This window comes from Streptomyces sp. cf386, assembly GCF_900103585.1.
Classification (GTDB): Bacteria; Actinomycetota; Actinomycetes; order Streptomycetales; family Streptomycetaceae; genus Streptomyces.
This window is the reverse complement of sequence record NZ_FNHV01000012.1, coordinates 252,577-309,118: the sequence shown is the minus strand read 5'-3', so window position 1 is coordinate 309,118 and position 56,542 is coordinate 252,577. Positions and strand designations below refer to the sequence as shown.

The following is a 56,542-nucleotide window of genomic DNA, read 5'->3' as shown; positions in this document are numbered from 1 at the left end:
AAGGGGGCGAGGTCGACGGCGCGGATCTCGGCGCCGGCCGCGCCGAGCTGCCGTACCGCTGCCTCGTACGCCTCGGCCCAGCCCGGATCCAGCTCGCCGAGCTGCTCCACGGGCGGGACCGCGATCCGCCAGGGCCCCGGTGTGCGCTGAGGGAGCGGGGGCAGGGCGCGGGCGGACGGGGACGCCATGAAGGACAGCGCCTGCTCGGCCTCCGGCAGCGTCCGCGCGAACACCGTCACGCAGTCGATCGACGCGCAGGCCGGGACGACGCCCTCCGTCGGGACGAGACCGCGGGTCGGTTTGAGGCCGACGATGCCGTTGAAGGCGGCCGGGACCCGGCCCGAGCCCGCCGTGTCCGTGCCGAGCGCGAAGTCGACGATGCCGAGTGCCACCGCGACGGCCGAGCCCGCACTGGAGCCGCCGCTGATCCTGGCCGGGTCATGGGCGCCCCGCACCGCGCCGTAGGGGGAGCGGGTGCCGACCAGGCCCGTCGCGAACTGGTCGAGGTTCGTCGTGCCGAGGACCAGCGCGCCGGCGGCACGGAGTCGGGCGACCACGGGCGCGTCGGCCTCGGGGTCGTAGGCGTACGAAGGGCACCCCGCGGTCGTGGGCAGGCCCTTGACGTCGATGTTGCCCTTGGCGGCGAACAGGCGGCCCGCGAGCGGGAGTTGTTCGCCCGCGGCCATGCGTTCGTCGATGATCCGGGCCTCGTCCTCGACCGCTGCCCGCGGGCGCAGATCGATCCAGATCTCGGGGCGGTCCACGGCTTCGATCCGGGCGTAGGCGGCGCGGACGCGGGACAGAGCGCTCGACATTTCCAGTTCTCCTCGCGATTCAGCTCGTGACAGGGGCGAGTACGACCAACGCCGTCCCCGCCTCCACCAGATCCCCGGGTCCGACCAGGACCTCCACGACCACGCCGGCCACCGGCGCGTGCACCCTGGACTCCATCTTCATCGCCTCAAGGGCGAGCAGCGGCTGACCGGCCGTCACCTCGTCACCCGGCCGGACGCCGAGCTGCCACACGGACGCCGCGAACTCGGCCTCGACGAGCCGCCCGCCGGCCGGGACGGTCACCTCGGCCGCGGGCGCGGCCGGTGCCGTCGCCTCGTCCGCCCGCGCGAACTCTCCGGCCGCCTCCCACGCGTCCCGTTCCGCCGCGAAGGCGGCCCGCTGCCGGCCCCGGAACTCCGCGATCGACTCGGCGTTCTCGTCGAGGAAGGCCCGGTACCCGGCGAGCGAGAAGGTGCCCTCCTCGATGCGCGGCACGAACCGCCCGGACGTGATGTCCGCCCGCAGCTCCAGCAGCTCCTCGGCGTCCACCGGGTACCACCGGATCCGGTCGAAGAACCGCAGCAGCCAGGGCGACCCCGGCTCGAACGCCCCGCGCTGCTGCCACGGCGACCACACCTGGGTCGTACGGCCCACGAACTGGTAGCCGCCGGGCCCCTCCATGCCGTAGATGCACAGGTAGGCGCCGCCGATGCCGACCGAGTTCTCGGCCGTCCAGGTGCGTGCCGGGTTGTACTTGGTGGTCACCAGGCGGTGCCGGGGATCCAGCGGGGTCGCCACCGGGGCGCCCAGGTACACATCGCCCAGCCCCAGGACCAGGTACTCCGCGTCGAAGACCGTGCGGTACACGTCCTCGACCGACTTCAGGCCGTTGACGCGGCGGATGAACTCGATGTTCCAAGGGCACCAGGGCGCGTCGTCGCGCACGCCCGCCATGTAGCGGGCGATGGCCTCGCGGGTGGCCGGGTCGTCCCAGGAGAGGGGGAGATGGACGGTGCGGGACGGGACGACCAGCTCGTCGGTGGGCGGCAGTGACGCCACCAACTCCCGTATCTCGGCGAGGAGTTCTCGCAGCGGCAGTCGGCTCGGGTCCGTCTGGATCTGGAGGGAGCGGATGCCCGGGGTCAGGTCGGTGATCCCGTCCTGGTCGGTCTCGACGACCGCCTCCATCAGCGCGTGGACGCGCATGCGCAGGGCCAGGTCCAGTTGCATCGGCCCGAACTCGACCAGCAGGTTGTCGTCACCGCTGCGCCGGTAGGTCACGTCGCCGTCCCGCGCCAGCACACCGCCGTCGACGATCGCGGCGCGTTCCCGGCCCGCCACGTCCACCGGCGCGAACCGCACCGTGTCGCCCGGGCGCAGCTGCCCCAGCTTCCAGCGCTCACCGCTGATCACCGTCGCCGGGCACACGAACCCGCCGAGCGACGGGCCGTCCGGGCCGAGCAGCACCGGCATGTCGCCGGTGTAGTCGACGGCGCCGACGGAGTACGGCGTGTCGTGGATGTTGGACGGGTGCAGGCCCGCCTCACCGCCGTCGGCGCGGGCCCAGCGCGGCCTGGGGCCGACGAGCCGTACGCCGGTCCGCGCCGAGTTGAAGTGGACCTTCCAGTCGGCGGCGTAGAAGTCGCGGATGTCGTCCTCGGTGAAGAACTCCGGCGCGGCGTGCGGTCCTTCGACGGCCGCGATGTGCCATACGGCCCCGAAGGGCGGGCGGTCCGGTGCGGGAACCGGCGTTCCGTCCACGACCGTCCCGCCGTGCAGCACGTCGCCCGTGCGCAGCGCGCGCCCGCCGTGCCCGCCGAACCGGCCCAGCGTGAAGGTGCTCGCGCTGCCCAGGAAGGCGGGGACGTCGAGACCGCCGGCGACGAGGACGTAGGTCCGCAGGCCGTGCTCGGTGGGGGCTCCGATCTCCAGTACGGCCCCTGCCGGCACCGTCACCGGCTCCCCCTGTGGCACCGCCGTACCGTCGACGGTGACCGGGGCCGGGGCGCCGGTCACGCACACGGTGGTGGGGTGTGTGAACCTCAACGTCGGCCCCTGGAGCGTGCATTCGAGGCCCGGTGCGCCCTCGTGGTTGCCCAGCGCCCGGTTGCCGAGCCGGAACGACAGGTCGTCCATCGGGCCGCAGGGCGGCACGCCGACCTGCCAGTAGCCGGTGCGGCCCGGCCAGTCCTGCACGGTGGTGAGGGTGCCGCCGGAGACGACCTCGATGCGGGGCGTCGGGTCGGTGACGGCCGTGAGGGTCGCCGTCGAGTGGGCGGCGCCGCGGAAGTCCCGGTCGGCGAGGGCGGCCCGCAGCAGGCCGAGGTTCGTCTCGATGCCGTCGACGCGGGTGCGGGCCAGCGCCTCGTCCAGCCGTTCCAGCGCGTGGGCGCGGTCGGGGCCGTACGCGATGATCTTCGCGAGCATCGGGTCGTACGACGTCGTCACCTCGGTGCCCGTCTCGACCCAGCCGTCGACCCGGACCCCGCTCGGGAACTCGACCCGCGTCAACAGGCCCGCGCTGGGCCGGTGTTCGCGCGACGGGTCCTCGGCGTAGAGGCGGGCCTCGACGGCGTGGCCGCGCGGAGTGCCCGGGTCGCGGACGACGTTCCGTTCACCGCGGGCCAGGCGCAGCATCCAGGCGACCAGGTCGACGCCGTAGACCTCCTCGGTGACCGGGTGTTCGACCTGGAGGCGGGTGTTGACCTCCAGGAAGCATGCCTCCTCGCGGGCGGCGTCGTACACGAACTCGACGGTTCCGGCCGAGCGGTAGCCGACGGAGGCGCACAAGTCGCGGGCGGAGGTGGCCAGTTGCTCGCGGATGTGCGGGGGGAGTCCTGGTGCCGGGGCCTCCTCCACGACCTTCTGGTTGCGCCGTTGCAGTGTGCAGTCCCGGTCGCCGAAGGTGACCACCCTGCCGTCGCCGTCGCCGAAGACCTGCACCTCGACATGGCGGGCGTGCTCGACGAGCCGCTCCAGGAAGACACCGGCGGAGGAGAAGGAGGCGGCGGCGACCCGCTGCACCCGCTCCCAGGCCTCGGTCAGTTCGGCGACGGATCGACATGCCGACATGCCGATTCCGCCCCCGCCGCCGGTCGCCTTGAGCATGACGGGATAGCCGATGACCTGCGCTTCTTCGAGGGCCTCGGCCAGTGATCCCAGCAGCCCCGTCCCCGGTGCCAGCGGTACGCCCGCCGCCTCGGCCGCCGCCCGCGCGGTGTGCTTGGCGCCGAACAGCTCCAGTTGCTCGGGGGTAGGGCCCACGAACACGATCCCGGCGTCCTCGCAGCGCCGCGCGAACGCCGCGTCCTCGGACAGGAAGCCGTAGCCGGGGTGGATCGCCCCGGCCCCGCTGTCCTTGGCCGCCTTCAGCACCAGGTCGGCGTCGAGATACGACTCCTTGGCGGGCGCCGGGCCGAGGCGTACGGCCTTGTCGGCGAGGCGTACGTGGGGCGCCGCGCGGTCCGGGTCGGAGAACACCGCGATCGTGCGCAGGCCCAGCTCGCGGGCCGTGCGGATGATGCGGACGGCTATCTCGCCCCGGTTGGCGACGAGCAGCGTGTCGAAGCTCATGCGTCGCCCGCCCGGGGTGCCTCGCCCGCGTCCGTGATCGTCATCTCCACGGCCGTCGGGTCGAAGCCGTTGCACGGGTTGTTGATCTGGGGGCAGTTGGAGACGAGGACGAGGACGTCGCGCTCGGCGCGCAGGGTCAGGGACAGCCCCGGGGCCGAGATTCCGTCGACGATGCCGAGGGTGCCGTCCTTCTCGACCGGCACGTTCATGTACCAGTTGACGTTGGAGACCAGATCGCGCTTGCCGAGGCCGTACTTGGCGCCCTCGGCGAGGAAGTTGTCCACGCACGCGTGCTGCGACCAGGTGTGGTGGCCGTAGCGCAGGGTGTTGGACTCCTTCGAGCAGGCGCCGCCGACCGTGTCGTGACGGCCCACCTCGTCGGCGACGACGGTCATCAGCGGCGTGTGCTCGTTCGACATCAGCATGCTGCCCGTCGTCAGGAAGATGCCGCCCTGCGCGTGAATGGTGTCGGGCGCGCTGTAGCGGACCGAGGTGTCATGGGCGTCGTACACGAGGAAGTCGACGGCCTGGTTGCCGTGCAGGTCGGTGATGGTCAGCGTCTCGCCCTCGCGGACGACGGACGACCAGGCGGCCCTGGCCGCAACCACGGTCTTCATGCGAGCCCCCTGGTGGCGAGGAATTCGGCGGTGTTGAGGAAGGCGCGGCGGCCCTCGGGGGTGGCGTCCCAGAGCGGGTCGTCCGGGGTGGTCGGCGCCGCGCGCCAGGCGAGTACCTCCAGTGGGGTGCTGACGTACTCGGGGCGCGGGTCGGCCGGATGCGGCACGTTGGCGATCAGGAACGTCACGTCCTGCTCGGCGCGCAGGGTCACACTGCCGCCGGGCCCGGCCGAGCCGGTGAAGTCGAGGGTGCCGTCCTCGCGGACCTCGACGCCCTGGAAGAAGGACAGCGACGGGGGCAGGTCCCGGGGCTCCAGGCCGTTCTTCGCCGCCGCCAGCTTGAACAGTTCACGGCCGGCGGGGGAGGGGGACTGCGGGGTGCCGTCGCCGTAGCGCTCGGTGTTGCGGACCAGGGTGGACGTGCCGCACAGCGTGTCGTGGCGCCCGGCGGTGTCGGCGATGACGCTCGCGAGCACGCGGCCCTGGTCGGAGAGCAGCAGGCGGCCCTCGCGGAGGTAGGCGTTCCACTGCACCTTCACCGTGTCGGCGACGTTCAGCCGCTCCCAGGGGCGGTCGGCCACGTACAGCAGCAGATGCGCGCAGGCGTCGCCGCGCAGATCGGTCAGCCGCAGTTCCGTGCCGCGGGCCAGCACCTTGTGCGTGTAACCGCCACCCGCCACCGTCTCGGCCCACACCAGGTGCCCCGCCTCGCAGGGCGGCGCGGGCCAGTCCCGGGCCGGCACGACGGGCATGGCCTCGGCGCGGCTTCCCTCCTGGGCGCGGGCGTGGTCACGGGCTCCGTACGTGGTCTCTGTCGCCATGCGCGGGACCTCCGGCTCTGGGGTGTCGGCGTGCGGGCTCTTTTCTGTCGCCCGACAGAAATTAGGGGCGGGGTGGGTCGAGGGGATTGCGGGGGTGTTGCCGTGCAGTTACCGCGGCGCCCGCTGCCTACCCGGACCCCACCGCCTTCACGCGAGCCGCGCAGCCGGCGCGGCGGCGGACCCGCACCGCCGAAGCCCGCGTGGAGCCGGCCCGAAGCCCGCGCGGAGATCGCCGTACGCCCCGATGTGCGAGGATCGAACCCATGGGTACGTCAGGTGGGCCGGGAGGTCGGCGGGTCGGCAGGCCGCGGGCCGCTCAGCGGCCGGACAGCGGGCTCGAGCCGCGTGCCGAACTCCTCGTGTCCGCCGCCGAGTTGTTCACCACCCGGGGCTACGCCGCCACCACCACCCGCGCCGTGGCCGAGCGTGCGGGGATGCGGCAGGCGTCCATGTACCACTACGTCTCCGGCAAGGAGGAACTCCTCGCCGAGCTCCTGGAGTCCACGGTCACGCCCTCACTCGCGTACGCCCGGGAACTCCTCGCCGACGACGCGACCCCGGCCGGGGACCGGCTGTGGCGGCTGTGCCGCGCGGACGTGGAGCTGCTCTGCGGCGGCCCGCACAACCTCGGCGGGCTGTACCTGCTGCCCGAGGTGCGCACCGAGCGCTTCGCCGGCTTCCACGCCGTGCGCGCCGAACTCAAAGACGCCTACCGCCAGTTGCTTGCCGCCACGGCCGCCGGCGGCGCGCTCGCCAAGGGCGAGCTGGACCTGCGTACGGATCTGCTCTTCGGCCTGATCGAGGGCGTCATCCTCGTGCACCGCTCCGACCCGGAGCGCCCGGTGTCGGTGTTCGCCGAGGCGACGGCGGACGCCGCGCTGCGCATCGCGGGGATCTGAACATCCGGCCGAACGGGGTCTGAATCCCCGATCCTTCACCCGTCACGGTGAGTGATTTTCGTACGCCCGTACGCCGTGACGTACGGTGTGCGATGGTGAGCTGAGCGTATAAATGGGGCCGAGGGTACTCCTGTCGCACACCCCATTTCAGGTGCTTGCTGAATATGACACAGCGATGATCCGGTCGGACTAAGCTCGCCCGCAGCGCACCGAGTTGAGGCGTATTCGTGCGCTTGTTCCCAAACGCGCAGAAGATTCCGACATACCCATGACGTACCCCGCTGCAAGCTCCCCCTACACCCACCCGATTAGTTTCAGAGGGCCCACATGGTGAGCGTTCAATCCCCGACCAGTCGCCGTGAACTCCCGTACGCGCGCGTCCTGTTGCTGCCCGCCATAGTGATGGCCGCGGCAACCGGAGCCGCCGTCGCCGTGGTGACGGAACCGGCCCGGACGGCCGTCGGCGTGTGCGGTGCCGTGGCCCTGCTGCTCGTGCTGGCGTCCGCGGCCGAAACGGTGCGCCGCGGCCGCGCCCTGCGGGACGAGCGGGCCGAGCGCGCCCGTCACACCGCGTATCTGGAACGGCGTGTAGCCGCCCACGACGAGGAGATGGCCCGCCTCGCCACGGAGGTCACGCCCGCCGCGATCTACCGGCTGCGGTGCGGCAATTCACCCCATGAGGTGATGCGCGACCTCGCTGAGATCGACCCGTCCTACGCCCAACTCCCACCGGCGCAGCTCGCGTTGGTGAAGTCGATGCTCGACATCCTCGACTACGAGGAAGCCCTGCGCGACTCCTCCCAGCGCTCCTTCGTCAACATCGCCCGCCGCGTCCAGGCGATCGTCCACCAACAGGCCGTGGAACTACGGGAGATGGAGGAGGACCACGGCCGCAACCCCGAGGTCTTCGACGACCTGCTGCGCATCGACCACGGCACCATGCTGATCGGCCGCCTCGCCGACTCCATCTCCGTGCTCGGCGGCGGTCGCCCCGGCCGTCAGTGGCCCAACCCCGTCCAGCTGTACAGCGTGCTGCGCGGTGCCATGTCCCGCATCCTGGAGTACCGGCGCATCAAGCTGGACTCCATCGCCCAGGTCAACGTCCGCGGCATCTCCGTCGAACCGGTCATCCACGCGGCGGCCGAACTCCTCGACAACGCCACCCGCTACTCGCCGCCGCAGACCGAGGTGCACGTCACCGCCACCGAGGTGCAGACCGGCATCGCGATCGAGATCGAGGACGCGGGCGTCAGCCTCAGCGAGGAGGCCCGGACCCGGGTCGAGGGCATGCTGGAGCGCGCCAAGGCCGGCGGAGACCTCCAGGAACTCGGCGAGTCCCCGCGACTGGGCCTGGCCGTCGTGGGCCGTCTGTGCACGGCGTTCAACATGCAGGTCTCCCTGCGCACCTCCGCGTACGGCGGTGTCCGCGCCGTCCTGGTGATCCCGCGCGAGATGCTGACCACGGACGCCGCGCCCGGATACGCGCACGGCATCGGTGCCGTATCGGCGCCCAAGCTCGGCCCCGGCGCGCTCGAAGGACCCAAGCGCACGCCCAAGAAGCGGCGCCCCACCAGCCCGAAGATCCCCGCCGCGGTCTCCATGGAGGACGACGTCCCCGTGGTCACCGAATGGACCGCGGGCGGGCTGCCGCAGCGCCGCAGCCGGGTCAAGACCCCGCTCAGCAAGCGGCTCGCCGAGCAGGCGGCCATCGAGCGGGCCGAACGGGAGGGCAGGCCGACCGTCTGGTCGACGCCGAAGCCCGACCCCGAGCCCCTGCCCGAGCCCGTGCAGGACGAGCCCGCCCCCGGTGCGTGGGTCGAGGCGTTCTGGAACGGACTCAAGGACAAGCCCGACCCCTACACACTCCAGCCGCGAACCCAACCGGCCCGCCGCGAGGCCGACGACGAGGGGGACCCCAAGTGATCCAGCAGCGCGCCAACTTCGACTGGATGCTCAAGGAGCTCCACGACGGCGTACCGGGCATCGAGATGATCGTGGTGCTCTCCGCCGACGGTCTGCGCATCGCCCGCTACGGCGGCGACCCGGACACCGCCGACCGCGTCGCCGCGGCCTGCGCCGGTCTGCAGAGCCTGGCGAGCGCGGTCGCCACGGAGATCCCGAACAGCGACGGCAAGATGAAGATGGTCCTCATCGAGATCAACGGCGGCTACTTCTATCTGATGGCCGCCGGCGCCAACGCCTATCTCGCCGTGCTCTCCGACACGTTCGCCGAACCCGGTCTGATGAGCAACCGCATGTCCGACCTCGTCGGCCGCATCGGCGCCCATCTCACCAGCCCGTCGAGGCGCAACGGGCAGACCGTATGACTCCTCCGCAACGCCAGCGGCGATTCCCCCAAGGACAACCGCCCCCACTACCGCCCCCGCCGAGGCAGAAGAAGAACCCGGAACGGCTCTTCGTGGTGGCCGGGAAGGACGGCGCCGAGCGCGCCGAACTCGACCTCGTCACCTTAATCGTGGCGAGCGCCGACCCACCGCCCTCCGCCGCGCCCGAGCAGGCGGCGCTGCTCCGGCTCTGCACGACCCCCCTGTCCGTGGCCGAGCTCTCGGCCTATCTCAGTCTGCCGTTCAGCGCGATGACGGTCCTGCTCACCGACTTGCTGACGGCCGACCTGGTGACGGCGCGCGCCCCGCTCGTGCGTCAGGCCGTCGCCGACCGGTCCCTTCTCGAAGCGGTGATGCATGGACTTCAAAGGCTCTGACACCATCCCCGGTCCACGGACCGAGGACCAGCTGCCGGCCACGGCCGAGGCCGCGGTCAAGATCGTGATCGTGGGCGGCTTCGGGGTCGGCAAGACGACCATGGTCGGCTCGGTCAGCGAGATCAGGCCGCTGACCACCGAAGAGACCATGACGCAGGCCGGCATCGGTGTCGACGACAACTTCGGCTCGGACACCAAGACGGCCACCACCGTCGCCATGGACTTCGGGCGCATCAGCATCACCGACCAGCTCGTGCTGTACCTCTTCGGCACGCCCGGCCAGGAGCGTTTCTGGTTCCTGTGGAACGGGCTGTTCGAGGGCGCGCTGGGCGCGGTCGTGCTGATCGACACCCGTCGGCTCGAAGTCAGCTTCGACGTGATAGGGCGACTGGAGGAGCGCGGCGTGCCGTTCGTCGTCGCCGTCAACTCCTTCCCCGACGCGCCCCGTTACGCCGTCGACGACCTGCGCGCGGCGCTCGACCTCGACGCGGAGATCCCGATCGTGGAGTGCGACGTCCGCCGCCGGGCCTCCAGCCGTGACGTGCTGATGACCCTGATGCACTTCCTGCACTCCCTCGCCATGTCGGGCGCGCTCAGGTAGGGCGCGCCCGCATGCGTTCGCGCTGTGAATCCCCAGAAATTCGCGCTGTGACTCCCCAGAAACCGGATCCCCTTCGGAGCGACCCCTGTGACGCCTGAATTCCCTTCCCCGACCGGTACGCACGACGCCTTTCCCGCCCCACCGCCCGGCTGCCCGGCCCATGGGCTCGGCCCCGGAAGCCTGCACCGGCTCCACGAGGCGGAGGACCTGGGGGAGCTGTACGAGCAACTCCGTGAGCAGCACGGCCAGGTGGCGCCCGTACTGCTCCACGACGATGTGCCGATGTGGGTGGTCCTCGGCCACACCGAGAACCTGCACATGGTGCGTACGCCCTCGCAGTTCTGCCGGGACAGCCGTATCTGGAACCCGCTGCTGGAGGGCATGGTCAAGCCCGACCACCCGTTGATGCCGCACATCGCCTGGCAGCCGATCTGCTCCCACGCCGAGGGCGACGAACACCTGCGGCTGCGCGGTGCGGTCACCGGCGCCATGTCCACCATCGACCACCGCGGGATGCGCCGCTACATCAACCGCTCCACGCAGCGCCTCGTCAACCGGTTCTGCGAGGAGGGCCGCGCCGACCTGGTCGCGCAGTTCTCCGAGCATCTGCCGATGGCCGTGATGTGCGAGATCCTCGGCATGCCCGACGAGTACAACGACCGTATCGTCGAGGCCGCCCGCGACATGCTCAAGGGCACCGAGACGGCGATCGCCAGCAACGCGTACATCATGGACGCGCTGATGCGGCTCACCGCCAAGCGGCGGGCCCGGCCGGAGGAGGACTTCGCCACCCATCTGATCAACCACCCGGCCCGGCTGACCGACGACGAGATCGGCCAGCACCTGCGGGTCGTGCTCATCGCCGCCTACGAGGCCACCGCGAACCTCCTCGCCAATGTGATCCGCGTGGTCCTCACCGACCCGCGCTTCCGCGCCCAGCTCAGCGGCGGCCAGATGACGGTGCCCGAGGCGGTCGAGCAGTCCCTGTGGGACGAGCCGCCGTTCAGCACCGTGTTCGGCTACTTCGCCAAGCAGGACACGGAGTTGGGCGGGCAGCACATCCGCAAGGGGGACGGGCTGCTGTTCGCTCCCGCTCCCGGCAACGTCGACCCGCGGGTGCGTCCCGACCTCTCCGCCAACATGATGGGCAACCGTTCCCACCTCGCCTTCGGCGGTGGACCGCACGAGTGCCCGGGCGCGGACATCGGCCGTGCGATCGCCGAAGTCGGCGTCGACGCGCTGCTGATGCGGTTGCCGGACGTGGAACTCGATTGCGCCGAGGACGAGTTGGAGTGGCGGCACTCGATCGCCTCGGCTCACCTGGTGGAACTGCCGGTCCGCTTCGCGCCGAAGCCGCCGCAGGACGTCATGCAGAAGCCGGGCCACGCCCCGGTCCCGCCCCAGCGCGCCACCTGGCAGGTCGGCACCCCGCAGCCCCAGCAGCCACCGACCCCGGCTCCCCAGCCGACGGCCGCACAGCCGCCCACGCCGACGCCCACGCCGGCACCGGCTGCCGAGCCGGTGCGGCCGAAGGGGGTCCTGCGGCGGTTCCTGCGGTGGTGGCGGGGTAACTGAGGGGCCGGTGGCGGGATCCGGAGGTTGTCGTCTGCCTGCGGTGATCGCCGTCTGTCGGGTGGTCGGCGTGTGCTCCGGGCGGTTCGCCGCTTGCCGGGCGGTCGTTACTGCCGGAGGTTGCCGTGTGCTTCTGGCGGTCGCCAGCCGTCCGGCAGCCCCCGCCCCGCCATCGGTCGGCGCCGGACGCCACCCGTCACCGGGTCGGGGCACCCTCGCCGTACGGCTGCCCCGCCGCCCACCCGGCGTACGACGCCCAGGCCTCAAGGGTCCGCGTACTCCGGAACCGATGTGCCGTCCCCGTCACCGGATCGGTGAAATCCATTGCCCGTGCCAGCAGTTGGAGCGGGCGTCGGAAATCGCCGGCCGGTACGGGGGCGGTCACCTCGGGGTACAGCGGGTCGCCGAGGAGGGGTACGCCCAGCGCGTTCATGTGGACCCGTAGCTGATGGGTCTGTCCGGTGGTGGGCGTCAGCCGGTAGCGGGCGAGTCCGGCGCGGTGGTCGACGACCTCGACACGTGTGACGGCGTTCGGCTCGCCCTCGACCTCCCGGGCGGCGAGCACCCCGCGCTCCTTGAGGATGCGGCTGCGCACGGTCCGGGGCAGGGCGAGCCCGGGATCGTGCGGCGCCACGGCCTCGTACTCCTTGCGTACCCGCTTTTCGCTGAACAGCGTCTGATAAGCGCCGCGTTCCTCGGGCCGCACCATGAACAGCACCAGCCCGGCGGTGAGCCGGTCGAGCCGGTGCGCGGCGCCCAGCGCCGGGATGTCCAGCTCCCGGCGCAGTCGCGCCAGCACGGTCTCGGTGACATGGCCGCCGCGCGGGGTGGTGGCCAGGAAGTGCGGCTTGTCGGCGACGACGATGTGCTCGTCGCGGTACACGACGTCCACCGCGAACGGCACCGGCACCTCTGGGGGCAGCTCCCGGTGGAACCACACGAACATCCCCGGCACATACGCCGCGTCCGCCGCCACCGCCCGGCCGTCCGCCCCGACGACCAGCCCTCCGTCGAACATCCCGGTGACCACCCCGGGCCCAGCCCCCGAGAGCCGCTCCACCAGATACTCCCGCACGGTGGCCCACGCCCCATCGAAGGGCAGGCGCACCCGCACCGCGTCGATCCCGTCGCGCTGCGGCAGGGGAGAGGGCGGGAGCGGGGTGCGGCGTCTCATCACGATCAAGCGTACGGCCCCGGAAACTCTGGGAGTGCGCCGCCGGAAAACCTGTTGGACCCGCCCGGGCGCGTTGGCAGGATCCCGCACATGCCTTCCTGACCAGCCCCGTCCTGCCCACCGGAACCCTCGCCCGGACCCCGCAGCCCACCCTCCCCACCGGTGACGGCCTCCTCCTGCGCCCCTGGCGGGCCGAGGACGCGCCCGCCGTGCACGCGGCGTTCCAGGACCCGGAGATCCATCGGTGGCACGTCCGGGCCGCCGACTCCGAGGCGGAGGTCGGCGGCTGGATCGAGGAGTGGGTGCGGGCCTGGGCGGAGGAACGGGCACCCCAGTGGGCCGTCGCCGACGCGGACACCGACGGTCTGCTGGGGCGCGTCGCCCTGCGCGAGATCCACCTCGACGACGGCACGGCCGAGGTCGCCTACTGGACCACCGCCGAGGCGCGCGGCCAGGGCGTCGCGGCCCGAGCCACCACCACCCTGGCCCGCTGGGCGCTCGACGACATCGGCTTCCACCGCCTCGAACTCCTGCACGCCGTCCGCAACGAGGCCTCCTGCCGAGTCGCGGCCAAGGCCGGCTTCCTGCTGGAGGGCACCAAGCGCAGCTCCGCCCTGCACCGGGACGGCTGGCACGACATGCATCTGCACGCGCGCGTGCAGGGCGACTGAGCCGCGCGCGGAGGGACCGGACTAGGCGGCCGGTCGGAGGGACCGGCCTAGGCGGCGGCCTCGGGTGCAGTCGTCGCCGGGGTGGCGCCAGCGGGCGCCGCCCGCCTGCGGTACGCGCGGAAGCCGACGCCCGCGATCAGTGTCACGCCGAGGAACAGGACGGTGAAGTACTGGAAGTACCAGTGCCCACCCGCCGGGTCGTACACCGCCGCCCGTGGCCAGGCGAGGTTGACGGTCATGACGAGGCCGTACAGGAGGGCGAGGGCGTTGAGTGGGATGCCCCAGCGGCCGAGGGAGAACTGGCGGGCGCCCGTCTCGTCGGTGCCGGCGGCGGGGAAGCGGCCGCGCAGGCGGGCGAGCAGGAGGGGGCCGGTGACCATCGCGTAGGCCAGGTACAGCATCACGATGCAGGTCGTGCCGATGGCGAGAAACGCCTCCGGTGAGGCGAAGTTGAGCAGCAGCAGGGCCGCCGCGAGGACGCCGACGACCAGGGCGGGCGCGCCGGGCATGCCGGTGCGTGGGCTGACCTGCGCGAGGCGGCGGGAGAACGGGAGTTGGCCGTCGCGGGCCATCGAGAACAGCATCCGGCAGGCGGCCGTCTGGATGGCGAGGGTCGCCACCGTGATCGCCACCACCACGTCGGCCAGCAGGACCCGGCCCACGCCGTCGCCCAGGCTGCTGGTGAGGACGTAGCTCAGACCGTCGACCGCCAGCCGGCCGTCGGTGAGGCTGGGCGCGGCGAGCAGTCCGCCGAGCACGAGCAGTCCGCCGAGCAGTCCCGCGGCGCCCAGCGCGGTGAGGATCGTGCGGGGCGCGGTACGGCGGGGATGGTGCGTCTCCTCGCTCATCTCGCCCGCGCTGTCGAAGCCGATCATCACGTACGCCGCCGTGAACGAGCCGACCAGCAGCGCGCCCAACAGGCCCGATTGAGCGGCGCCTTCGGTGTGGAAGGTGATGCCGGGGGAGCGCTCGGAGTGGGTCAGCAACAGCGCGATGATCAGTACCGCGCCGATGATCTCGGCGGTCACACCGACCCGGTTCACCAGTGACAGCACCTTGTTGTCCAGGAGGTTCACGACCGTGGTGAGGATCAGCAGGATCACGCCGAGCAGTGCCGCGTTTGCCGCGCCGTCCGCCGAGGTCGGCGCGGGGTCGGTGCCGATCAGCTGGAAGCCGGACCAGATCGCGGGCAGCACCATCTGCAACGCCAGCGCGGCCGCCGCGACCACCACGATCTGCCCGATCACCATGATCCAGCCGGCGAACCAGCCGAAAGTGAGGTTGGACAGCCGCGAGGACCACTGGTAGATCGCGCCCGAGATCGGGTAGCGCGCGGCAAGTTCCGCGAAGCACGCGGCCACCAGCAGCTGCCCGACGAGCACCGCGGGCCAGGCCCAGAAGAAGACGGGGCCGCCGAACGCGTACCCGAAGGCGAAGAACTGGAAGACGGTCGTCAGGACGGAGATGAAGGAGAAACCGGCCGCGAAGGACGCGTACCGGCCGAGGCTGCGATGCAGTTCCTGGTGGTACCCGAACTCGGCGAGAGAGCGCTCGTCAGCGTTGAGCGGCGGGTCGGGGCGTGGGGCGGCGGGGGCGGTGCTCGTCATGGCGGCAACCTGCTTTCGCACAGCGGCGCAAGAATTCCTGTCGGGCGACAGAAATTAGGGAGGGGCTGTTTCGAACGCATGACGTGCCCATGTCCGAGCCGATCCTAAGTGCTCACGTCGGGCGCTGACGGGTCCTTGCGGGGCTCCCCGAACGCGATACATCGTGTCTATTGACGCCCTCGGTCGATACGCGATATGTTCGGCTGCGGATATTCGAAAGCGAGGTTGTCGCCATGGCGGGGAAGCGCCGCAAGCTCAGCAATCCGTTGGCGCTCGCCGTGCTGACGACCCTCTGGCAGAAGCCGATGCATCCGTACGAGATCGCCCAGACCCTGCGCAGCCAGGGCAAGGACACCAGCACCAAGACCAACTACGGCTCGCTGTACACCGTCGTGCAGAACCTCGAGAAGCACGGCTTCGTCGAGGTGACCGGTGTGGAACGCCAGGGCAACCGCCCCGAGCGCACGGTCTACGGGCTCACCGAGGCCGGGCGCGAGGAGATGGCCGAGTGGCTGTCCGACCTGCTCGCCATCCCGGCGAAGGAGTACCCGATCTTCGAGACGGCCCTCTCCCTGATGGCGGCGCTGCCACCCGACGAGGTGGTGCGGCTGCTGGAGATGCGGCTCAGCTCGCTGGAGGTGCAGGTGGCGAGCGGCCGGGGCGCGCTGGAGAAGCTCTACGAGACGCTGCCGAGGCTCTTCCTCGTCGAGGTCGAGTACCAACTGCACATGGTCGAGGCGCAGGCGGAGTGGGTCCGAGGCTTCCTCGACGAGACCAGGAAGGGCGAGCTGCCCGGCGTCGAGGAGTGGCGGCACTTCCATGAGACGGGGGAGTTGCCGGCCGACTTCACGACATGAGAAAGACCCCGGCAGGGCTGTTGCAGCAGCTCCGCCGGGGTCTCGAACCCCGAAACGGATCCGCCGAGGCAGAACCGGGTCATCGAGGTGCGGCACACCCAGGATAGCCCGGCACTGCTCGCGCGGATCGATCACACATCCGCTCATCAGGAGAGCAGTCGTCATGAGTAGCAGCAGCAGGGCCACCCGTGCGCCCGCGGTCGAGGCGCGTCAACTCATCAAGACCTACGGCGATGTCAGCGCCCTCAACGGCATGGACATCACCGTCGAGCCGGGCACCGTCTTCGGCCTCCTCGGGCCCAACGGCGCCGGCAAGTCCACCACCGTCAAGATCCTCACCACCCTGGCCCGCCCCGACTCCGGCTCGGCCACCGTCGCCGGCCACGACGTGCTGCGTCACCCGGACCGGGTGCGCCGCGCGATCGGCGTGGTCGCCCAGAACTCCGGTGCCGATCCGGTCGCCACCGGCCGTGAGAACCTCCAACTCCAGGGACGGCTCTACGGTTTGGGCCGCGCCGACCTCGGTCGTCGGGTCACCGAGCTGCTCGACCGCTTCCGGCTCGCCGACGCCGCCGACCGCCCCGTCAAGGGCTACTCCGGCGGGATGCGCCGCCGTCTCGACGTCGCCCTCGGTCTGGTGCACCGGCCCGAGGTGCTCTTTCTCGACGAGCCCACCACCGGCCTCGACCCCGAGACCCGCGCCGCGATGTGGGACGAGATCGGGCGGCTGGCCGGGGAGGACGGCATGACCGTCCTGCTCACCACGCACTATCTGGAGGAGGCCGACCGGCTCGCCGAGCGGATCGCGATCGTCGACCGCGGCCGGGTCGTCGTGGCGGGCACCCCGGACTCCCTCAAGGGCGAACTACGCGGCGACGCCGTCCATGTGGAGCTGCGCGGGACGGTCGGCGAAGCCGGTCGTACGCTGCTCAAGGGCGCCCTCGGCGGGTTGCCCGGCGTGCACGAGGTGCTGGTCGACGGGCGCCGCGTGAGCGTCCGCGCCGACCAGGGCGCCGCCGCGATGCCCGCGCTCCTCGCCGCGCTCGAACGCGCCGGGGTCGGCGTCGCCACCGCGACCGTCGCCCGCCCGTCCCTCGACGACGTCTACCTCCGCTACGCCGGCCGCCGTTATTCGGAGGCCGAAGCCGAGGCCGAAGGCGCCGAGGATCTCGTCCTGGCCGGAACGGGAGGTGCGCGATGAGCACCGCCGTCGCCCAGACCTGGTACATGACGCAACGTCAACTCATGGTGTTCGTAAGGCAGCCCGCGTACGCCGTCATCACCCTGATCCAGCCGGTGATCTGGCTCTTCCTGTTCGGCAGCCTCTTCAGGAAGGTCATCGAGCTCGGCGGCTTCGGCACCACCTCCTACCTCGACTACCTGGTGCCGGGCGTGGTCGTGATGAGCGCCCTCAGCTCCAACCTGTGGGCGGGGATGGGCACGCTCGACGAGATCCAGCGGGGCACGCTCAACCGGTTCCTGACCACCCCGGTCAGCCGAGCCGCCCTGATGAACGGCAACGTCGTCAACAACGGCCTGGTCACCGCCCTGCAGTCGGTCGTCATCGTGCTGCTCGGCCTGCTGGGCGGCGCCGACTATCCGGGCGGCGTCGGCGGGATCGCCGTGCTGGTCGTCGCCTCGGTCCTGCTCGGGACGATCTTCGGGGCGCTGTCCAACGCGCTGGGGATGCTCGTACAGGAGCGGGAGTCGATCATCGGCATCAACACCTTCCTGCTGCTGCCGCTGACCTTCCTGTCCTCCGCCTTCATGGCGCCGTCGCAGATGCCCGACTGGATGCGGCACGTCGCCGACTTCAACCCGCTCAACTGGGCGATGGTGGCGGGCCGTTCGGCCATGGCCGAGAACCCCGACTGGGGCGACGTCGCCATCAGGGGCGGAGGTCTGCTGGCGCTGGCGGTCGCGGCGGTGTGGCTGTCGATACGGACCTTCCGGTCGTACCAGCGGTCCGTCTGAGCATCCCGGGTACGACGAAGGGGCGGCACTCCGGAAGTGCCGCCCCTTTCGAGGAGTTTCACGCGGCCGGCGCCGCCCCCTCCTGCTCCGCCTCGATCCGTGCGTTCCAGTCCCGCTTGGAGGCCTGCCAGCCGTCCTCGTTGTGGCCGAGCCGCCAATAGCCGGAGATCGACAGGTCCTCGCGGGGCATGCCGCGCTCGACCCGCAGCAACTGGCGCAGCTCCTTCACGAAGTGCGCCTCGCCGTGCACGAACGCGTGCACCCGGCCCTCAGGGAAGTCCAGCGCGCGCACGGCCTCGACCAGTGCCTCGCCGACCGGACGGGAGCCGCGGTGCAGCCAGATGACCTCCACATCGGAGTCGACCTTCTGCTCCTCCTCGGGGCCGGCGATCTCCACGAAGGCATACGCGGTGGCGCCGTCGGGCAGCGACTCCAGGGAGCGGGCGATCGCGGGCAACGCGCTCTCGTCGCCGACGAGCAGATGCCAATCGGCATCCGGGTCGGGGGCGTAGGCGCCGCCGGGGCCCATGAACCGCACGGTCTCGCCCGGCTGGGCGCGCATCGCCCAGGGGCCGGCCAGGCCCTCGTCGCCGTGCAGCACGAAGTCCAGCGTCAGCTCACGGTGCTCGGGGTCCCAGGCCCGCACGGTGTACGTCCGCGTCACCGGCCACTGCTCGCGCGGCAGCTCCTCGCGGATGCGCTCCAGGTCGAAGGGCTCGGGGTAGCTCACGCCCTCGGGGGCGAACAGCATCTTCACGTAATGGTCCGTGCAGGTGTCCGCCGCGAACTCGTCGAGCCCCTCACCGCCCAGCACCACACGCTGCATGTGCGGGGTCAGCCGTTCGGTACGGATGACCTGCGCGGAGTGGGGCTTCCGCGGCTTGCGGGCAGGGCGTAGCGCCATCACTGGCCTCCCTCGTTCCAAGCTTAGGTTTACCTAAGTTAGCACCTCCCTCCGGCGAATGCCGCTATGAACGTTCATGAATGGGTGCATGTCGCGCACGCAAGGACCGAATTCCCCGCACCGCGAACCTCATTCACCCGAGCGCGCCCTTCACGCCCCCAGCGTCACGAGCAGCCGCTGCAGCGATCCGCCCAGCCCCCACCGCACCGCCAGCTCGTCCAGTCCGGCCGAATCCCGGGGCGCCCGCGGCAGCGTCGTGTCGACGTCCGGCAGCGGCACGTCGTCCGCGACGCGCACGACCGTCGGCGCGACGGCGACGTACGGCCGCGACTCGTCCAGCCGCTTGCGCTGCGAGGGCGTGAGCTTCGCCTTGGGGTCGTCGACCGCGGCCATGATCCCGGCCAGATCGCCGAACTCGGCCAGCAGTTTCGCGGCCGTCTTCTCACCGATCCCGGGCACACCCGGCAGACCGTCGCTCGGGTCGCCGCGCAGCGTCGCCAGATCCGCGTACCCCCGCCCGTCGACGCCGTACTTCTCGCGCAGCCACTCCTCGTCGGTGAGCTGGAGGGTGCCGACGCCCTTGAGCGGGTACAGCACCCGCACCCCGCGCGCGTCGTCCACCAGCTGGTACAGGTCGCGGTCGCCGGTGACGATGTCGACCGGGCTCTGCGCCCGCGCGGTGAACGTGCCGATCACGTCGTCGGCCTCGTACCCCTCGACCCCCACGCGTGCGATGCCGAGCGCGTCGAGGACGGCCTCGATGACCGGCACCTGCGGCGACAGGGTGTCGGGCACCTCCTCCTCGTCCGGCCCCGCCTCGCGCTCCTCGGCGACGCGGTGCGCCTTGTAGGACGGGATCAGGTCGACCCGCCACTGGGGCCGCCAGTCGGCGTCCATGCAGGCCACCAGCGCGTCCGGGCGGTGGTCCTTGACCAGGCGGTCGATGAAGTCGAGGAGACCGCGCACGGCGTTCACCGGAGTGCCGTCCGGGGCCTTCACGGAGTCCGGGACGCCGAAATAGGCGCGGAAGTAGAGCGAGGCGGTGTCGAGGAGCATCAGTCGTCCGGTCACGCCCCGCATCATGCCGTAAGCCACTGACAGCCACGCCGTACGGCACCGACGGCGATCCTTCGGCGCCGCTCCGTGTCCTTCGGTGCGCAACGAGTTGCGCTGGACGCCATTTCTGTGGCCTGGACCACTTGTGCGTTTGTGCCCGGTGATCAGGGGCAGGCGCGGCCCCGGAGCGACGACTCTCGCGCAGGTCACCCGTGCGCCCTTCGCTCCCTTCACATGTTGTCGAGTCAAGAGGTACGCGTGTCATCCAGGCTTGAGGCCGAACATCTCTACAAGGTGTTCGGGAGACGACCGAAAGATTCCGTCGAGCGGCTCCGCCAAGGGGCCGACCGCGAGGAGCTGCGCGCCGACGGCACCACCGCCGCCGTGATCGACGCCTCCTTCACCGTGGAGCCGGGCCAGATCTTCGTCGTCATGGGCCTGTCCGGATCCGGCAAGTCCACCCTGCTCCGCATGCTCAACGGGCTCCTGGAGCCGACCGCGGGCCACGTCCGCTTCGACGGCCAGGACCTGACCGCGATCGGCGACCGCGAGCTGCGCGAGGTCCGCGCGAAGAAGATCAGCATGGTCTTCCAGCACTTCGCGCTCTTCCCGCACCGCAGTGTGCTGGAGAACGCCGCCTACGGCCTGGCCGTGCAGGGCGTGCCCCGCGCCGAGCGCGAGCAGCGCGCCGGCGAGGCGCTGGCCCTGTGCGGTCTTGCCGGGTGGGAGAAGTCCTGGCCGGACGAGCTGTCCGGCGGTATGCAGCAGCGTGTGGGCCTCGCCCGCGCGCTGGCCACCGACGCCGACCTGCTCCTCATGGACGAGTCCTTCAGCGCGCTCGACCCGCTGATCCGCCGTGACATGCAGGACCAGCTGCTCGAACTGCAGCGCACCCTGAAGAAGACGATCGTCTTCATCACCCACGACCTCAACGAGGCCATGCGCCTCGGCGACCGCATCGCCGTCATGCGCGACGGCCGTATCGTCCAGACCGGTTCGGCGGAGGACATCCTGCTGCGTCCGGCGGGCGACTACGTCGCCTCCTTCATCCAGGACGTCGACCGCTCCCGCGTGCTGACCGCGTCCGCGCTCATGGACACCTCGGTCACCGCCGACGCCCCGCTCTGCGCCTGCGAGAACGCGACCCCCGAGACGACCTTCGCTGAGCTGTGCGCGATCAGCGCCCGCCTCTCGCACCGCGTCTCGGTCGTGGACGAGGACAACAAGGTCGTCGGCGTCGTGGAGCGGCAGCGGCTGGTCGGCTTCCTCGGCGACGAGAGTGCCGATCCCGCGCCCTGCGACACCCCCGACGGGAAGGTGATCGCCCATGCCTAGGCTCCCTCTCGGCGACTGGGTCGACTCCGGTGTGGACTGGCTGGTCGCCCACATGGGCTGGCTCTTCGACGCGATCAAGGCGGTCGTGGAGGGCATGTACGACGGCGTCAACGCCGTCCTGACCGCACCCGAGCCCCTGCTTCTCGCGGGCATCCTCGCCGTGCTGGCCTGGTGGCTGCGCGGCCTGGTCGCGGGCGTCCTCGCCTTCGGCGGGTTCGTGCTGGTCGACTCGCTCGACCTGTGGGACCGCGCCATGTCGACGCTGGCCCTGGTGCTGGTGGCGACCGTCATCGCGCTGGTGATGTCGATCCCGCTGGGCATCTGGGCGGCCCGCTCCAAGACGGTCAGCGCGGTCGTACGGCCCGTCCTGGACCTGCTCCAGACGATGCCGTCGATGGTGCTGCTGATCCCCGCCATCCTCTTCTTCGGCCTGGGCACCGCCGCCGGTGTCATCGCCACCCTGATCTTCGCGCTCGCCCCCGGCGTCCGGATGACCGAGCTCGGCATCCGTCAGGTCGACGCCGAGCTGGTCGAGGCCGCCGAGGCGTTCGGCACCACACCTCGCGACACCCTGCTGCGCCTCCAGCTGCCGCTCGCCCTGCCGACGATCATGGCGGGCGTCAACCAGGTGATCATGCTGAGCCTGTCGATGGTCGTCATCGCCGGCATGGTCGGCACCGGCGGCCTCGGCGGTGCGGTCAACGAGGCCATCGGCCAGCTCGACATCGGCTTCGGTTTCGAGGCGGGCGTGGGCATCGTCGTCCTCGCCATCTACCTGGACCGCATCACCGGCGCGCTCGGCGCGCAGATCTCCCCGCTCGGCCGCCGCGCCGCCGCCAAGGCCCGTGCCGCGGGTGGCACCAAGGTCTGGAACCACCGCCCTCGCCCCGTCGTCGCGGTCGCAGGCGTGGCCGCCCTGGCCCTCGTCGCGGGCGGCATGGGCGTCTTCGGCCCCACCTCCGGCACCGCCGAGGCCTCCGCCACGAACGTCGGCAAGGGCAAGGAGATCAAGCTCGGCTACATCCCGTGGGACGAGGGCATCGCCTCGACGTACCTGTGGAAGGAGCTCCTGGAGCAGCGAGGCTTCGAGGTCACCACCACCCAGTACGCCGCCGGGCCCCTCTACACCGGCGTGGCCACCGGCCAGATCGACTTCCAGACGGACTCCTGGCTGCCCACCACACACGCCGAGTACTGGAAGAAGTACGGCAACCGGCTCGACGACCTCGGCTCCTGGTACGGCCCCACCTCGCTGGAGCTCAGCGTCCCGTCGTATGTGAAGGGCGTCGACTCCCTGGAGGACCTCAAGGGCAACGCCGCCAAGTTCAAGGGCAAGATCATCGGCATCGAGCCGAGCGCCGGAATGATGGGCATGCTCAAGGACAAGGTCCTCAAGGAGTACGGCCTTCAGGGCGAGTACGACGTCGTGGACGGCTCGACGCCCGCCATGCTCGCCGAGCTCAAGCGCGCGTACGCCAAGAAGGAGCCCGTCGTCGTCACGCTCTGGTCGCCGCACTGGGCGTACAGCGACTACGACCTGAAGAAGCTCAAGGACCCCAAGGGAGCCTGGGGCAAGGGCGACGGCGTGCACACCCTCGCCCGCAAGGGCTTCGCCGAGGACAACCCCGAGGTCGGCAAGTGGCTGAAGGGCTTCTCCATGACCGAGAAGCAGCTCACCGGCCTGGAGTCGCAGATCACCAAGGCCGGCAAGGGCAAGGAGCAGGACGCCGTCCGCACCTGGCTGAAGCAGAACCCCGGTCTGGTGGACAAGTGGGCTCCGGTCGCCGGATCGGAGCAGAAGAGCTAGGGGGTGTCTTCTGGGTCAGGTCGGCGACGCCGGCATGATCCAGAAGACACGCCCTAGGGCGGCCGGGTGACCTGACGGGCCCGGACCGCCGCCCGAGGGGTGGGTCACGCCGTACGTTTTCCCCTCACGTACGGCGGGCCCACCCCTCGCGGCATGTCCGCATAGTCGTACGGCATGCCTACGAGAAGGATCCGGCCAACCACGCAGCGCTATCCCACCACCTGAACCCGGCCGTGCCGAGCCCTCACCGCCGACACCGACCCAACAATCCGGCAGGTGGCCCCGGTTGACGCGGTGACCAGGTGCTCCCACCGTAGGAGATGGGGAACACGGACGACTTCCGGAGCATTGAACAGAACAACAGCTCTTCCGCGCTGAACGGGAGTCAGAGGCGGCGCGGGGGTACCCGGAGCGCCGGGGGAGCCGATCCGCTGGCGTGAACCGATGGGTCGTACTCCCCACGATGTGCCGTCAATGTGACGGGCGCATGAAACGGTTTGCCGAACATGCGTAGGGTGCAAGGAACTCAACAGAAGGTGTGCGCCGGAAGACGGGCGCGAGGACAGTGGCCGGACGAGCGAAGGAGGGAGCCGGAGCGATGGGCGACCACAAAGAACAGCCTCTTCGAGTGGGCGCGGCCGTGCGGCGGCGACGCCGCGCGCTCGACCTCACCCTCGCCGTCGTGGCCGAGCGCAGCGGCCTGTCGGTGCCCTTCCTGAGCCAGGTCGAGAACGACCGCGCCCGCCCCAGCAGAAGCTCCCTCGAAAAGGTCGCCGACGCCTTGCGTACGACCGCCGTCGAACTCCTCGCCGCCGCCGACCCGGCGTGCAGCGTCGACGTGGTCCGGGCCGACACCACCGAACTGGCGCCGGAACCCCGGACGCGGTCCCTGGTGCGCGGTCACCACCAGATGCACGCCTCGGAGTTCACCGGCGACCATGACGCGGGCCGTGAATTCCAGTACCGCAACGACCAGTTGATGTACGTCGCCGACGGCGCCGTGGAGATCGAGGCGGAGGGCCGCGCGTACCGCCTGGGCCGCGGCGACACCCTGTACCTCACCGGCGGGGTGCGCCACCGCTGGCGGGCGACCGTGCCGGACACGCGCGTGGTCGTCGTCGCGGTGGCGGAGCACATCGAGGCGGTCCGGGACCGGCCGAGGCGCTGATGCGCGTCGTCTCCCTGGTGCCGTCCCTGACGGAGGCCGTCGCCGTCTCGGCCCCCGGCGTCCTGGTCGGCGCCACCGACTGGTGCAGCCACCCGGCCGACCTGGACGTCCCCCGCGTCGGCGGCACCAAGAACCCCAAGGCCGACACCGTCGTCGCTCTCGCCCCCGACCTGGTGATCGCCAACGAGGAGGAGAACCGCGAGCCCGACCTCGCAGCCCTCCGAGCGGCCGGCATCGAGGTCCTGGTGACCGAGGTACGGGACGTCCCGGGAGCCTTCCGGGAACTGGCGCGTGTGCTGGACGCCTGCGGGGTGACGGCACGCCCGCGCTGGCTGGACGAGGCGGAGGAGGCGTGGTCGTCACTGCGGCCCCCGGAGCGCCGTACGACGGCCGTGGTCCCGATCTGGCGGCGCCCCTGGATGGTGCTGGGCCGCGACACCTTCGCGGGCGACGTCCTGGCCCGCCTCGGCGTGGACCACCTGTACACGACCCACGAGGACCGCTACCCGCGCATCCCCTTGGACGAGCTGAGGTCAGCACCCCCGGACGTCGTCGTCCTCCCCGACGAGCCGTACCGCTTCACGGCCGACGACGGCCCGGAGGCCTTCCCCGGCCTGCCCTGTGCGTTGGTCAGCGGGCGGCACCTGACGTGGTACGGCCCGTCGTTGGCCGAGGCACCGGGTGTGCTGTCCGGGGCGCTGCGAGCAGCGCGCCGCTGAGGAGGCCGCGCGTGGTGGACAGGGCGGCGACGGCCCACGCGCCGACCAGCACGATGTACAGCCCGACGGCGAGCCCGTCGTAGACCGCGAGCCCGGTGTGCCGGGCCAGTGCCGCGGCGCCGGTGACACAGGTGCCGACCGGGAAGGTGAACGCCCACCAGGTCATCGCGAACCCCATGCCGTGCCGCCGGGCCCGCACGACATGCGCGGTGGCGAGCCCGAACCACAGGAGGGCGAAGCCCATGACGGGCACGCCGTAGAGAACGGCGAGCACGCCGAAACCCCCGCTGTACGGGGCCGGTACGACGCCCGGGGCGACGTCCGCGAAACTGCCGACGGCCGTGGTGGACTGCCCGAGCGGCCCCAGCACCAGGAACAGGGTCGGCGTTTGAGCGAGGGGCAGCGGACCGCCGGTGATCAGCCGGGCGAAGACCAGCGGCAGCATCAGCAGGGTGGCGAGCAGGCTGAGCCCGAACATCGCGAAGCAGGCGAGGAGCAGGGTCTCCCGGGCCTGCCCGGGCGGCAGATGCGGCACGAGCAGCGGCCCGAGCGCGGCGGACACCATGGGCGCGACGAGCGGCAACAGCCATACCGGCGTGGCCTGTGACGGCTCGATGCGATGGCGTACGGCCATCAGGTACGGGACGGCGACGGCGGCCGCCAGCGCGACGACCGTACCGGCGCTGAACAGCACGGCATCGAGAGCGACCGCCGCCCCGGTCCCGATCCAGTCCCGGCCGACGGTCACCGCACCGCCGCCGACGGCGAGCAGGGCCATCGCCAGGCAACCGTAGAAGGGCGCCGTGGCCGGGTCGAGGAGGTGGGCGCGGGCCTGGTCGCGGTGGTGGGTCCAGTGCAGGGCGCGGGCGGTGAGCAGGGTGACGAGCAGGACGAGGGAGAGCATCCAGACGGCTGCGCAGGTCGTGCGCAGGCCGGGGAGCTGAAGCGGCAGCGCGGCTCCGGCGGTGGCGACGGCGGCGGTGCCCATGACGGAGGCGTACCAGTTGGGTCCGAGGTGACGGACGGCGGTGACCATGGTCCGAGGGTCGCTCCAGTCTTTGCCTCCCACCAGGGAGTTTGCCTCTATGGGCACATAAACTGGCCTTATGACAGACGCGGCGGAGGGGCAGTTTCGCGCAGGATCCCTGGCACATCGTGTCCCGGAGCTCGGCGCGCTGGAGCTGTTGTTGGCGGTGGCGCGGCTCGGCAGTCTCGGTGGGGCGGCGCGTGAGCTGGGGATCACCCAGCCGGCGGCGAGCAGCCGGATCCGGTCGATGGAACGGCTGCTCGGGGTCGCGCTGGTCGACCGGTCACCGAGGGGCTCCCGGCTCACGGATGCCGGGGCGCTGGTGACGGACTGGGCGCGGCGGATCGTGGAGGCGGCGGAGGCCTTCGACGTGGGGGCGCAGGCGTTGCGGGACCGGCGGGACTCGCGGCTGCGGGTGGCGGCGAGCATGACGATCGCGGAGTATCTGCTGCCGGGCTGGCTGCTCGCGCTGCGCGCCCAGCGGCCGGACACGGCGGTGTCGCTGCTCGCGGGCAACTCGGCGGCCGTGGCGGAGCGGTTGCTGGCGGACGAGGCGGATCTCGGGTTCGTGGAGGGGCTCACGGTTCCGACAGGGCTGGACTCGGTCGTCATCGCCCACGACAACCTCATCGTGGTGACGGCGCCGGGGCACGTCTGGTCGCGTCGCCGGCGGGCGCTGGAGGCGTCGGAGTTGGCTGCTACGCCGTTGATCCTGCGGGAGGAGGGGTCGGGGACCCGGCAGGTCCTCGACGCCGCGCTGGGCGGCCTTGCCCGTCCTCTGATCGAGCTGTCGTCCACGACGGCGGTGAAGGCGGCGGCGGTGAGTGGGGCGGGGCCCGCGGTGCTGAGCGAGCTGGCCGTCGGGGAGGAACTGTCGATGCGGCGCCTGGTGAGCATTCCGCTGGCCGACGTGTCCCTGGCGCGGGACCTCCGGGCGGTCTGGCCGGTGGGCCACCGGCCGGTGGGGCCGGCGCGGGATCTGCTGTCGCTGACGCGGGGGTAGTTTTCTCGCCCCCGCCGCCCCTACCCGTCCCATCCCTGGGGGCTGCCGCCCGCAGACCCCCGCATCGGCCCTGAAGGGGCCTCGTCCTCAGACGCCGGACGGGCTGGATCCAGCCCCTCCGGCGTCTGAGGAGCGGGGTCTGGGGCGGAGCCCCAGAAGGATGGGACGGGTAGGGGCGGCGGGGGCGAAAATCCCCCCATCAGCCACCCGCAGCCGCCCCCACCAACCCCCGCACAACCCGCAGATCCTCCCCCATCTCCGGATGCCACTGCACCCCCAACACCCACCCACCGGCCGACGGCAGTTCCACCGCCTCCACCGTCCCGTCCGCCGCATACGCCGACGCGACAAGCCCCTCGCCCAGCCGGTCCACGGCCTGATGGTGATACGTCGGCACCGACGTCTCCTCCGGCACGACACCGGCGTAAAGACTCCCCGGCACCGGCTTGACGGTGTGGCTGCCGAAGACGCCCACGACCTCCGCGTGACCCTCGATGTGCTGCACGAGCGTCCCGCCGAGGGCGACGTTCAGCAGTTGCATGCCCCGGCAGATGCCCAGCAGCGGAACGCCAGAGGCCAGCGCCGCGTCGATCAGGGCCAGCTCCCACGCGTCCCGCTCCCGCGCGGGCGGCCCGGTGCGGGGCTCGCGCTCCGCCCCGTACCGGACCGGCTCCACGTCCGGCCCGCCCGCGATGACGAGCCCGTCCAGCCGGGCCACGGCAGCCGCCGCGAGCGACGGGTCGTCCGGCGGAAGCATCGCGGCCAGGCCCCCCGCCCGCTGCACCAGCCGTGGATAGCCGACCGGCAGCAGCGCCGCCTCCAGCTCCCACACGCCCCAGCGCACACCGGACTCCAGATAGGTGCTGACCCCGATCAGCGGCCTGGCCACAGCAACTCCCTCACACTCACGGTCGACGGTCGACGGTTCAGTCCCGTGCCAACTCTGCCTCGGCCGCGGCCAGCGCCGCGAACTCCTCCTCCGGCGCCTTCGCCACCAGCCGCTTACGGCTGTACAGGCCGAAGTACCCGACCGCCACCACGTACACCGCCAGCGCGATCAGGGCCGCCGTCACGTCCACCAGGAACGTCGCCACCAGCGCCGCACAGGCCAGGACCAGCGCGACCGAGGAGGTCAGCACCCCGCCCGGTGTGCGGTACGGACGCGCGAGCTCCGGCTCGCGGCGGCGCAGCACGATGTGCGAGAGGGACATCAGCGCGTAGGAGATGGTGGCGCCGAAGACCGCGACGTTCAGCATCCGGGCGCCGTCGCCGGTCAGCGCCGCCAGCAGGAAGCCGATCGTGCCCGGCACCAGCAGGCCCAGGTACGGCGCCTTGCGGCTGCTGGTGAGGGACAGGAAGCGGGGCAGGTAGCCCGCGCGGGAGAGGGCGAACAGCTGGCGCGAGCCCGCGTAGATCAGCGAGAAGAACGACGCCACCAGGCCCGCCAGGCCCGCGTAGTTCACGATCCGGCTCAGCGTCGTCGCCTCGCCGTCCGGCTGAAGGGCCTCCACCAGTGGGTTGCCCGCCTCCTGGATCGCCGCCGAGCCGCGTGCGCCGGCCGCCGCGAAGAAGGTCACCACGGCCAGGACCACCAGGATCGCCATCGACCAGCGGATCGCCTTGGGCAGCGTACGGGCCGGTTCCTTGGTCTCCTCGGCGGCCAGCGGCACCCCCTCGACGCCCAGGAAGAACCACATCCCGAACGGGAACGCCGCCCAGATGCCGAGCAGCCCGAAGGGCAGCCAGGAGCTCGACCCCGCCGCAGACGCGTCGACCGGGATGTCGTCCAGCGACCCGAAGGAGAAGTCCGGCAGCGCCGCCAGCGCGAACACGACCAGGGCGACCACCGCGATGCCGGTGACCACGAAGCTGAAGCGCAGCGCCTCGCCCACGCCCCAGAGGTGGATGCCGAGGAAGATCGCGAAGCAGACCAGGTACATCGGCCAGCCGGACTCCAGGCCGAACAGGCCCAGCGACTCGACGTAGTCGCCGATGAAGATGACGATGGCGGCGGGCGCGAGGACGTACTCGATGAGGATCGCCGTACCGGTGAGGAACCCGCCCCAGGGGCCCAGGGCCCGGCGTGCGAAGCCGTAGCCGCCGCCCGCCGTCGGCAGGATCGACGACAGCTCGGCGAGGGCGAAGACCATGCAGGCGTACATCGCGCCCATCAGCACCATGGCGATCGCCAGGCCGCCGAAGCCGCCCTCCGCCAGGCCGAAGTTCCAGCCCGAGTAGTCGCCGGAGACGACGTACGCGACGCCGAGTCCGGTCAGCAGCACCCAGCCGGCGCTGCCGCGGCGCAGCGTTCTGCGCTCCAGATAGTCGTCCGCCTCCGCGGCGGGTGTACTTGTGGATTCCGTGGATTCGAGGGACATCGGCCAACTCCCCACATGCGGTGGACACCGGGCAATTTCCGGGCGCGGTGGGGTCGACCGAGCTCCGGCTCAATGGAATGGATCCATACCTTTGCGGTGTCCACCACGAGAAGGCAATACCCGTGCGTTAATCGCCCGTAAATCCTTGGCTCACCCGGGGGCGGCCCGGCTCAGCCCAGGAAGCCCCGCAACAGCGCCGCCGTACCCCCGCAGTGCTCGCGCATGATCTCCCGCGCGCACTCGGCGTTGCCCTCGATCACGGCCTCCACCAGGGCGGTGTGCTGGCGCTGGGAGTGCTCCAGGTTGCGGACGAGGAGCGGGATGCAGTCGAGGAGGTCGTTGACGGTGGCCCGGACGGCCGCGTACTGGGCCGTGAGCGTGGGGGAGCCGGACAGCTCGGCGAGCGTCAGATGCAGCAGGGTGTCCAGGCGGCGGTACTCGGCGAGCGGGGCGTCGTGCGTGCGCGCCAGGGCCTCGCGGAGCCGGTCGGCCTGCTCCTCCTCCAGCCCGTGCGCCGCGCACAGCCCGGCCGCGCCGACCTCCAGCACCTCGCGGAAGCGCAGGGTGTCCTCGACGTCGACGTCCTTCAGGCGGCGGCGCAGCTCCTCCTCGCCGGGCGTCACGGAGCGCGGCAGGACGAACGTTCCGCCGTAGCGCCCGCGCCGCGACTCGACCAGGCCCTGGTCCTGGAGCACCTTCAGCACCTCGCGCAGCGTCACCCGGCTGATCCCCAGCCGGTCCGCCAACTCGCGCTCGGCGGGCAGCCGCTCGCCACCCGGCACCAGGCCGAGCCGGACGACCTGGAGGACCTGCTCCAGGGCCTCCTCGAATCCGTTGCCGGCCCGCACCGGCCGCAGCACCGACGTCAGCCGGTCGTCGTCGGCTCCGGGCGCCCCGTGCTCCGTGTCCGCCTGCGACATGTGGCCGGACCCCCTTCCCAATCAATGGTCCTGCGCAATACCTTATGGCTCCCGGCTGACCGAAGTAAGCCGAATGGAGGCTCTCCCGTGGCAGACCGCACACCCCCGCTGAGCGTCGAGGAGCTGCACGCCCTCGTCGCGAGCGGTGAGATCGACACTGTCGTCCTGGCCTTCCCCGATATGCAAGGGCGGCTCCAGGGCAAGCGGTTCGCCGCCCGCTTCTTCCTCGACGAGGTCCTGCACCACGGCACCGAGGGCTGCAACTACCTCCTCGCCGTGGACACCGAGATGAACACCGTCGAGGGCTACGCCATGTCCTCCTGGGACCGCGGCTACGGCGACTTCGCCATGCACCCCGACCTGGCCACCCTCCGCCGCGTCCCGTGGAACGCCGGTACGGCCATGCTGATCGCCGACCTCGCCTGGAACGACGGCTCCCCGGTGGTGGCCGCCCCGCGCCAGGTCCTGCGCCGCCAGCTGGAGCGGCTCGCCGAGCTCGGGTACACGGCGAACGTCGGCACCGAGCTGGAGTTCATCGTCTTCAAGGACACCTACGAGCAGGCCTGGGACGCGGGCTACCGAGGGCTGACGCCGGCGAACCAGTACAACATCGACTACTCGGTGCTGGGGACGGGGCGGATCGAGCCCCTGCTGCGCCGCATCCGCAACGAGATGGCGGGCGCCGGCCTCACCGTCGAGTCCGCCAAGGGTGAGTGCAACCCCGGCCAGCACGAGATCGCCTTCAAGTACGACGAGGCCGTGGTCACCTGCGACCAGCACGCGATCTACAAGACCGGCACCAAGGAGATCGCCGCCCAGGAGGGCGTCTCGATCACCTTCATGGCCAAGTTCAACGAGCGCGAGGGCAACTCCTGCCACATCCACCTCTCGCTCGCTGACGCCGCCGGCAACAACGTCATGGCGGGCTCTTCCGAGGACCCCGGCGGCATGTCGGACGTCATGCGGCACTTCCTCGCCGGGCAGCTCGCCGCCCTGCGTGACTTCTCCCTCCTCTACGCGCCCAACATCAACTCCTACAAGCGGTTCCAGCCGGGCTCGTTCGCCCCGACCGCCGTCGCCTGGGGCCACGACAACCGCACCTGTGCTCTGCGCGTCGTCGGCCACGGCCGCTCGATGCGCTTCGAGAACCGGCTCCCCGGCGGCGACGTCAACCCGCACCTCGCCGTCGCCGGACTGGTCGCGGCGGGCCTGTACGGCATCGAGCAGAAGCTGGAGCTGCCCGAGCCCTGCCCCGGCAACGCCTACGCCGCCGACTTCGAGCACGTCCCCACGACGCTGCGCGAGGCCGCCGAGCTCTGGGAGAACAGCCCGATCGCCAAGGCCGCCTTCGGTGACGAGGTCGTGGCTCACTACCGCAACATGGCGCGCGTCGAGCTGGAAGCCTTCGACGCCGCGGTGACCGATTGGGAGCTGCGCCGCTCCTTCGAACGTTTGTGAGGCTTTCCTTGTCCGACCAGCTCCAGGTACTCGACCCGGCCACCGAAGAGGTCGTCGCCACCGTCCCGGCCGCCACCGCGGCCGACGTGGACGCCGCCGTCGTACGCGGCGCGTTGGCGCAGTCCGCGTGGGCCGCCCTCGCTCCCGGCGAACGCGCCCGGCTGCTGCGCCGCTTCGCGGTCAAGGTGGACGAACACCTCGAAGAACTCGCCCAGTTGGAGGTCCGGGAGGCCGGGCACACCATCGGCAACGCCCGCTGGGAGGCGGGCAACGTCCGCGATCTGCTCGACTACGCGGCCGGGGGAGTGGAACGGCTGACCGGCCGCCAGATCCCCGTCCCCGGCGGCCTGGACGTCACGATCCTCGAACCGCTCGGCGTCGTGGGCGTGATCGCCCCCTGGAACTTCCCCATGCCGATCGCGGCCTGGGGCATGGCCCCGGCGCTCGCGGCCGGCAACGCGGTCATCCTCAAGCCTGCCGAGACGACCCCGCTGACGGCTCTGCGACTGGCGGAGCTGGCCCTGGAGGCGGGCCTCCCGGAGGGGCTGTTCCAGGTCCTGCCCGGCCACGGCCCCGTCGCGGGTGACGCGTTGGTCGAGCACCCGGGCGTGGCGAAGATCGTCTTCACGGGGTCGACGGCGGTCGGCAAACAGGTCCTGGCCAAGGGCTCGGCCCTCCTCAAGCGCGTCACCCTCGAACTCGGCGGCAAGAGCCCCAACATCGTCTTCGCCGACGCCGACCTCGAAGCCGCCGTGGCCGCCACCCCCATGTCCTTCCTCGACAACTCCGGCCAGGACTGCTGCGCCCGCACCCGCATCCTCGTCCAGCGCTCCGTCCATGACCGCTTCCTGGAACTGTTGGCCCCCGCCATCGAGGCGGTGACGGTCGGCGACCCGGCCGACGAGAAGACCGACATGGGCCCGCTGATCTCCAAGGTGCAACTGGAGCGCGTGCGTTCGTACGTCGACCAGGGCGCCGACGGTATCCGCGGCAAGGCCCCCGAGGGCCCCGGCTTCTGGTTCCCGCCGACCGTCCTCACCGGTGTCGACCCCCGCGCGCGCGTGGCCGTCGAGGAGGTCTTCGGCCCCGTCGCCGTTGTCCTCCCCTTCGAGGACGAGGCGGAGGCGATCCGGCTGGCCAACGCCACCGAGTACGGCCTCTCCGGCTCCATCTGGACCCGTGACGTGGGCCGCGCCCTGCGGGTCTCCCAGGCGGTCCGGGCCGGCAACCTGTCCGTCAACTCCCACTCCAGTGTCCGCTACTGGACCCCCTTCGGCGGCTTCAAGCAGTCCGGCATCGGCCGCGAGCTGGGCCCGGACGCCCTGACCGCCTTCACCGAAACAAAGAACGTCTTCATCAGCACGGAGGGCCCCGCACAGTGAGCGCAGAGAACATTTGCAGGCGACTCGTCGGCCGCACGGCCGTCATCACCGGCGCCGGCAGCGGCATCGGCCTCGCCACCGCCCGCCGGCTCGCCTCCGAGGGCGCCCACATCGTCTGCGGCGACGTCGACGAGCAGCGCGGCAAGGCGGCGGCGGAGGAGGTCGGCGGGATCTTCGTGAAGGTCGACGTCACCGACCCCGAGCAGGTCGAGGCGCTGTTCAAGACGGCGTACGACACCTACGGCAGCGTCGACATCGCCTTCAACAACGCCGGAATCTCGCCGCCCGACGACGACTCCATCCTGGAGACCGGCCTGGAGGCCTGGAAGCGAGTCCAGGAGGTCAACCTCACTTCCGTCTACCTGTGCTGCAAGGCCGCCATCCCCTACATGCGGCAGCAGGGCAAGGGCTCCATCATCAACACGGCGTCCTTCGTGGCGAGGATGGGCGCCGCCACGTCCCAGATCTCGTACACGGCCTCCAAGGGCGGCGTCCTCGCCATGTCCCGCGAACTGGGCGTCCAGTTCGCCCGCGACGGCATCCGGGTCAACGCCCTGTGCCCGGGACCGGTCAACACCCCGCTCCTCCAGGAGCTGTTCGCCAAGGACCCGGAGCGAGCCGCACGCCGCCTGGTCCACATCCCGGTCGGCCGTTTCGCCGAGGCCGAGGAGATCGCCGCCGCCGTCGCCTTCCTGGCCAGCGACGACTCCTCCTTCGTCAACGCCACCGACTTCCTGGTCGATGGCGGCATCTCGGGGGCGTACGTCACGCCGCTGTAGCCCCCGGGGGGAAGTGAACGGGACGCCACCTTCGAGGGAGGGTGACGTCCCGCTCACGAGCCGCCGCTACAGGAACGTGCGGCCCTCCCCGCGATACGTGGGCACGGTCGCCGTCACCGAGTCGCCCTCGACGAGGTGCAGCGAGTCGAACCGCTCGCACAGTTCACCGGCCTTGGCGTGCCGGAACCACACCTTGTCGCCGATCAGGAGATCGTCGGCGGGGGAGCCGAGCAGTGGGGTCTGCACCTCGCCGGGCCCCTCCTGAGGGTCGTAGCGCAGCCCCTCCGGCAGATACGGCACCGGCAGCCGGTCGGGCCCGGCCGCGCCCGAGGCCGGGTAGCCGCCGCCGAGGACGGTCACCACCCCGACCCCCGGTCGGCGCACGACGGGCTGGGCGAACAGCGCGGCCGGACGCCCGTTGAAGGACGTGTAGTTGTCGAACAGCCGTGGGACGTACAGCCCCGAGCCGGCGCCGATCTCGGTGACGCAGTCCTCCGCGGCGGTGTGCTGCACACTGCCTGTCCCGCCACCGTTGACGAACTCCAGCCCCGGCACGACCGCCCGCACGGCCCGCACCACCTCGGCCCGCCGCTCGGCGAGCTCCCGGCGTGCGGCGCCCTGCATCAGCCGTATGGCACGCGACCGCAGCGGCCGCCCCGCCACCGCGTCGCCGACCCCGGCGATATGCCCCTCGTACGCCATGATCCCGACCAGCTCGAACCCCGGCTTCCGGGCGACGGTACGGGCCATGTCGGCGACCTGGGCGGGGGAGTGCAGCGGCGACCGCCGGGCGCCGACGCGCACGCGCCCGCCGAGCAGCTTCAGCGAGGTGTCCAACTCCAGGCAGACCCGCACCACTTCCCGGCCACCGTCCCGGGCGTCGTCGATGAACCGGAGCTGTGCCGGATCGTCGATCATCACGGTGACGGCGGAGGCGAGCTTCGGATCGCCGGCCAGCTCGGCGAACCCGGCGCGGTCGGCGGACGGGTAGGCGAGCAGGACGTCCTCGAAACCGGAGCGCGCCAGCCACAGGGACTCGGCCAGCGTGAAGGACATGATCCCCGTGAACCCGTCCTTCGCGAGCACCCGTTCCAGCAGGGCCCGGCAGCGTACGGACTTGCTGGCGACGCGGATCGGTTTCCCGCCGGCGCGGCGGACCAGGTCGTCCGCGTTGGCGTCGAAGGCGTCCAGGTCCACGATCGCGAGAGGGGCGTCGAGATGGGCGGTGGCCCGGTCGTAACGGGCCCGGTCGGCGGCGCGCGCAGTCATGAACGCAGCCTGCCAGACGGGATTACCGCAGGGTAGGGGGACGTTCCGGGCAGATTTACGCGGGGTCGTGGACTGGTTCCCGTTCGCCCTGCATCAACCCGTAGAGTGACGCGCACGCATGTGTGGATCGCCCACGGCCGCTCGGGCGTGCCGGGATGACGCTCCGCCCGTGCGGGTATGCGTGCCTGGTCGGACGAGTCCGCGCCGGGCAGGGCGGAACACGGAACGACGGCCTGTGCACGAGATCGGGCCCGGTCATGAGGAAACGGGGGGTGCATGAGCACGGAAGCGCGCCGCGCCCCCGTCCCCCCACGCCCCACGACGCCCCCACCGCCCGCCGTCCCGCCCCGCCCGACCACCCCGCCAAGACCCGCGGACCCGCCGACGGCAGGCGAGCCGCAGGGGGAGCGGCAGGTCGGCAGTCCGGGATCCCCGGCGAGCCCCGCCCACCCCATGTCCGGCACCTCCAGTCCGTCCGACCCATCGAGTACGTCCGGTATGTCAGGTACGTCGCCCCAGATCCCCCACTTGCGCGCCCCGGCCCCCGCAGACGCGGACACCGACGCCGACCCCATGTCTCCGCCCCCGCCACGAGCCTCCGCGCGCTTCCCGGACGCGCCGCCCACCGCCGGGCGTCCGGAGAACGGCGGATCGTTGCACCAGGAGGGCGGCGGGCAGACCGCACCCGGCGGCATACCGCCCCGCCAGGCCGAGCGACCCGCGCCGCCGCGCCGTACCGGCGCCCCCGCCGAGACCGCGGCGGAGACCACCTTCCGGCTCCGGCCGATCCCCGCGGCCCCGTCGCCCGAGTCCGGCAACGGCCCGTCCTCCCGAGCACCCGGCGCACCCGCGCGGGGTTCCGCCGGGGTTCCTCCCCAGTCGGGCAGCGCGCCCGCGCAGGGCTCGGCCGGCGCGCCTTCCCGACCGGGCAGCGGCCCCGCGCAGCGCTCCGCCGCCATGCCCCTGCCGCCGGCCACCTCTCCCGGCTCCGCACCCGCGGACCCCACACGCCGTCCCGGCTCCGCACCCGCGGACCCCACACGCCGTCCCGGCTCCGCCCCTCCGCCCCCGCGGCCCGGCGTTTCGGTCCCGCTCCCTCCCGAGCAGGCGCCGTCGGCGGGGCACAGGGCGGCGGGCAGTGGATACGGCGCCTCCGCACCCTCCGCACCCCCCGCACCCCCCGCCCCCACCACAGGGCACTCCGCGAACGGCCACAACTCCGCCCCCTTCGCGCCGGACCCGTCCCTCTCCTGGAGCGCCCCCATGGCGCCGGGCGCGGCCCCGGGCGCCGGGCGGCCCGTCGTGTCGTTCGGGGAGCCCGAGGGGTACGACGAGCAGGCGCGACCGCGGCCCCTCGGGGTGCGGATCCGGCCGAGGGTCGCCCTGGCCGCCGCCTGTGTCGTGCTCGGAGTCGGCCTCATCGGCGGCGCCGTGACCGGGAGTTGGCTGATCGGGGAGCCCGGCGACGGCGGTACGCAGGACACCTTCGCCGCGGCCGGGAGCCTGTGGCACAGCGTCCCCGTCGACCAGCTGTTCCCGCGCACGGTGATCGGCAAGGGCGCCGGACCCGGTGGCGCCGACCGGACCTGGACGCGGATCGCCGTCGCCCCGGACAGCGGCTGTGCGAACGCCTTCGATCCGCTGCTGCGCGAGGTCCTCGCCTCCGTCGGCTGCGAGCGCCTCCTGCGCGCCACCTACATCGACGCCACCCAGAGCTACGTCACCACCGTCGGCCTGCTCTTCACCAAGGCCGACGCGGCCGGCATGCGCTCCCTCGACAGCCGGTTCGCCAAGGAGGGCCTGGACCGCCGCACCGACCTCATGCCCCGCGCCTACGCCGCCAAGGGCACCCCGGCCGCCGGATTCGGCGACGAGCAGCGTGCCTCCTGGACCGTCTCCGTCCTCACCGACGCCCCCGTCGTGGTCTACGCCGTCTCCGGCTGGGCCGACGACCGCACCGTCGACGAGCCCGAGCCCGCCGAGGAAGCCATGCAGTCCGGCACCACCACGTCGGTCGCCCAGTCCGGCCTCGGCCACGAGGCGCAGGGCCTCGCCGACCGCGTCGAACGCGCCCTGCGCAAGAACGTCGGCCCGTCCACGGAGCAGTCGTCATGAGGACCGGTACCCGCAGCGGGGTGACCACGGCGCCCCGCACCAGCGCCAGGAAGACCTTCATGGCCCGACGGACCGGCCCGCTCGCCGTCCTCCTCGGCGCCAGCCTCGCCCTCCTGCCGTCCACCACCGCGCACGCCGACTCGATCCGCGCCCGGCAGTGGGCCCTGGACGCCATGCACACCCAGGAGGCCTGGCAGACGACCAAGGGCGCGGGCGTCACCGTCGCCGTCCTCGACACCGGCGTCGAGGCCGACCACCCCGACCTGGCCGGCAACGTCCTCGAAGGCAAGGACATGGTCGGCTTCGGCGCCGACCGCGGCGACCGCGCCTGGGCCCGGCACGGCACCGCGATGGCCGGCATCGTCGCCGGCCACGGTCATGGCGCCGGTAACGGCGACGGCGTCATGGGCATCGCCCCCGAGGCCAAGATCCTCCCCGTCCGCGTCATCCTGGAGGACGGCGACCCCGCCCGCGCCAAGGCCCGCAGCACCCGCGGCAACGCCCTCGCCGAAGGCATCCGCTGGGCCGCCGACCACGGCGCCGACGTCATCAACCTCTCCCTCGGCGACGACTCCAAGTCCGCCCACCCCGAGGCCGGTGAGGACGAGGCCGTCCAGTACGCCCTGAAGAAGGGCGTCGTCGTCGTCGCCTCCGCGGGCAACGGCGGCGAGAAGGGCGACCACATCTCCTACCCGGCCGCCTACCCGGGCGTCATCGCCGCGACCGCCGTCGACCGCTACGGCACCCGCGCCTCCTTCTCCACCCGCCGCTGGTACGCCACGGTCAGCGCCCCCGGCGACGACGTCGTCATCGCCGACCCCGACCACAAGTACTACGAGGGCTGGGGCACCAGCGCCGCGGCCGCCTTCGTCTCCGGAGCGGTGGCCCTGATCAAGGCCGCGCACCCCGGCCTGACCCCGGCCCAGATCAAGAAGCTCCTGGAGGACACGGCCCGCGACGCCCCCGCCGACGGCCGCGACGACTCCCGCGGCTACGGCTTCATCGACCCGGCTGCCGCCATCGAGAAGGCCGAGAAGCTCAAGCCGAAGGACCTCCAGGCGGCGGCGTACGGCGAGGAGTACTTCGGCTCGGGCCCCGACACCGCCAAGTCCGACGACGACGCGACGAGTTGGACCGCCGCGCTCGCGGGCAGCATCGGCGGCATCCTGCTGATCGCGGCGGTCGCAGTGCTGCGGGGCCGCCGCGGACGCTTCTACTTCTGAGGCACGCCGGAACCACGCCGGAACGGCTACGACGATGCCGTGGCCGGCACCGACGCGGAAGCGGACGGGGAAGGGGACGCGGCGGAGCCTTCCCCGGCGAACACCGCCACCGCCGCCACGGCCGCCGCCTCGACCAGTGAAATCCCGTTCGCCTGTGTCACGTTGCCGTCCGACAATGCGGCCAGCAGGTAGTCGTGGCCGTCGACCGTCACCCGCCCGACGGTGTTGATGTCCCACAGTCCGGTCGCCGTACGGGGCAGCCATCCGTTCTTCAGCGCCCACGCGGAACCGTCGGCCGCCGCCGACACCCCCCACTGCTGGCCCACGGCGATCTGCCCCATCAGCCCGCGCAGATACGTCCGCGAGGCCTCGCTCAGCTCCGATTCGTCGCCGAACACCTGCTGCAACAGCCGGAGTTGATCGGCGGCCGTGGTCTGCGTCAGCCCCCACAGCATTCCGTCGCCGCCCTCGGTCCCGGTGAGCCCGAAGCGCTCGTTCGCGGCGTCGAGCCCCTCCGCCTTCCCGATCGTCCGCCACAGCTCCGACGCGGAGGCGTTGTCGCTGTTCTCGATCATCGCGGTCGCGTACGACTTCTCCGCGGCCGTCAGCTCCCGCCCCTCGTCCTGCGCCCGCAGCAGCAGGGCCGCCAGGATGTCGACCTTGACGATGCTCGCCGTGTCGAAACCGCCGTCCCCGTACACGGCGCTCTCACCGGACTCAAGATCCAGCACCGCCACCGACATCTCGACCCCGTCCGGGACGTCCACCGACTCCATGGCCGTCGCCAGCAACGCGTCGTAGTCCACCGTCGGCTGCGCCACTGGTTCCACCGAAGCCTCCCCGCTCACCGAGCCCGCTGCCGAGGCCGAGGGCGAGGCCGACGGCGATGTCGCCGACGATACGGGGCTCCCCCCGGAGTGCGCCTGCGCCTTCACGTACACGGTTCCCGCGGCGGTGGCGCCGAGGACGGTGACGGCGGCGAGGGCGCCGTACAGCAGGGTGTGGTGTCGGGAAAGGCGAGCGCGGCGGCTGCGGCGTGCTCTGGAGGACTCCATGCCCGCGATGGTGGGGGCGGCGTCTGTGCGTGCCGTTAGACGGAGGTTAGATCTGTGTCAGAGAAACGGAGATTGCGCGCAGACGTGTCACGGCACGGTTTCCGGGGCCGCACAAGCGCAGCAGCATCCCCCCGATAGGGTCGGTGACCGTGGCGAACAAGAACATTCCCGACTCTCCCTTCTCCGACGACGACGGCTCCGCCGACCCCCGGCTGAGCGCAGCGCTCGCCGCCTGGGCCCAGGACCGCACCGCCGAGGGGCTCGTCCTGGCCGCGCTGAAGGAAGCCCGGCTGCTCGTCCCCGTCGTGGCCGTGCTCGGCGAGGTCGAGGAGGACGAGAACGGGCTGCGCCGCGAGAAGGCCAGCGACATGGCCGTACCGACCCTGAAGGCCGGCGATCGCACCGCCCTGCCCGCCTTCACGTCCAGCGACTCCCTCGCCCGCTGGGACCCGGCGGCCCGCCCCGTCGCCGTACCCCTGCACCAGGCCCTGCAGGCCGCCGTGCACGAGAAGGCGGACACGATCGTGCTGGACATGGCCGGTCCGGTGCCGTACGAGCTGACGGGGCGCGCGCTGCTCGCGCTCGCCGAGGGGCGGACGACGACGGATCCGCTGGCCGACCCGGCCGTGCGGGAGGCGGTGCGCGCCGCGGTGGCCGCCGAGCCGGCCGTGCTCCGCGCCCACCTCGGGCCCGGACAGGCCGACGGCACCCTCGCCCTCGTCCTGGACGAGGGCGCCGTACCCGCCCGGGCCGCCCGCGCGGTCGCCGAGCGCCTCGCCGCCGACGCAACACTGAGGGCCCGCCTGGTGCGCGGTCTCGACCTGGCACTGCTGCCGGCCGGGACGACGCCTCCGGGCGAGCCCCTTTACGTACGAGGATGAGCGGGCCGTACGGCGATGAATCAGCCGTACGCGAGCGAACTAGCCGTAGACCGGGCCGGTGTACTTCTCGCCGGGCCCCTGACCCGGCTCGTCCGGGACGATCGACGCCTCGCGGAACGCCAGCTGCAGCGACTTCAGGCCGTCGCGCAGCGGTGCCGCGTGGAACGAGCTGATCTCGGTCGTGCTCGCGTCCAGCAGACCGGCGAGGGCGTGCACCAGCTTGCGGGCCTCGTCCAGGTCCTTGTGCTTGTCGCCCTCCTCGGTCAGACCGAGCTTCACGGCGGCGGCGCTCATCAGGTTGACGGCCACCGTCACGATCACCTCGACCGCCGGGACCTCGGCGATGTCGCGGGTCATGGCGTCGAAGTCGGCCGGGCCGGGGGTCTCGGGGGTGTCGGAGGAGGAGGTGTCACTCATGGTTCACACGATAGGCCCCGGTGCACGCCGGTTCGCGCCACCCCCGGGATGCTGCTAACCTTGTGTAACGACCGGCTGGACACTCATGTGTCTAGCCCACAAGTGGAGGCTCCGATCTCCCACCTGACCGTCCCCCGGGACGGCGGGTCACCCCGGTCAGGCGGCCACCATCGTTCCGTACGGACGATGGAGTCGCCCGAAATTGCGCCCCGCGATCACTCGCGGCGGTGCTCCGGTAGTGCTTTGGAGCCCCGCCTGTGATCGTCCGGGGCATTTTTTGTGCTTCGGCGCGGTTAGGTCTTACGAACGAGACATACGCGGCTGTCCGCCAGACCGCCGTGTGGTGCTAACCGAGGAGGATCCATCAGCGCCGAGCCCCGCATCAACGACCGGATTCGCGTTCCCGAGGTGCGACTTGTCGGTCCCAGTGGCGAGCAGGTGGGCATTGTCCCGCTGGCCAAGGCACTGGAGCTTGCGCAGGAGTACGACCTGGACCTGGTCGAGGTCGCGGCGAACGCCCGTCCGCCCGTGTGCAAGCTCATGGACTACGGGAAGTTCAAGTACGAGTCGGCCATGAAGGCCCGTGAGGCGCGCAAGAACCAGGCGCACACGGTCATCAAGGAGATGAAGCTCCGGCCGAAGATCGACCCGCACGACTATGACACCAAGAAGGGTCACGTCGTCCGGTTCCTCAAGCAGGGCGACAAGGTCAAGATCACGATCATGTTCCGTGGTCGCGAGCAGTCCCGGCCCGAGCTGGGCTATCGACTGCTGCAGCGTCTCGCGACGGACGTCGAGGACCTCGGGTTCGTAGAGTCGAACCCGAAGCAGGACGGCCGAAACATGATCATGGTTCTCGGTCCGCACAAGAAGAAGACCGAGGCGATGGCCGAGGCCCGCCAGGCGCAGGAAGCCCGCAAGGCCGACGCGAAGGCCAACCCCGGCAAGTCGCAGAACGTCGCGGAGACCGAGGGTGCCGCGGAGTCCGAGGACGCCGTGGAGACCGAGGCTCCTGCCGAGGCTTCCGCCGAGGCGTGATCCCGGGGGACGCGAGTCCCCAGGACGTAACCGATACCAGAGCGACGCTCCACCGTGCCCGGTTTTACGACCGGGCATCGGAGCGCCATCTACGAGGAGAGAACGGCGCTATGCCGAAGAACAAGTCGCACAGCGGTGCCAGCAAGCGCTTCAAGATCACCGGCTCCGGCAAGGTGCTCCGTGAGCGCGCCGGCAAGCGCCACCTGCTCGAGCACAAGTCGTCCCGCGTGACGCGCCGCCTGACCGGCAACGCCGAGATGGCCCCGGGCGACGCCGCGAAGATCAAGAAGCTTCTCGGCAAGTGACATCGGGCGCGGATCGAGCGGATCGCATCGCATCGCCCGTCGCGCCTGATCTCTGACCGGGACCCAATCGATACCGGGTCGTGTGAGTCCAACCACGGCCCCGCTACAAGGAGTTAACAAGTGGCACGCGTCAAGCGGGCAGTCAACGCCCACAAGAAGCGCCGGGCGATCCTCGAGGCGGCCTCCGGCTACCGCGGTCAGCGTTCGCGCCTGTACCGCAAGGCCAAGGAGCAGGTCACCCACTCGCTGGTCTACAACTACAACGACCGCAAGAAGCGCAAGGGTGACTTCCGCCAGCTGTGGATCCAGCGCATCAACGCCGCTGCCCGCGCGAACGGCATCACGTACAACCGCTTCATCCAGGGTCTGAAGGCCGCCAACGTCGAGGTCGACCGCAAGATCCTGGCCGAGCTGGCCGTCAACGACGCGAACGCGTTCGCCGCGCTCGTCGAGGTCGCGCAGAAGGCGCTGCCGTCGGACGTCAACGCCCCGAAGGCGGCCTGACGCTCCAGCGGCCCCAGGCCGACGTGACTGAAGGGACCCGCAGGCCGAGGAGGCTTGCGGGTCCTGTTGTGTCCGTGAACTTCGAAACACCAAGGTGAACCCCATGCCCCCCGTCAGCCCCGAGCTGATCTCCCCCCGTTCCCCCCGCGTCTCGGCCGCCCGTCGGCTCGCCAAGCGGAACTTCCGGGGCAAGGAGCGGCTGTTTCTCGCGGAGGGGCCGCAGGCCGTGCGGGAGGCGGCGGCGTACGGGTCCACGCTCGTGGAGCTGTTCACGACCGTCGAGGCCGCGGAGCGGTACGCCGACATCGTCGGCGAGGCCCGGGACGCGGGCGCCCGTGTGCATCTCGCCGACGAGCAGGTGATCGCCGACATCTCGACCACCGTGACACCGCAGGGGCTCGTCGGGATCTGCCGGTTCATCGACACCCCCTTCGAGGAGATCCTCGCCGCCCGGCCGAAGCTCGTCGCCGTGCTCGCCCATGTGCGGGACCCCGGGAACGCCGGGACCGTGCTGCGGTGCGCCGATGCCGCCGGGGCCGAGGCCGTCGTCCTCACCGACGCGTCGGTGGATCTGTACAACCCCAAGGCCGTACGGGCCTCCGTGGGCTCCCTGTTCCACCTCCCCGTCGCCGTCGGGGTGCCCGTCGAACGGGCCGTGGCCGGGCTCAAGGACGCCGGGGTGCGGATCCTCGCCGCCGACGGGGCGGGGGACCGGGATCTCGACGACGAGCTCGACAGGGGGAGCATGGGCGGGCCCACCGCCTGGGTGTTCGGCAACGAGGCATGGGGGCTCCCGGAGGAGACCCGCGCGCTGGCCGATGCCGTCGTGCGCGTGCCCATCCACGGGAAGGCCGAGAGTCTGAACCTCGCCACCGCCGCCGCCGTATGTCTCTATGCCTCGGCCCGTGCACAGCGCGCCTCCGGAGGGTGCCGCACCGTTACCGAGAGCTAGTAGGGTGACCAGCTCGGGGGCCCCTCAGCCGTCGTGAGAGGTGGGGTACGGGGATGAGTGTCGGCACGAGCAGCGCACCGGGAGCACATCAGGTGCCGCGGCCGTCCGGGTCCCGGTCCGGCGATCCCGCCGAGTTCGGCATCGATCCCGACGACCTGCCCGACGGCCTCGTCGTCGCCGACGAGCACGGGCACGTCATCTGCTTCAACGCCGCCGCCGAGCGCATCACCGCCGTCCGCGCCGACGACGCCCTCGGGCAGCGGCTGGAGAAGGCCCTGCCCTTAGAGGACCTGGAGGGGCGCCGCTGGTGGCAGCTGACCGATCCGTACGGCGGGCTCGCCATTCGGCGCCGGCAGCCCGAGCGGAACCTCCTCCTCCCCGGCGGGCATGAGGTACTCGTCTCGGTGCGGTACGTCCGTGCCGAGCCGACCGGCCCCGTCCGCCGCGTCGTCGTCTCGCTCCGTGACACCGAGGCCCGGCGCCGCACCGAGCGCAGTCACGCCGAGCTGATCGCCACCGTCGCCCACGAGCTGCGCTCGCCGCTCACCTCCGTCAAGGGCTTCACCGCCACGCTCCTCGCCAAGTGGGAACGCTTCACCGACGACCAGAAGCGGCTCATGCTGGAGACCGTCGACGCCGACGCCGACCGGGTCACCCGGCTCATCGCCGAGCTGCTCGACATCTCGCGGATCGACAGCGGGAGGCTGGAGGTGCGTCGCCAGCCCGTCGACATGGGCGCGGCCGTGGGACGGCACATCCAGGCCTACGTCGCCGCGGGCCAGACCGCCGACCGGTTCCTGCTGCGCGTCGAGCAGCCCCTGCCCGACCTGTGGGCCGACCCCGACAAGATCGACCAGGTGCTCAGCAACCTCATCGAAAATGCGGTGCGGCACGGCGACGGAACGGTCACCATTGACGTCACGGCCACGACGTCCCCGCGCGAGGGAGAGGACGTCGGTACGTCGGTCACGGTGAGCGACGAGGGGCCCGGTATCCCGGAGGAGTCCATGAACCGCGTCTTCACCCGCTTCTGGCGGGGCAGCAAGCGCGGCGGCACGGGCCTCGGGCTCTACATCGTCAAGGGCATCGTCGAGGCGCACGGCGGCGCCATCGAGGTCGGTCGCGCCCCCGGCGGCGGCGCACAGTTCCGATTTACGTTGCCCGTGGCGGCACCGGCGTATCTCACCTGAGAGCCGGCCTCGGCCCCACGGGCGCATTCGCATTCCTCAACCCCGTTAGACTCGGCCTTTGGCACCTTTGTGTCCCAAAAACCGTGACGATCTGTCCACGAGTCGGTACGGGGACCTTCAGCCAGCCAATCGGAAGCACGGGAAGAGATGTCGGCACCGAATAAGTCGTACGACCCTGTAGAGGTCGAGGCCTTGAAACCGGAAGAGATCGAGCGCATGCGGGACGAGGCGCTCGCCGCCTTCGCCGCCGCGGACTCCCTCGACGCGCTCCAGGAGGCCAAGGTCGCCCACACCGGCGGGACCTCCCCGCTGGCCCTCGCCAACCGCGAGATCGGCGCGCTGCCCCCGCATGCCAAGGCCGCCGCCGGAAAGCTCGTCGGCCAGGCCCGGGGCGCGGTCAACAAGGGCCTCGCGGCCCGCCAGACCGAGCTGGAGGCGGAGCGGGACCAGCGGGTGCTGGTCGAGGAGGCCGTGGACGTCACGCTGCCCTACGACCGCGTACCGTCCGGCGCCCGCCACCCGCTCACCACCCTGTCCGAGCGCATCGAGGACATCTTCGTGGCCATGGGCTACGAGGTGGCCGAGGGCCCGCAGGTCGAGGCCGAGTGGTTCAACTTCGACGCGCTCAACATCGGCCCGGACCACCCCGCGCGCGGCGAGGCCGACACCTTCTTCGTGCAGGGCCCGGACGGCGGCACCGAGTCCGGCGTCGTGCTGCGTACCCACACCTCGCCCGTGCAGATCCGCTCGCTGCTCGACCGTGAGCTGCCGGTGTACGTGATCTGTCCCGGCCGCGTGTACCGCACCGACGAGCTGGACGCCACGCACACCCCGGTCTTCCACCAGGTCGAGCTGCTCGCCGTCGACGAGGGCCTCACCATGGCCGACCTCAAGGGCACCCTGGACCACATGGTCCAGTCCCTGTTCGGCGAGGGCATGAAGACCCGGCTGCGGCCCAACTTCTTCCCGTTCACCGAGCCGTCCGCCGAGATGGACATGGTGTGCTACGTCTGCCGCGGTGAGTCCGTCGGCAACCCCGACCGCCCCTGCCGTACCTGCTCCTCCGAGGGCTGGATCGAGCTGGGCGGCTGCGGGATGGTCAACCCCAAGGTGCTGACCGCCTGTGGCGTCGACCCGGAGAAGTACAGCGGGTTCGCCTTCGGGTTCGGCATCGAGCGGATGCTGATGTTCCGCCACAACGTCGAAGACATGCGAGACATGGTCGAGGGTGACGTCCGGTTCACCCGGCCGTTCGGGATGGAGATCTGATGCGGGTCCCGCTTTCTTGGCTGCGGGAGTACGTCGACCTGCCGGCGACCGAAACCGGCCGTGACGTCCAGGCCAAGCTCATTTCGGCCGGTCTCGAGGTGGAGTCCGTCGAGCAGCTCGGCGACGGCCTCAAGGGTCCGCTCGTCGTCGGCCAGGTGCTGACCATCGAGGAGCTGACGGAGTTCAAGAAGCCGATCCGCTTCTGCACCGTCGACGTCGGCCAGGCCAACGGCACCGGCGAGCCCCAGGAACTCATCTGCGGCGCCCGGAACTTCCAGGTCGGTGACAAGGTCGTCATCGTCCTCCCCGGCGCCGTGCTGCCCGGCGGTTTCGAGATCGCCGCGCGCAAGACGTACGGCCGTGTCTCGCACGGCATGATCTGCTCCACCAGCGAGCTGGGCATGGGCGACGACGGCACCCACGGCATCATCGTGCTGCCGCCGGAGACCGAGGTCGGCAAGGACGCCATCGAGCTCCTCGAACTGGTCGACGAGGTCCTGGACATCGCCGTCACCGCCAACCGCGGCGACTGCCTGTCCATCCGCGGCGTCGCCCGCGAGACCGCCATCGGCTACGGCATCCCGCTGCGCGACCCGGCCCTGCTCGACGTGCCCGGCCCGAACGCCTTCGGCTACCCGGTGCAGGTCTCGGACCCGATCGGCTGCGACCGCTTCACCGCCCGTACGGTGACCGGCCTGAGCCCCGAGGCGCGCTCCCCGATCTGGCTGCAGCGCCGTCTGCAGAAGGTCGGCATGCGCCCGATCTCGCTCGCCGTCGACGTCACCAACTACGTGATGATGGAGCTCGGCCAGCCGCTGCACGCCTACGACCGGGGCCTGGTCCAGGGCACGATCGGTGTGCGCCGGGCCGAGGAGGGCGAGAAGCTCGTCACCCTCGACGGCGTCGAGCGCAAGCTGCACGCCGAGGACCTGGTCATCACCGACGAGCGCGGCCCGATCGGCCTCGCGGGCGTCATGGGCGGCGCCAACACGGAGATCGCCGACCACGACGACGTGGAGAACGCGTCCACCGATGTCGTCATCGAGGCCGCCCACTTCGACCAGGTCGCCATCGCGCGTACGGCACGCCGCCACAAGCTGTCCTCGGAGGCGTCCCGTCGCTTCGAGCGCGGTGTCGACCCGGCCGCGGCCGCCGCGGCTGCCCAGCGGACGGTGGACCTGCTGGTGCTGCTCGCCGGCGGCACGGCCGAGGCCGGTGTCACCGAGGTCGTCACGCCCTCCGGGCCGCACACCATCACCAGCCCGGCCGACCACCCGGACAAGGTGGCGGGCGTCGAGTACGGCCGCGAGACCGTCGTACGGCGACTCCAGCAGATCGGCTGCGACGTGTACGGGCAGGACGAGCTGATCGTCACCGTGCCGTCCTGGCGGCCCGACCTCCTGGAGCCGAACGACCTGGCCGAAGAGGTCATCCGCCTGGAGGGCTACGAGAACCTGCCCTCCACGCTGCCCAAGCCGCCGTCCGGCCGTGGCCTGACCCACCGTCAGCGACTGCACCGCCGGGTCGGCCGCGCGCTGGCCGGTGCCGGTTACGTCGAGGCGCCGAACTACCCCTTCGTCAGCGAGCAGGTCTTCGACCAGCTCGGCCTGGCGGCCGACGACCCGGCCCGCCGCGTCGTCAAGCTGACCAACCCGCTCAACGACGAGGAGCCGGCGCTCCGTACGTCGCTGCTGCCGGGTCTGCTCGGTGCGCTGCGGCGCAACGACGGGCGGGGCTCGCACGACCTGGCCCTGTTCGAGACGGGCCTGGTCTTCCAGCCGCGCGAGGAGCGCAGCGTCGCCGGGCACCTGTCCGTCGACCGGCGTCCGACCGGCGAGGAGATCGCCGCGCTGAACGCCGTGCTGCCCGAGCAGCCGCGGCACGTGGCCGTCGTTCTCGCCGGTGCGCGGGAGCAGGCCGGCTGGTGGGGCAAGGGCCGTCCGGCCGACTGGGCCGACGCGGTGGAGGCGGCGCGGCTCGTGGCCCGTGAGGCCGGGGCCGAACTGATCGCGGTGAGCGGGCAGTACGGTCCGTGGCACCCCGGCCGGTGCGCCGCGCTGGCGATCACCGTGGAGGGCGCCGAGCGGGTCATCGGATACGCCGGTGAGCTGCACCCGGGTGTGCTGAAGAAGCTGGGTCTGCCCGCGCGTACCTGTGCGATGGAGCTGGACCTGGACGCGCTGGAGCAGGTCGGGGACGGTACGCCTCAGGCGCCGAGCATCTCCACGTTCCCGGTGGCCACGCAGGATGTCGCCCTCGTGGTGGACAAGCCGGTGCCGGCCGCGGAGGTCGAGGCGGCGTTGCGTGCGGGGGCGGGTGAACTTCTTGAGGGGATCCGGCTGTTCGACGTGTACGTCAATGACGAGCAGCTCGGTGACGGGAAGAAGTCGCTGGCGTATGCGCTGCGGTTCCGTGCGGGGGATCGGACGCTGACCGTGGATGAGGCTTCGGCTGCCAGGGACGCTGCGGTTGCCCTCGCGGGCGAGCGTACGGGGGCTGTTCTGAGGGGCTAATCGCCGCGGGGGGACTGTGTTGTTCGCCGGCCGCGGGTTCGTCGTGGCTGGTCGCGCAGTTCCCCGCGCCCCTGAAGGGGCGCGTTGCAGTCACCTCACTCAATAGGGTGACTTCTCTGGGTGATCTGGTACTTCCGGGCCATCTCTCGACAGAATCGGACCGGCCTTTCGGGGTCGGTCCGTCTGCGTTGTCAGGGCCTATTGGGGGGCCATAGGCATGTTCCGCATCAAGGCTCGGGTTCCCCGGAAGGTGCTGGCGATGGGGCTGCCCACCGCCTGGGGTGCGATGGCGATCACGTACAAGTTGGCCTGTCCGCTGGCCCAGGAGGACAGCCTTGGGGCTCGCGTCGTCACCAGTGCCGTCTTCTTCGCCGTGGGGACCGGACTGATCCTGCATGTCCGGCAGGCCCTGCTGCGTGAGCTTCGGCAGGTCCGCAAGGTCGCCGGGGCCGCACAGAACGCGCTGCTGCGGCCGTTGCCCGCGCGTATCGACGGGTTGAACGTCGCCGCCGCCCAGCTCTCCGCCGACCGTGACGCCTGTGTCGGCGGTGACCTGTACGAGGTCGTCGCCACCGAGCACGGCGTACGGGCGGTGATGGGCGACGTACGCGGCCATGGCATCGCCGCCATCGGCACGGTGGCCGCCCTTCTCGGCAGCTTCCGCGAGGCCGTCCACGACGAACCCGACCTGGGCCAGGTGCTGCGCAGACTGGAGCGGGCCCTGGCCCGACACCTGCGCGAACGGGCCCGCGACGAACACCCCGCCTCCGGCCTGGAGCCCGACACCCCGGTCGCCGAGGAGTTCGTCACCCTCCTGCTGCTGGAGATCGACCGCGACGGCGAGGTGACCGCCCTCAACTGCGGCCACCCCTGGCCGTATCTGCTGACGGACGGAGGCGTAGGCCCTCTCGCCGACGCCGATCCCCTCCCGCCCTTGGGACCGTTCCCCCTCCCCGCCGAACTGACCCCCTCGGGCTGCGGCTCCCTGCTTCCCGGCGACTCCCTGGTCCTCTTCACGGACGGCGTCGAGGACGCGAGGGACGCACGAGGCCGGTTCTTTTCGCTGCAGGCGGCGCTCATCGAGGTCGTACGCAACCACCCGATCACCCCGCAATCGATCCTGCGCACGCTCTTCACGGCCCTCCTCCGCCACACCAGGGGAAGGCCCACGGACGACATAGCGCTACTGGTCCTACGGAACGATCGAACGAGGGTCCCCTGCGATTCCCTAGGGGCGCGGGGAACTGCGCGACCAGCCACGGGCAATCCGCAGCCGACCAACCACCTTTGACGCAACGGCGATGGGGCGCGCGGCCAAGCCGGCGGCGGCCGTCCGCCCCGCCACGGAGTGTCGGGCAGGCAGCTGGGCGGACGGCGCGGATGCGGGCCGCCGCACTGTACGAGGGGGAGCCGGCGGCCCGGCCGGCCTCTTGCGAGGCATTTCAGTCAACTGGATGGGAACTCTCCGCAACAGCGCGCGCACCCTACGGATTCGAGCACTCGCTTCACACCCCGTGTGAAGCGGTTCGCACTACTCTGTCGGCACCGAGGCCACCCGGGGGGCATACATGCAGCCCAACACTCTGCTCGACGCGATCCTGGACGAGGCCGGGGTCTCGCACGCGGGGCTGGCAGCGCACGTGAACCAGGCGGGGCGGGCGCGCGGGATCGCGCTGAGATACGAACACACCGCCGTCGCACGGTGGTTGAAGGGCCAGCGGCCGCGCGGCCAGGTGCCCGACCTGATCTGCGAGGTGCTCGCCGCGAGGCTGCACCGTACCGTCACGCTCGACGACATCGGCCTGGGCGTACCCGGCGAACCGTCCACCGCGCACGTCACCTCGCTGTCCGGCTTCGTCGAGCGGGCCACCGCGCTGTGGCGCTCCGATGAGCAGCAGCGGCCCCACATCCTGGGCGCGCCCGCGGTCACGGGTACGCCCGCCGTGATGCCCGTGTGGGAGTGGGAGAACCCGCCCGAGGACGTCGATGTCTCGCGCGGGGGGCGGCATCGGGTCACACCCGGCGACATCGAGATGCTGCGGGCCGCCCGCACCCACTACGAGCAGATGTACCGCAAGGCGGGCGGTATAGCGACCCGCACCCGGATCGTCGGGTTCCTGAACGCGGAGGCCGCCCCGCTGCTGCGCGGCAGCTACACCGACGCCACGGGCCGTCAACTGCATCGTGCCACCGGTGGGTTGGTGGCGGTCGCGGGCATCTGCGCGTACGACTCCGACGCGCACGGGCTCGCCCAGCGGTACTTCCATCAGGCGCTGCGGCTCGCGAAGGCCAGTGGAGACCGGGGGCTGGGCGCCTATGTGATCGCGCTGCTGGTCAACCAGGCGCTGTTCATGCGGGAGTTCCGGCAGGCCGTCGCCTTCGCGGAGGCCGCGCTGCGGGCCGCCGGCAAGCACATCACCCCGGCGCTCGCCTCCGACCTGTACGCGATGCAGGCGAAGGCGTACGCCCACCTCGGCGACGGCACGAGCGCCCTGTCCTGCATCCGGCGTGCCGAGCAGGCCGCCGATCGCATCCACCGCGGATACGAACCCGACGAAACGGGCTATGTCCAGCCCGGACTCGTCAATGTTCAGGTGGCGGAGGCGCTGCTGAGTCTCGGGGAGCTGGCGGCCGCGGCGGAGCACGCCGCGGCCGCCGTCGACAATCCCGCCCACGACCGGGGCCGGGTGCACCGGCTGGCCATGCTCAGCACCATCGAGCTGCGCCAGGGCAATGCCGACAAGGCGGTGGCCACGGCGGTGCAGATGGCCGAGCAGGCGCGGGGAATGGAGTCCCAGCGCCTGCGCGACAGACTCAGGGCGGTACGCGAACACCTGGTGCGCAGCGGCGGCGCGGGCACGGCCGAGGCCGCCGAACTCATCGACGGAGCACTGCGCGTACCGCTCTAGGCCGGTATCAGGTCGACGCTCGAACACCGACACCTCATAGTCCCTGCTGCGATATTGCCACTTACTCGACGGAAGGTGGCAGAACCGTGCAGTGGACGAAACAGAACGAACAAACTGTGTATGAAAACCGCTGGTTCACCGTCAATCTGGCAGACGTGGAGCTGCCCGACGGCCGGCACCTGGACCACTTCCTCATACGGATGCGGCCGGTCGCCGTCGCCACAGTGGTCAACGAGGCCAATGAAGTCCTCCTCCTGTGGCGCCACCGCTTCATCACCGACAGCTGGGGGTGGGAACTCGCGGCGGGCGTCGTCGAGGACGGCGAGGACATCGTCCGCGCGGCCGCCAGGGAGCTCGAGGAGGAGACCGGCTGGCGGCCGGGACCCCTGCACCACCTCATGAGCGTGGAGCCCTCCAACGGGCTCACCGACGCCCGGCACCACATCTACTGGGCCGACGAGGGCGAGTACGTCGGACATCCCGTGGACGACTTCGAGTCGGACCGCCGGGAATGGGTTCCGCTCAAGCTCGTCCCCGACATGGTCGCCCGTGGGGAGGTCCCGGCCGCCAACATGGCGGCCGCGTTACTGATGCTGCACCATCTCAGGCTGGGGCAGGACGTCTTGCCCTGAGCAGACGTCCCTGGGCTAGTGTCCGACGGCCTGCCAGATCGCCACGACGAGAGCACCCACGGCGGTGAGGGCGGCGACCGCGGGCAGCGGCCAGCGCGCGTGTTCCAGTGTGTGGATCCGGGTGTTCAGCTCGTCGATCTCCTTGGCGGTCTCCTCGGTGCGGTGCGACAGCAGAGCCAGCCCGCCCTCCACACGGGCGTAGGCGACGTCGAGTCGACGTCGTAACTCTGCGAGTTCTCCAGACACGACTGGATGCTCGGGATCGGCGGTCACGTGTCCGCTCCTATCCGTAGTCGTTTCTCATCCCTTGCATGCGCAGGGAAAGTGAACTCGCCTGGTGGGCGCATGGGGAGAGTGTGCGAGGGGCATATGCGAGCCCGGAGTGCACACGGTGTGTGAATGACGCGGGCCCGGCACCTTCTCGGTGCCGGGCCCGCGTGCTTGGCCGGAATCTGACGGTCTGTAATCAGCCGTAGGTGTAGAAGCCGGAGTTCGTCTTGCGGCCCAGCCGGCCGGCGTCGACCATGCGCAGCAGCAGCGGGGGAGCGGCGTACAGCGGCTCCTTGAACTCGTCGTACATGCTCTGCGCCACCGAGGCGACGGTGTCCAGGCCGATCAGGTCGGACAGCCTGAGCGGGCCCATCGGGTGGGCGCAGCCCAGCTCCATGCCGTTGTCGATGTCCTCGCGGCTGGCGATGCCCGACTCGAACATCCGGATCGCGGAGAGGAGGTAGGGGATCAGCAGCGCGTTGACCACGAAGCCGGAGCGGTCCTGGGCACGGATCGCGTGCTTGCCGAGCAGCTTCTCGGCGAAGGACTGGGCGCGGGCGATCGTGCCCTCGGAGGTGGTGAGGGCCGGGATCAGCTCGACGAGCTTCTGCACCGGGGCCGGGTTGAAGAAGTGGATGCCGATGACCTGGTCGGGGCGCGAGGTGGCGACCGCCAGCTTCACCAGCGGGATCGAGGAGGTGTTGGAGGCGAGGATGGCGTCCGGGCGGGTCACGACCTGGTCGAGCACCTGGAAGATCTCGGTCTTCACCTGCTCGCTCTCGACGACGGCCTCGATCACCAGGTCGCGGTCGGCGAACTCGCCGAGGTCCGTGGTGAACGACAGCCGTGCCAGCGTGGCGTCCCGCTCCTCCTCGCTGATCTTGCCGCGCTCGGCGGCCTTGGCCAGGGAGTTGAACAGCCGGGTGCGGCCGATCTCCAGGGCCTCGCCGGTGGTCTCGGCGACCTTCACGTCCAGGCCGGCGCGGGCGCACACCTCGGCGATGCCCGCCCCCATCTGGCCACAGCCCACCACACCGACGCGTGCAATATCTCCGGAGATGCCGGTCACATCGTCCCCTTCGCTGATCCACGACTGCGGCAGGTCCGCCGTTGTTCGGCGCCTGCTCCAAACCTGCACGTTACCTTCGGCGAAGTTTGATCGATCGTTCGGGTGCCTCATGAAAAGCTGGCGCGGGCGCGGTCCGGCACGTACGGATCTGCTGCGGGGTGGGCCCTTGACCACGGCACACGGAGGTACGAAGAGATGCTGCACCGGAAGTCACGGCTGTCACGACGGGCCTTCACGGTGACCGCCTTGTCGGCGCTCGTGGCGGGAGGCGGCGCGGTGGCGGCGAGTTCCGCCCTGGCGCGCGGGTCTGACCCGGGTCGGCGAAGGGCGGTCCGGGAGATGCGCGGCGTGTGGGTGGCGACCGTGACGAACCGGGACTGGCCCTCCAAGCCGGGGCTGACCGCGGACGAGCAGCGCGACGAGTTGCTCGCCCACCTGGACACGGCGGTGGACAGCCGCCTGAACACGGTGGTCCTCCAGGTACGGCCCACGGCCGACGCCCTGTGGCCCTCGCCGTACGAGCCGTGGTCGCAGGTTCTCACCGGTACGCAGGGCAAGGACCCCGGCTGGGACCCGCTGGGCACGGCTGTCGCGGAGGCCCACGCCCGTGGTCTGGAGCTGCACGCCTGGTTCAACCCGTACCGCATCGCCAACCACACGGACCCCACCAGGCTCGCCGAGTCCCACCCCGCCCGGCAGAACCCGGAGTGGGTGGTGACGTACGGCGGCAAGCTCTACTACAACCCGGGACTGCCCGAGGTCCGCACCTTCGTGCAGCAGGCGATGCTCGACGCGGTGGAGAAGTACCAGGTCGACGGGGTCCACTTCGACGACTACTTCTACCCCTATCCGGTTGCGGGCCAGACCTTCGACGACACCGACGCCTACGACCGCTACGGCGGCGGCTTCCCGACGCGGGCCGCCTGGCGGCGGGACAACATCGACAAGCTGGTCATCGAGATGGCGGCCGGCATCCGCCGGATCCGGCCCACCACACAGTTCGGCATCAGCCCGTTCGGTGTGTGGCGCAACGCCGCCACCGATCCGCTCGGCTCCGACTCACGGGCGGGGGTGCAGACGTACGACGACCTGTACGCGGACACCCGCAAGTGGGTCCGCGAGGGCTGGATCGACTACATCTGCCCGCAGCTGTACTGGAACATCGGCTTCGCCGCCGCCGACTACGCCAAGCTCGTGCCCTGGTGGGCGGAGGTGGCGCGGGGCAGCAGGACGCGGCTGTACCTCGGCGAGGCGCTGTACAAGGCCGGCGATCCGGCGCAGCCCGCGGCCTGGCAGGACCCGGCCGAGCTGTCGCGGCACCTCACGCTGGCCAAGGAGTACGCGGAGGCGCACGGGCACGTCTTCTTCGCCGCGAAGGAGGTGGCCACCGACCGGATCGGGGCCATGGCGAGGGTGGTCGCCGACCACTACGGGCAGCCGGCGAGGACCCCGCGCTGATCTGCTCGGCGAGCTACTTCGCCATGTTCTTGTGACTGTGACGGATCTCGGTGTCGGGGCCGGGGGAGCACAAGCCCTCGTGCCCGTCCTCGAAGCGGACGCGGTACGGAGGGTTGCCCTCCTGGCCCAGGATCTCGACGATCTCGCCGACCTTGTCGTGTTGCCCGACCACCCTGCCGTGCTGCACAAGCTGGTCGCCCACGGTTGCACGCATCTGTCGGTCCTCCTCACCAGGAGCGGGAGCAGCGGTCCGTGGCCTTGAGTCTACGGCGTGGAGCGGTGGTTGGAAGTGGGTCGTACGGGCCCGCTCAGCCACGCGCCCGCTGGGTCACGGCGATGCACACGAGCACCGCCGCGGCCGTCAGCGGCGCGGCCACTGTCAGGTGCTCGCCCAGCAGCAGCACCGACCACACCAGTGTGAGCAGGGGCTGCGCCAACTGCAACTGGCTGGCCTTCGGGATGCCGATGGCGGCCATGCCCCGGTACCAGACGACCAGGCCGAGGAACTGCGAGCCCGCCGCGACCCACAGCAGTCCGGTCACGCCGTGCCAGTTCAGGTGCACGGGCTCGTACGACAGGGCGATCGCGGCGGCCGGGATCGTGAGCGGCAGGCACAGCACCAGCGCCCAGCCGATCACCTGCCAGCCGGGCATCACCCGGGCCAGCCGGCCGCCCTCGGTGTAGCCGGCCGCGCACACCAGCAGCGCCACGAAGAGGTACAGGTCGGCCGTGGTCAGGGCGCCGCCGCTCTGCTGCACGGTGAAGGCGACCACGGCGCCCGCGCCCACGAGCGCCGCCGTCCAGAAGGTGCGCGAGGGGCGGGTGCCGACGCGCAGGGCGGAGAACAGCGCGGTGGTCAGCGGGAGCAGCCCGACCACGACGGCGGCGTGCGCGGTGGTGGACGTCTGGAGCGCGAGCGTGCTGAAGAGCGGGAAGCCGAGGACCACTCCGGCGGCGACCACCGCGAGACCCGCCCAGTGCCGGCGGGCGGGGAGCGGCACCCTCCCCCACGCTCGGCTTCGCTCGCGCGGGGGGACCCCCACGGCGAGCAGACAGCTGCCCGCGATCAGCGCGGCCAGCACGGAGCGCACGCCGACCAGGGACCAGGGTCCGAATCCCTCCAGGCCCCAGGCGGTGGCGGGGAACGTCAGGGAGAAGGCCGCGACACCGAGGGCGGCTTGGAGGGTGCCGCGGAGGGTGGTCCTGGCCGGGGCGGCCTGGGGTGCCTCGGTGGCATCCGGGGCTGTCGGTGTGCGCGGTGTGGCCGGCGCTGCCGGGACGGCCTGGGCGGTGACTGCTATCGAGGTCGATCCGGTAGCGCTATTCTGTGCTCTCATGCAAGAGCGTAGCAGTGTCGGTGAACTGGCGGATCAGCTGCGGCGGGAACTGGACCGCTACTCTCCCGGTGGAAAGCTGCCGTCCAGCCGGGCCCTCGTCGAGCGGTTCCGGGTAAGCCCGGTGACCGTCTCCCGGGCCCTTGGGCAACTGGCCGCCGAGGGGCTGGTCGTCACCCGGCCCGGCGCCGGAGCGTTCCGCGCCGAATCCCGTCCGCAGGCCGCCCAGGTCGGGGACACCTCCTGGCAGGAGGTGACGCTCAGCGCGGACGCCGCCGCGGAGCTCGTGCCGCGCTCGGTGGACGCCTCGGGGGTGCTGGCCTCGCTCACCGCCCCGCCGC

The 56,542-nt window shown here is 71.4% G+C and carries 51 protein-coding genes and 1 pseudogene (2 of these 52 running past the window's edge); 33 read left to right on the top strand and 19 right to left on the bottom strand.

Annotated features, from left to right (window positions below):
• The 4 genes in view from atzF to BLU79_RS29915 are tightly spaced (at most 19 nt apart) and all read right to left on the bottom strand, a layout consistent with a single transcriptional unit that may run on beyond the window.
• Positions 1–815, bottom strand: the 5' portion of a protein-coding gene (gene atzF, locus BLU79_RS29930) for an allophanate hydrolase (protein ID WP_093909049.1). 853 nt of this gene lie to the left of the window's left edge; only the first 815 of its 1,668 coding nucleotides appear in the window; its start codon is at positions 813–815; the stop codon falls past the left edge of the window.
• A 19-nt stretch (positions 816–834) separates the two neighbouring features.
• The gene (locus BLU79_RS29925; RefSeq protein WP_093909048.1) at positions 835–4,347 is read right to left on the bottom strand and encodes a 5-oxoprolinase/urea amidolyase family protein; all 3,513 of its coding nucleotides are present in this window, start codon (positions 4,345–4,347) and stop codon (positions 835–837) included.
• Positions 4,344–4,964: an urea amidolyase associated protein UAAP2 gene (locus tag BLU79_RS29920; RefSeq protein WP_093909047.1), complete on the bottom strand. Its 621-nt coding sequence runs from the start codon at positions 4,962–4,964 to the stop codon at positions 4,344–4,346. The genes BLU79_RS29925 and BLU79_RS29920 overlap by 4 nt, the downstream gene beginning before the upstream one ends.
• Positions 4,961–5,785, bottom strand: a complete 825-nt coding sequence (locus BLU79_RS29915) for an urea amidolyase associated protein UAAP1 (protein ID WP_093909046.1) — start codon at positions 5,783–5,785, stop codon at positions 4,961–4,963. The genes BLU79_RS29920 and BLU79_RS29915 overlap by 4 nt, the downstream gene beginning before the upstream one ends.
• 263 nt (positions 5,786–6,048) lie before the next feature.
• On the opposite strand from BLU79_RS29915, the gene BLU79_RS29910 reads away from it, so the two are divergent.
• The 6 genes from BLU79_RS29910 to BLU79_RS29885 all read left to right on the top strand — a co-directional run bounded on the left by BLU79_RS29910 (position 6,049) and on the right by BLU79_RS29885 (position 11,582).
• Positions 6,049–6,684 carry a TetR/AcrR family transcriptional regulator gene (locus BLU79_RS29910; RefSeq protein ID WP_093909045.1) on the top strand — a complete coding sequence of 212 codons (636 nt, stop codon included), beginning with the start codon at positions 6,049–6,051 and terminating at the stop codon, positions 6,682–6,684.
• Positions 6,685–7,011: 327 nt separating this feature from the next.
• A complete protein-coding gene (locus BLU79_RS29905) occupies positions 7,012–8,607 on the top strand; it encodes a sensor histidine kinase (RefSeq protein WP_093909044.1) in 1,596 nt (531 codons plus the stop codon).
• The gene (locus BLU79_RS29900; protein ID WP_031486688.1) at positions 8,604–9,011 is read left to right on the top strand and encodes a roadblock/LC7 domain-containing protein; all 408 of its coding nucleotides are present in this window, start codon (positions 8,604–8,606) and stop codon (positions 9,009–9,011) included. The genes BLU79_RS29905 and BLU79_RS29900 overlap by 4 nt, the downstream gene beginning before the upstream one ends.
• On the top strand, positions 9,008–9,406 hold the full coding sequence (locus tag BLU79_RS29895) for a DUF742 domain-containing protein (RefSeq protein WP_093909043.1): 399 nt from the start codon (positions 9,008–9,010) through the stop codon (positions 9,404–9,406). The genes BLU79_RS29900 and BLU79_RS29895 overlap by 4 nt, the downstream gene beginning before the upstream one ends.
• Entirely contained in the window at positions 9,387–10,007 is a 621-nt protein-coding gene (locus tag BLU79_RS29890; protein ID WP_093909042.1) for a GTP-binding protein, read from the top strand. The genes BLU79_RS29895 and BLU79_RS29890 overlap by 20 nt, the downstream gene beginning before the upstream one ends.
• An 87-nt stretch (positions 10,008–10,094) precedes the next feature.
• The gene (locus BLU79_RS29885) at positions 10,095–11,582 is read left to right on the top strand and encodes a cytochrome P450 (protein WP_093909041.1); all 1,488 of its coding nucleotides are present in this window, start codon (positions 10,095–10,097) and stop codon (positions 11,580–11,582) included.
• A gap of 193 nt (positions 11,583–11,775) precedes the next feature.
• Here the strand turns inward: BLU79_RS29885 and BLU79_RS29880 are convergent, their stop codons facing one another.
• Positions 11,776–12,753, bottom strand: coding sequence for an RluA family pseudouridine synthase (locus tag BLU79_RS29880; RefSeq protein ID WP_093909040.1), 978 nt, complete (start codon positions 12,751–12,753; stop codon positions 11,776–11,778).
• A 98-nt stretch (positions 12,754–12,851) separates the two neighbouring features.
• On the opposite strand from BLU79_RS29880, the gene BLU79_RS29875 reads away from it, so the two are divergent.
• Positions 12,852–13,424, top strand: a complete 573-nt coding sequence (locus tag BLU79_RS29875) for a GNAT family N-acetyltransferase (RefSeq protein WP_093909039.1) — start codon at positions 12,852–12,854, stop codon at positions 13,422–13,424.
• 47 nt (positions 13,425–13,471) lie between these two features.
• On the opposite strand, the gene BLU79_RS29870 is transcribed toward BLU79_RS29875, so the two are convergent.
• Positions 13,472–15,031 carry an amino acid permease gene (locus BLU79_RS29870; protein ID WP_093909038.1) on the bottom strand — a complete coding sequence of 520 codons (1,560 nt, stop codon included), beginning with the start codon at positions 15,029–15,031 and terminating at the stop codon, positions 13,472–13,474.
• A gap of 233 nt (positions 15,032–15,264) precedes the next feature.
• On the opposite strand from BLU79_RS29870, the gene BLU79_RS29865 reads away from it, so the two are divergent.
• The 3 genes from BLU79_RS29865 to BLU79_RS29855 all read left to right on the top strand — a co-directional run bounded on the left by BLU79_RS29865 (position 15,265) and on the right by BLU79_RS29855 (position 17,862).
• Positions 15,265–15,888: a PadR family transcriptional regulator gene (locus BLU79_RS29865; protein ID WP_093909037.1), complete on the top strand. Its 624-nt coding sequence runs from the start codon at positions 15,265–15,267 to the stop codon at positions 15,886–15,888.
• A 163-nt stretch (positions 15,889–16,051) separates the two neighbouring features.
• Positions 16,052–17,089, top strand: coding sequence for an ATP-binding cassette domain-containing protein (locus BLU79_RS29860; RefSeq protein ID WP_093909036.1), 1,038 nt, complete (start codon positions 16,052–16,054; stop codon positions 17,087–17,089).
• Entirely contained in the window at positions 17,086–17,862 is a 777-nt protein-coding gene (locus BLU79_RS29855; RefSeq protein WP_093909035.1) for an ABC transporter permease, read from the top strand. Before BLU79_RS29860 ends, BLU79_RS29855 begins: the two co-directional genes overlap by 4 nt.
• A 58-nt stretch (positions 17,863–17,920) precedes the next feature.
• Here the strand turns inward: BLU79_RS29855 and BLU79_RS29850 are convergent, their stop codons facing one another.
• A complete protein-coding gene (locus tag BLU79_RS29850) occupies positions 17,921–18,766 on the bottom strand; it encodes a siderophore-interacting protein (RefSeq protein WP_093909034.1) in 846 nt (281 codons plus the stop codon).
• Positions 18,767–18,916: 150 nt separating this feature from the next.
• Entirely contained in the window at positions 18,917–19,846 is a 930-nt protein-coding gene (locus BLU79_RS29845) for a 5'-3' exonuclease (protein ID WP_093909098.1), read from the bottom strand.
• Between the two features lie 234 nt (positions 19,847–20,080).
• Here BLU79_RS29845 and BLU79_RS29840 point away from each other — a divergent pair, with 234 nt between their 5' ends.
• From BLU79_RS29840 to BLU79_RS29825, 4 genes are all read left to right on the top strand, one after another.
• Complete coding sequence (locus BLU79_RS29840) at positions 20,081–21,157, top strand: quaternary amine ABC transporter ATP-binding protein (protein WP_177001228.1); 1,077 nt, start codon at positions 20,081–20,083, stop codon at positions 21,155–21,157.
• Positions 21,150–22,964, top strand: a complete 1,815-nt coding sequence (locus tag BLU79_RS29835) for an ABC transporter permease/substrate binding protein (RefSeq protein WP_093909032.1) — start codon at positions 21,150–21,152, stop codon at positions 22,962–22,964. Before BLU79_RS29840 ends, BLU79_RS29835 begins: the two co-directional genes overlap by 8 nt.
• Before the next feature lie 598 nt (positions 22,965–23,562).
• Positions 23,563–24,132, top strand: coding sequence for a helix-turn-helix domain-containing protein (locus BLU79_RS29830; protein WP_093909031.1), 570 nt, complete (start codon positions 23,563–23,565; stop codon positions 24,130–24,132).
• Positions 24,132–24,851, top strand: coding sequence for a helical backbone metal receptor (locus BLU79_RS29825; protein WP_093909030.1), 720 nt, complete (start codon positions 24,132–24,134; stop codon positions 24,849–24,851). The genes BLU79_RS29830 and BLU79_RS29825 overlap by 1 nt, the downstream gene beginning before the upstream one ends.
• On the opposite strand, the gene BLU79_RS29820 is transcribed toward BLU79_RS29825, so the two are convergent.
• Positions 24,763–25,887: a TDT family transporter gene (locus tag BLU79_RS29820; RefSeq protein WP_093909029.1), complete on the bottom strand. Its 1,125-nt coding sequence runs from the start codon at positions 25,885–25,887 to the stop codon at positions 24,763–24,765. The two genes, BLU79_RS29825 and BLU79_RS29820, sit on opposite strands and share 89 nt — an antisense overlap.
• A gap of 70 nt (positions 25,888–25,957) precedes the next feature.
• On the opposite strand from BLU79_RS29820, the gene BLU79_RS29815 reads away from it, so the two are divergent.
• Positions 25,958–26,881: a LysR family transcriptional regulator gene (locus BLU79_RS29815; RefSeq protein WP_093909028.1), complete on the top strand. Its 924-nt coding sequence runs from the start codon at positions 25,958–25,960 to the stop codon at positions 26,879–26,881.
• A 199-nt stretch (positions 26,882–27,080) separates the two neighbouring features.
• Here the strand turns inward: BLU79_RS29815 and BLU79_RS29810 are convergent, their stop codons facing one another.
• The 3 genes from BLU79_RS29810 to BLU79_RS29800 all read right to left on the bottom strand — a co-directional run bounded on the left by BLU79_RS29810 (position 27,081) and on the right by BLU79_RS29800 (position 30,179).
• On the bottom strand, positions 27,081–27,758 hold the full coding sequence (locus BLU79_RS29810) for a gamma-glutamyl-gamma-aminobutyrate hydrolase family protein (protein WP_177001234.1): 678 nt from the start codon (positions 27,756–27,758) through the stop codon (positions 27,081–27,083).
• Between the two features lie 49 nt (positions 27,759–27,807).
• A complete protein-coding gene (gene eat / locus BLU79_RS29805; RefSeq protein ID WP_093909026.1) occupies positions 27,808–29,259 on the bottom strand; it encodes an ethanolamine permease in 1,452 nt (483 codons plus the stop codon).
• Positions 29,260–29,429: 170 nt separating this feature from the next.
• Positions 29,430–30,179: a FadR/GntR family transcriptional regulator gene (locus BLU79_RS29800; protein ID WP_093909025.1), complete on the bottom strand. Its 750-nt coding sequence runs from the start codon at positions 30,177–30,179 to the stop codon at positions 29,430–29,432.
• 87 nt (positions 30,180–30,266) lie between these two features.
• Between BLU79_RS29800 and BLU79_RS29795 the strand changes: the two genes are divergently transcribed.
• The 3 genes from BLU79_RS29795 to BLU79_RS29785 are packed head-to-tail and all read left to right on the top strand — an operon-like array spanning position 30,267 to position 33,798.
• Entirely contained in the window at positions 30,267–31,637 is a 1,371-nt protein-coding gene (locus tag BLU79_RS29795) for a glutamine synthetase family protein (protein ID WP_093909024.1), read from the top strand.
• Positions 31,638–31,645: 8 nt separating this feature from the next.
• Complete coding sequence (locus tag BLU79_RS29790; protein ID WP_093909023.1) at positions 31,646–33,019, top strand: aldehyde dehydrogenase family protein; 1,374 nt, start codon at positions 31,646–31,648, stop codon at positions 33,017–33,019.
• Positions 33,016–33,798 carry a 3-oxoacyl-ACP reductase gene (locus BLU79_RS29785; RefSeq protein WP_093909022.1) on the top strand — a complete coding sequence of 261 codons (783 nt, stop codon included), beginning with the start codon at positions 33,016–33,018 and terminating at the stop codon, positions 33,796–33,798. Before BLU79_RS29790 ends, BLU79_RS29785 begins: the two co-directional genes overlap by 4 nt.
• A 66-nt stretch (positions 33,799–33,864) precedes the next feature.
• Here the strand turns inward: BLU79_RS29785 and BLU79_RS29780 are convergent, their stop codons facing one another.
• A complete protein-coding gene (locus BLU79_RS29780) occupies positions 33,865–35,067 on the bottom strand; it encodes an amino acid deaminase/aldolase (RefSeq protein ID WP_093909021.1) in 1,203 nt (400 codons plus the stop codon).
• Between the two features lie 573 nt (positions 35,068–35,640).
• On the opposite strand from BLU79_RS29780, the gene BLU79_RS49285 reads away from it, so the two are divergent.
• Together BLU79_RS49285 and mycP are read left to right on the top strand one after the other, a co-directional pair.
• On the top strand, positions 35,641–37,182 hold the full coding sequence (locus BLU79_RS49285) for a hypothetical protein (RefSeq protein WP_256333511.1): 1,542 nt from the start codon (positions 35,641–35,643) through the stop codon (positions 37,180–37,182).
• Positions 37,183–37,241: 59 nt separating this feature from the next.
• The gene (gene mycP, locus BLU79_RS29770) at positions 37,242–38,405 is read left to right on the top strand and encodes a type VII secretion-associated serine protease mycosin (RefSeq protein ID WP_093909096.1); all 1,164 of its coding nucleotides are present in this window, start codon (positions 37,242–37,244) and stop codon (positions 38,403–38,405) included.
• A 26-nt stretch (positions 38,406–38,431) separates the two neighbouring features.
• Here the strand turns inward: mycP and BLU79_RS29765 are convergent, their stop codons facing one another.
• On the bottom strand, positions 38,432–39,460 hold the full coding sequence (locus BLU79_RS29765; protein WP_093909020.1) for a serine hydrolase: 1,029 nt from the start codon (positions 39,458–39,460) through the stop codon (positions 38,432–38,434).
• Between the two features lie 149 nt (positions 39,461–39,609).
• Between BLU79_RS29765 and BLU79_RS29760 the strand changes: the two genes are divergently transcribed.
• A complete protein-coding gene (locus BLU79_RS29760) occupies positions 39,610–40,341 on the top strand; it encodes an SseB family protein (protein WP_093909095.1) in 732 nt (243 codons plus the stop codon).
• 39 nt (positions 40,342–40,380) lie between these two features.
• Here the strand turns inward: BLU79_RS29760 and BLU79_RS29755 are convergent, their stop codons facing one another.
• Positions 40,381–40,758 (bottom strand): DUF1844 domain-containing protein, encoded by a 378-nt coding sequence (locus BLU79_RS29755; RefSeq protein ID WP_093909019.1) that lies wholly within the window; start codon positions 40,756–40,758, stop codon positions 40,381–40,383.
• Between the two features lie 338 nt (positions 40,759–41,096).
• On the opposite strand from BLU79_RS29755, the pseudogene infC reads away from it, so the two are divergent.
• The 10 genes and pseudogenes from infC to BLU79_RS29700 all read left to right on the top strand — a co-directional run bounded on the left by infC (position 41,097) and on the right by BLU79_RS29700 (position 52,070).
• Positions 41,097–41,796, top strand: a pseudogene (infC, locus tag BLU79_RS29745) (translation initiation factor IF-3).
• A gap of 110 nt (positions 41,797–41,906) precedes the next feature.
• Entirely contained in the window at positions 41,907–42,101 is a 195-nt protein-coding gene (gene rpmI / locus BLU79_RS29740) for a 50S ribosomal protein L35 (protein WP_003977225.1), read from the top strand.
• A gap of 120 nt (positions 42,102–42,221) precedes the next feature.
• The gene (gene rplT / locus BLU79_RS29735; protein ID WP_020938960.1) at positions 42,222–42,605 is read left to right on the top strand and encodes a 50S ribosomal protein L20; all 384 of its coding nucleotides are present in this window, start codon (positions 42,222–42,224) and stop codon (positions 42,603–42,605) included.
• Positions 42,606–42,708: 103 nt separating this feature from the next.
• Positions 42,709–43,557 (top strand): TrmH family RNA methyltransferase, encoded by an 849-nt coding sequence (locus BLU79_RS29730; protein WP_093909017.1) that lies wholly within the window; start codon positions 42,709–42,711, stop codon positions 43,555–43,557.
• Between the two features lie 53 nt (positions 43,558–43,610).
• Positions 43,611–44,747, top strand: a complete 1,137-nt coding sequence (locus BLU79_RS29725) for a sensor histidine kinase (protein WP_093909016.1) — start codon at positions 43,611–43,613, stop codon at positions 44,745–44,747.
• A gap of 147 nt (positions 44,748–44,894) precedes the next feature.
• Positions 44,895–46,016, top strand: coding sequence for a phenylalanine--tRNA ligase subunit alpha (gene pheS / locus BLU79_RS29720; RefSeq protein ID WP_093909015.1), 1,122 nt, complete (start codon positions 44,895–44,897; stop codon positions 46,014–46,016).
• The gene (gene pheT, locus BLU79_RS29715; RefSeq protein ID WP_093909014.1) at positions 46,016–48,529 is read left to right on the top strand and encodes a phenylalanine--tRNA ligase subunit beta; all 2,514 of its coding nucleotides are present in this window, start codon (positions 46,016–46,018) and stop codon (positions 48,527–48,529) included. The genes pheS and pheT overlap by 1 nt, the downstream gene beginning before the upstream one ends.
• Before the next feature lie 217 nt (positions 48,530–48,746).
• Complete coding sequence (locus tag BLU79_RS29710) at positions 48,747–49,820, top strand: PP2C family protein-serine/threonine phosphatase (protein ID WP_093909013.1); 1,074 nt, start codon at positions 48,747–48,749, stop codon at positions 49,818–49,820.
• Between the two features lie 277 nt (positions 49,821–50,097).
• Positions 50,098–51,438, top strand: coding sequence for an NsdA family TPR-like regulatory protein (locus tag BLU79_RS29705; protein ID WP_093909012.1), 1,341 nt, complete (start codon positions 50,098–50,100; stop codon positions 51,436–51,438).
• Between the two features lie 86 nt (positions 51,439–51,524).
• A complete protein-coding gene (locus tag BLU79_RS29700) occupies positions 51,525–52,070 on the top strand; it encodes an NUDIX hydrolase (RefSeq protein ID WP_093909011.1) in 546 nt (181 codons plus the stop codon).
• 15 nt (positions 52,071–52,085) lie between these two features.
• On the opposite strand, the gene BLU79_RS29695 is transcribed toward BLU79_RS29700, so the two are convergent.
• Both BLU79_RS29695 and BLU79_RS29690 read right to left on the bottom strand, forming a co-directional pair.
• Positions 52,086–52,343 carry a hypothetical protein gene (locus tag BLU79_RS29695; protein WP_093909010.1) on the bottom strand — a complete coding sequence of 86 codons (258 nt, stop codon included), beginning with the start codon at positions 52,341–52,343 and terminating at the stop codon, positions 52,086–52,088.
• Positions 52,344–52,536: 193 nt separating this feature from the next.
• Positions 52,537–53,409 (bottom strand): 3-hydroxybutyryl-CoA dehydrogenase, encoded by an 873-nt coding sequence (locus BLU79_RS29690; protein WP_305657758.1) that lies wholly within the window; start codon positions 53,407–53,409, stop codon positions 52,537–52,539.
• 195 nt (positions 53,410–53,604) lie between these two features.
• On the opposite strand from BLU79_RS29690, the gene BLU79_RS29685 reads away from it, so the two are divergent.
• The gene (locus BLU79_RS29685) at positions 53,605–54,867 is read left to right on the top strand and encodes a glycoside hydrolase family 10-like protein (protein WP_093909009.1); all 1,263 of its coding nucleotides are present in this window, start codon (positions 53,605–53,607) and stop codon (positions 54,865–54,867) included.
• 13 nt (positions 54,868–54,880) lie between these two features.
• Here the strand turns inward: BLU79_RS29685 and BLU79_RS29680 are convergent, their stop codons facing one another.
• Together BLU79_RS29680 and BLU79_RS29675 are read right to left on the bottom strand one after the other, a co-directional pair.
• Positions 54,881–55,081: a DUF1918 domain-containing protein gene (locus tag BLU79_RS29680; RefSeq protein WP_093909008.1), complete on the bottom strand. Its 201-nt coding sequence runs from the start codon at positions 55,079–55,081 to the stop codon at positions 54,881–54,883.
• Positions 55,082–55,175: 94 nt separating this feature from the next.
• The gene (locus BLU79_RS29675) at positions 55,176–56,204 is read right to left on the bottom strand and encodes a DMT family transporter (RefSeq protein WP_093909007.1); all 1,029 of its coding nucleotides are present in this window, start codon (positions 56,202–56,204) and stop codon (positions 55,176–55,178) included.
• Here BLU79_RS29675 and BLU79_RS29670 point away from each other — a divergent pair.
• Positions 56,203–56,542, top strand: partial view of an aminotransferase-like domain-containing protein gene (locus tag BLU79_RS29670; RefSeq protein ID WP_093909006.1) — the 5' portion only. The gene runs 1,103 nt beyond the window's last position; 340 of the gene's 1,443 nt are visible here — the first part of the coding sequence; its start codon is at positions 56,203–56,205; the stop codon falls past the right edge of the window. The two genes, BLU79_RS29675 and BLU79_RS29670, sit on opposite strands and share 2 nt — an antisense overlap.

Bases quoted from the DNA above. Each gene is read 5' to 3' on its own strand.
- BLU79_RS29925 (WP_093909048.1), bottom strand. From the start codon at position 4,347: ATGAGCTTCGACACGCTGCTCGTCGCCAACCGGGGCGAGATAGCCGTC.
- BLU79_RS29920 (WP_093909047.1), bottom strand. From the start codon at position 4,964: ATGAAGACCGTGGTTGCGGCCAGGGCCGCCTGGTCGTCCGTCGTCCGC.
- BLU79_RS29915 (WP_093909046.1), bottom strand. From the start codon at position 5,785: ATGGCGACAGAGACCACGTACGGAGCCCGTGACCACGCCCGCGCCCAG.
- BLU79_RS29910 (WP_093909045.1), top strand. From the start codon at position 6,049: ATGGGTACGTCAGGTGGGCCGGGAGGTCGGCGGGTCGGCAGGCCGCGG.
- BLU79_RS29905 (WP_093909044.1), top strand. From the start codon at position 7,012: ATGGTGAGCGTTCAATCCCCGACCAGTCGCCGTGAACTCCCGTACGCG.
- BLU79_RS29895 (WP_093909043.1), top strand. From the start codon at position 9,008: ATGACTCCTCCGCAACGCCAGCGGCGATTCCCCCAAGGACAACCGCCC.
- BLU79_RS29890 (WP_093909042.1), top strand. From the start codon at position 9,387: ATGGACTTCAAAGGCTCTGACACCATCCCCGGTCCACGGACCGAGGAC.
- BLU79_RS29880 (WP_093909040.1), bottom strand. From the start codon at position 12,753: ATGAGACGCCGCACCCCGCTCCCGCCCTCTCCCCTGCCGCAGCGCGAC.
- BLU79_RS29870 (WP_093909038.1), bottom strand. From the start codon at position 15,031: ATGACGAGCACCGCCCCCGCCGCCCCACGCCCCGACCCGCCGCTCAAC.
- BLU79_RS29865 (WP_093909037.1), top strand. From the start codon at position 15,265: ATGGCGGGGAAGCGCCGCAAGCTCAGCAATCCGTTGGCGCTCGCCGTG.
- BLU79_RS29860 (WP_093909036.1), top strand. From the start codon at position 16,052: ATGAGTAGCAGCAGCAGGGCCACCCGTGCGCCCGCGGTCGAGGCGCGT.
- BLU79_RS29855 (WP_093909035.1), top strand. From the start codon at position 17,086: ATGAGCACCGCCGTCGCCCAGACCTGGTACATGACGCAACGTCAACTC.
- BLU79_RS29850 (WP_093909034.1), bottom strand. From the start codon at position 18,766: ATGGCGCTACGCCCTGCCCGCAAGCCGCGGAAGCCCCACTCCGCGCAG.
- BLU79_RS29845 (WP_093909098.1), bottom strand. From the start codon at position 19,846: ATGCGGGGCGTGACCGGACGACTGATGCTCCTCGACACCGCCTCGCTC.
- BLU79_RS29835 (WP_093909032.1), top strand. From the start codon at position 21,150: ATGCCTAGGCTCCCTCTCGGCGACTGGGTCGACTCCGGTGTGGACTGG.
- BLU79_RS29830 (WP_093909031.1), top strand. From the start codon at position 23,563: ATGGGCGACCACAAAGAACAGCCTCTTCGAGTGGGCGCGGCCGTGCGG.
- BLU79_RS29825 (WP_093909030.1), top strand. From the start codon at position 24,132: ATGCGCGTCGTCTCCCTGGTGCCGTCCCTGACGGAGGCCGTCGCCGTC.
- BLU79_RS29820 (WP_093909029.1), bottom strand. From the start codon at position 25,887: ATGGTCACCGCCGTCCGTCACCTCGGACCCAACTGGTACGCCTCCGTC.
- BLU79_RS29815 (WP_093909028.1), top strand. From the start codon at position 25,958: ATGACAGACGCGGCGGAGGGGCAGTTTCGCGCAGGATCCCTGGCACAT.
- eat (WP_093909026.1), bottom strand. From the start codon at position 29,259: ATGTCCCTCGAATCCACGGAATCCACAAGTACACCCGCCGCGGAGGCG.
- BLU79_RS29800 (WP_093909025.1), bottom strand. From the start codon at position 30,179: ATGTCGCAGGCGGACACGGAGCACGGGGCGCCCGGAGCCGACGACGAC.
- BLU79_RS29780 (WP_093909021.1), bottom strand. From the start codon at position 35,067: ATGACTGCGCGCGCCGCCGACCGGGCCCGTTACGACCGGGCCACCGCC.
- BLU79_RS49285 (WP_256333511.1), top strand. From the start codon at position 35,641: ATGTCTCCGCCCCCGCCACGAGCCTCCGCGCGCTTCCCGGACGCGCCG.
- mycP (WP_093909096.1), top strand. From the start codon at position 37,242: ATGGCCCGACGGACCGGCCCGCTCGCCGTCCTCCTCGGCGCCAGCCTC.
- BLU79_RS29765 (WP_093909020.1), bottom strand. From the start codon at position 39,460: ATGGAGTCCTCCAGAGCACGCCGCAGCCGCCGCGCTCGCCTTTCCCGA.
- BLU79_RS29755 (WP_093909019.1), bottom strand. From the start codon at position 40,758: ATGAGTGACACCTCCTCCTCCGACACCCCCGAGACCCCCGGCCCGGCC.
- rpmI (WP_003977225.1), top strand. From the start codon at position 41,907: ATGCCGAAGAACAAGTCGCACAGCGGTGCCAGCAAGCGCTTCAAGATC.
- BLU79_RS29730 (WP_093909017.1), top strand. From the start codon at position 42,709: ATGCCCCCCGTCAGCCCCGAGCTGATCTCCCCCCGTTCCCCCCGCGTC.
- BLU79_RS29725 (WP_093909016.1), top strand. From the start codon at position 43,611: ATGAGTGTCGGCACGAGCAGCGCACCGGGAGCACATCAGGTGCCGCGG.
- pheS (WP_093909015.1), top strand. From the start codon at position 44,895: ATGTCGGCACCGAATAAGTCGTACGACCCTGTAGAGGTCGAGGCCTTG.
- pheT (WP_093909014.1), top strand. From the start codon at position 46,016: ATGCGGGTCCCGCTTTCTTGGCTGCGGGAGTACGTCGACCTGCCGGCG.
- BLU79_RS29710 (WP_093909013.1), top strand. From the start codon at position 48,747: ATGTTCCGCATCAAGGCTCGGGTTCCCCGGAAGGTGCTGGCGATGGGG.
- BLU79_RS29705 (WP_093909012.1), top strand. From the start codon at position 50,098: ATGCAGCCCAACACTCTGCTCGACGCGATCCTGGACGAGGCCGGGGTC.
- BLU79_RS29685 (WP_093909009.1), top strand. From the start codon at position 53,605: ATGCTGCACCGGAAGTCACGGCTGTCACGACGGGCCTTCACGGTGACC.
- BLU79_RS29680 (WP_093909008.1), bottom strand. From the start codon at position 55,081: ATGCGTGCAACCGTGGGCGACCAGCTTGTGCAGCACGGCAGGGTGGTC.
- BLU79_RS29675 (WP_093909007.1), bottom strand. From the start codon at position 56,204: ATGAGAGCACAGAATAGCGCTACCGGATCGACCTCGATAGCAGTCACC.